The organism is Agrococcus sp. TF02-05 (assembly GCF_017565345.1).
GTDB lineage: Bacteria > Actinomycetota > Actinomycetes > Actinomycetales > Microbacteriaceae > Agrococcus > Agrococcus pavilionensis.
The window spans coordinates 1-55,054 of sequence record NZ_JAGEKO010000001.1; the positions used below are offsets into that span (position 1 = coordinate 1).

Sequence of the window (55,054 nt, forward strand, 5' to 3'; positions counted from 1 at the left end):
CGGCAGCGGGAGGGCCGTAGAGGAGACCGAGGCGACGCTGGGGGCAGGCTCCGGTGGCGAGCGCGGTGCGCTCGACGCGCTCGGGTAGGCGGTCGTCGCCGCGGTCGAGCCGTGGGGGCGCACCCCGCCCGTCGCGCGCCGCGGCGCGCGGGCTATGGGCGCCGAGGCCGAGCTCCGCGACGGCGCGCCCGCGCGGCTGCAACCGCGCGTCGAGCGCGCGGCGCTCGCGCTCGCCCTCGAGCGCGACGCGCTGCCCGAGTCGCCCGCCGCGGCCGTCGCGCCGGTCGCGATCGTCGCCGCGGCCTGCGCGGCGCTCGCGGCGTGGGCGCTCGAGCCGGGCCGCCCGGAGGCCGCTGTCGCGGTGCGCGCCGCGATCGAGCCGCTCGCCGCCGCATCACGAATCCACAACGATCCGCGAGGCTGACCGCGCCGACCCCCGCCTTCCCAGGCGGGCCGCCCATCATGGGGGACATGCGGCGCGGGCATCGGATCATCACGGGGGCCGCCGCCCTGCTCATGAGCGCCGCTCTCGTCGGCTGCGGCGCGGCCGCGACGCCGAGCCGCACCGACGCGGGCCCAGAGCCTGACGTCCCGGCGCCGGGTGTCGCGCCGCCCGAGGCGCTCCCCGCCGTCAGCGGTCACGGCGGCGAGGCGCCCGGCGTCCGTCCGCGGTCGCCCGAGGCCGGCGCGGATCCCGGCGAGCCGCACGCCGGGCCGTCGCCGACGCCGCCGCCGGGGCCCGCGCGTCCGACCCCGACCCCGCCGGCCGAGCCCACGGCGTCCGCCGCGCCGAGCCCGACGCCGACCGCCCCGGCAGCGCCGCGCGCGCTCGTCGAGCTGCTCGTCGACGCCGGATCATTGCCCGCTCCGACGTGGACGGACGGCGAGTGGGTCGAGCTCGCGCCGCCCGCCACCGTGCCGGTCGGCGAGGCGATCCCGCACGTGGCCGTCGCGCGCACGGCGAGCGCCGAGTGCGCCGCGACCGCCGGCGCTGTCGATGGCGCCGCGAGCGAGGCGGCGATGGTCGCGCTCTCGGCCGGCAGTGAGCGAGGGGCCGTCTTCAACGTCACGGTGCTGCGCTACCCGAGCGCCGAGGCCGCCGCTGACGGCATCGCGGCGCTGCAGGCGCTCGCGGTGGCGTGCGAGGGCACCGACACCGAGTCGGGCACCTTCGCGGCCCCGGCGCCGGCGCACGGCGCGGCCGTCGCGCTCCGATCCGACGACGCAGCGCTCGTCGTCGACGCCGCCGCGGGCGGACGGTACGTCGTCGCGGTGCTGCACGAGGACGCCCCTGCCGAGGCGATCGCGGCGCTCCTCGCCGCGCAGGCCGAGCGGCTGCCCTAGGCGTCGAGCAGCCGCCGCACCGTCGCGTCGAGCGGCGAGCGCGGCAGCTCGGTGCCGTCGACGCTCGTCACCGCCGCGACGAGCCGGCCCGACGAGAGCAGCCACGCGCCGTCGCTGCCGAGCAGGTCGGCGGGCCCGAGCGGCTCGAACGCGACCTCGACGCCCGCGACGGGCGCCTCGCGCATGAGCCGCTCGAGGGTGAGCGAAGCGAGGATGCCGTCCTGCGGCGGCGTGAGGAGCCGCCCGCCGCGATCGACGACGAGCGTCGACGTGGGCCCCTCGAGCAGCTGCCCCGCGGGCGAGACGAAGACGACGTCGTCGAAGCCGCGCTGCGCCGCGTGCCGCTTCGCCGCCATGTTGATCGAGTACGAGAGGCTCTTCGCGCCCGGCAGCAGCCACGGCATCGACGCGACCTCGTCGCCGTCGTGCCCGCGGCCGAGCAGCGTGATCGAGACGCCCTCGGCGCGCTCGCGCAGCACGCCCGCCGAGATCGGTGCCATGAGGGCGAACGCGGTCGGGTCGCCGCCCGACTCCGGCCCGCGGGTGAGCACGAGCCGGATGACGGCCTCGGGCTGCGCGTCGAAGTCCCATGCCGCGAGGAGCGCATCGACCGCCCGGCCGAAGCCCGCGCGGTCGGGCTCGGGCAGCTGCAGGATCGCCGCCGAGCGCGCGAGTCGGTCGAGGTGCGCGTCGCGGTCGCGCACGACGCCCGCGCCGTCGGCGCCCCTGCGCGCGAGCGCGGCATCGAAGACGCCGTCGCCGCGCACGACGCCGAGGTCGTCGGCGCGGATGAGCGGTTGCGCGACGTCGGCGAGCGAGCCGTCGAGCAGGGCGAGCAGGGGAGCGGTCATGCGCTCAGCGTAGGGGCGCGGGATGCGGGGGCGTCACGGCGTGCCGGCGCAGAACTCCTGCAGCGCGACGACGCGGTCGCCGAGCTCCGCGAGCGCCGTGCCGGCGCGCTCGATGCCCGCGGCGTCGCCCGAGGCGAGCGACTCCTGCGCGTCGGCGACGAGCGCATCCCACCCGGCCTGGATCTCGCCGATGCGCTCGAGCAGCGCCGGATCGGTCACGCGCGTCTCGAGATCGCCGACCCTGGTCGAGATGCTCCCGACGAGCGCGAGCGCGCCGAACGGATCGGTCGCGAGCAGCTCGCCGACACGGGCGACGTCCGTCGCGATCGCCGTCACCTCCGCCAGCACCTGCGCGCACTGCTGCGCCTGATCGCCGGGCGCGGGCTCGACGGTCGCGGGCGTCGTCGGCACCGGCGCGGGCGACGGCGACGGCAGGATGCCGCAACCGGTGACGAGCAGGGCGGCCGCGGCTGCGAGGCCTGCGGCGCCGAGGCGGATGCGGGAGGCGGGCATGCCGCGAGGGTACCGACGGCGGCTATGGCCGAGCCCGGCGCGCATGGGGGATAGCCCCCGCGAGGCTTCCGGGCAACCGCCGCGCGGCCAGCTGCCCGCGCGCCTAGCGTGGAGCCATGCAACGCCTCGGCCCCCTCCTCGCGACGATCGCGCACCTCGTGGTGCTCGGCTCGATCGGCCTCCCGATCCTCACGATCATCCTCACCTTCGTCGCGCTCGGCGCCGGGCTCCTCGTCGTCGTCGTCGGCGTGCTCTTCCTCGCGCTCGCGCTGCTCGGGATGTTCGCCGTCGCGTGGTTCGAGCGCGAGCGCATCGCTGCGCTGTACGACGCGCCCGTGCCGCCGGCCGTGCTGCGCGGCTCGCACCGCACCGACTGGCTGCGGGTGCCGCACCGGCTGCTCCGCATCGTGAGTGACGGCGCCCACTGGCGCGCGATCCTCAGCTTCGCGCTCGCGAGCCTCTTCGGCGTCTTCGTGCTGAGCCTGCTGCCGCTCGTCGGCCTCGGCATCCCGCTCGCGTTCGCGCCGCTCGGCGACGCCGCGCGCGTGCGCATCCCGCTCACCTCGATCGCCGTGCCCGTCGAGTGGGCGCCGCTGCTCGGGATCCTCGCGCTCGCCGCCGGCATCGCCGGCACGATCGGCCTCGCGATCGCCCACCGCGGCGTCGCGCTCGGGCTCCTCGTGCCCGACGAGCGCGCGCAGCTCGAGGCGAGGGCGCTCCACGAGCGCGAGCGCCGGCAGGGCGTCGTGCAGGCCGCCGACTACGACCGCACCCGCATCGAGCGCGACCTCCACGACGGCGTGCAGCCGCGGCTCGTCTCGATCGCGATGCAGCTCGGCATGGCGCGCGACCGCATCGAGACCGACCCTGAGGGCGCGAAGCGGCTCATCGACGAGGCGCACGCGTCGTCGAAGAACGCGGTGACCGAGCTCCGCCAGGTCGCCCGCGGCATCCACGTCGCCGTGCTCGACGACCGCGGCCTCGACGCCGCCGTCTCGGCGCTCGCCGCCCGCAGCGCCATCCCCGTCGAGGTCGACGCGCGGCTCGAGCGGCGCTGCTCGCGCGAGAGCGAGACCGCCGTCTACTTCGCGATCGCTGAGGGCATCACGAACGCGCAGAAGCACGCGCGCGCGAGCCGCATCCGCGTCTCGATCCGCACCCGTGAGCACGCGCTGTGGGCGCGCATCGAGGACGACGGCATCGGCGGCGCCGAGCGCCTGCCGGGCGGCGGCATCGACGGGCTCGCGAACCGCGTCGCCGGTGTCGGCGGCACCCTCACCCTCTCCAGCCCCGTCGGGGGCCCGACCGCGATCGAGGTGGACGTCCCGTGCGCATCCTGATCTGCGAGGACTCCGTCCTCCTGCGCGAGGGCATCGCGCGACTGCTGACGGATGCGGGCCACGAGGTGGTCGCGCAGCTGCCCGACGCGACCGCGCTCGAGGCCGCGATCCGCGCATCCGATCCCGACCTCGCGATCCTCGACGTGCGCATGCCGCCGACCCGCACGAACGAGGGGATCCTCGCCGCGATCGGCATCCGCAGCCGCGGCGACCGGCCGCGCGTGCTCGTGCTCTCGCAGTACGTCGAGGAGCGCTACGCCGCCGACCTCATCGCGAGCGGTCCGGCGGGCTTCGGCTACCTGCTCAAGGACCGGGTCGCCGACGTGCGCGACTTCCTCGCCGCGATCGAGCAGGTCGCGAGCGGCGGCACGGTGCTCGACCCGGAGGTCGTCACGCAGCTGCTCGCGCGCCGTCGCCGCGACGCGCGCATGGAGCGGCTCACGCCGCGCGAGCGCCAGGTGCTCGCGCTCATGGCCGAGGGCGCCGCCAACCAGGCGATCGCCGATCGCCTCTACATCTCCGCGGGCAGTGTCGAGAAGCACATCTCCGCGGTCTTCCAGAAGCTCGAGCTCGACCCCGAGGACGGCAACCGCCGCGTGCTCGCGGTGCTCGCCCACCTCGACGCGCCCGGCTCCGACCAGGGCCGCCCGCACGACGCCCCAGGAGGCATCCGATGACCATCCCCACCACCAACCGCGCGGGACGCGCGATCAGCATCGTGCTCGTCGTGCTCGGCGCGATCGCCGCGGTCTTCGCGATCGGCGGCGGCGTCGTGAACGGCATCGCGACGCACCGCGCGACGGACGGCACCTGGAGCGCCGACGCCGAGGGCGTCGCCGAGCTGCGCCTGTCGACCTCGGCGGCCGACTTCGACGTCGTCTTCGCCGACGTCGACCAGGCGACGCTCGACGCGAGCTCGACGGGCGGGCCCGTGCAGCGGTGGACGCTCGAGCGCCAGGGCGACGCGCTCGTCGTCGGCACCGGCTGGCAGTGGGGCCCCTGGGGCGGCGGCTGGGGCTTCGGGTTCGGCGACCGCGGCTTCGGCGAGGAGCAGGTGACGCTCACGCTGCCGGCCGAGCTCGAGGACGCCGGGCTCCACATCGTCGCCGACGTCTCCGCCGGCAGCCTCGACGCCGCGGCCGACTGGCGCCGGGCCGAGCTCGACCTCAGCGCCGGCAGCGCCCAGCTCGGCGGCACCGCCGACGCGCTCGACGTGCAGGTCTCGGCGGGTGAGGCGCGGCTCGCGATCGACTCGCCGCGCACGGTGCAGCTCGACGTGAGCGCGGGCCGCGTCGTCGGCGCAGTGACGGGCGAGCAGCCCGCGGCGATCACCGCGACCGTGAGCGCGGGCGCGATCGAGCTCGCGATCCCCGACGGCCAGTACGCGGTGACGCAGGACGTCTCCGCCGGCAGCGCCGCGATCGACGTCGACGCCGACCGCCAGGCGGCCGCGACGATCGACGTCGAGGTGAGCGCCGGGAGCGTGACGCTGCGGGGCGAGTCGCGGTAGGATCACAGGCACACGCATCGATCCGGCCATCACCGGGGAGCGGTCGGCAGAACGGCGACGAGGCACCGTCAGGTGCAGCGGCGCTCAGTAGATCCGAACGGGGCAGGCCCGTCACAGCCGGAGGCCCGGTCGTGAACAACGAGCACGACCAGGCACAGAGCGGCGACCCGAGCCCAGGCACGGGGAGCAAGCGGGGTGGTACCGCGCGAGAGCGTCCCCGCATCCGAGAACCGAGGATGCAGGAGACCAGCGTGACCGACCAGCACCGCTACCCGCTCGCGAGCGGCACGACCGACGCCGCCGGCGTCGTGGCGAGCCCCGACCTCCCCGCCCTCGAGCGCGGCATCCTCGCCTTCTGGAAGGGCGACGACACCTTCAAGGCGTCGGTCGAGCAGCGCGAGGGCTGCCCCGAGTGGGTCTTCTACGACGGCCCGCCGTTCGCGAACGGCCTGCCGCACTACGGCCACCTCCTCACGGGCTACGCCAAGGATGTCTTCCCGCGCTTCCAGACCATGCGCGGCAAGCAGGTGCCGCGCGTGTTCGGCTGGGACACCCACGGACTGCCCGCCGAGCTCGAGGCGATGAAGCAGCTCGGCATCACCGAGAAGGCCGAGATCGAGGCGATGGGCGTCGACGTCTTCAACGCCCGCGCGCGCGAGTCGGTGCTGCAGTACGTCGACGAGTGGGAGGACTACGTCACCCGCCAGGCGCGCTGGGTCGACTTCGAGGGCGGCTACAAGACGCTCGACCTCTCCTACATGGAGAGCGTCATCTGGGCGTTCAAGGAGCTCTACGACAAGGGCCTCGCCTACGAGGGCTACCGCGTGCTGCCGTACTGCTGGCGCGACGAGACGCCGCTGTCGAACCACGAGCTGCGCATGGACGACGACGTCTACCAGGACCGGCAGGACACGACGCTCACCGTCACGTTCCCGTTCCGGGGCGAGGCGGCGGATGCGTCGGGCCTGACGGGCGTCAAGGCCCTCGCGTGGACGACGACCCCGTGGACGCTGCCGACGAACATGGCGCTCGCGGTCGGCCCCGAGATCGAGTACGTCGTCGTGCCCGCGGGGCCGAGCGGCACGACGGCGGGCGAGGGCTCGTTCCTGCTCGCCGCCGCGACCGTGCCCGCCTATGCGAAGGACCTCGGCTACGACGACGCGGAGGCGGCGCTCGCGGCCGTCACGCGCACGCTGCGCGGCGAGGATCTCGCGGGACTCGAGTACGAGCCGCTCTTCGACTTCTTCACCGACGCATCCGTCTGGGGCACAGAGCGCGCCTTCCGCGTCCTCGTCGACGACTACGTCGCGACGGGCGAGGGCACGGGCATCGTGCACCAGGCGCCCGCCTACGGCGAGGACGACCAGCGCGTCTCGACCGCCGCGGGCATCCCGACGATCCTCTCGGTCGACGACGGCGGCCGCTTCCTCGAGAGCGTGCCGCCCGTGGCCGGGCAGCAGGTCTTCGACGCCAACAAGACGCTCTCGAAGCTGCTGAAGGACGCCGGCCGCGTGCTGCGGCAGGCCTCCTACGCGCACTCCTACCCGCACTGCTGGCGCTGCCGGAACCCCCTCATCTACAAGGCCGTCTCGAGCTGGTTCGTGCGCGTCACCGAGATCAAGGACGACCTGCTCGCCGCGAACGAGCAGATCACGTGGGTGCCCGAGAACGTCAAGCACGGCCAGTTCGGCAAGTGGCTCGAGGGCGCGCGCGACTGGTCCATCAGCCGCAACCGCTACTGGGGCAGCCCCATCCCGGTGTGGAAGAGCGACGACCCGAACCACCCGCGCGTCGACGTCTACGGCTCGCTCGACGAGCTCGAGCGCGACTTCGGCGTGCGCCCGACCGACCTGCACCGCCCGGCGATCGACGAGCTCACGCGGCCGAACCCCGACGACCCGACGGGCAAGAGCACCATGCGCCGCATCCCCGACGTGCTCGACGTGTGGTTCGACTCGGGCTCGATGCCGTTCGCGCAGTTCCACTACCCGTTCGAGAACGAGCAGTGGTTCGCCGAGCACAGCCCGGCCGACTACATCGTCGAGTACATCGGGCAGACGCGCGGCTGGTTCTACGTCATGCACGTGCTCTCGGTCGCGCTCTTCGGGCGCCCGGCGTTCGAGAACGTCATCAGCCACGGCATCATCCTCGGCGACGACGGCTTCAAGGCCTCGAAGTCGCGCCGCAACTACCCCGACGTCAACGAGTCGTTCGACGCCTACGGCTCGGATGCGGTGCGCTGGAACCTGCTGCAGGGCTCGATCCTGCGGGGCGGCAACTTCGTCGTCTCGGAGGAGGGCATCCGCGAGGCGCTGCGGCAGTTCCACCTGCCGCTGTGGTCGACGTGGTACTTCTTCGCGACCTACGCCAACCGGGCCGTCGACGGCGAGCCCTACCTCGCGAAGCGCTCGACCGAGTCGACCGACGTGCTCGACCGCTACATCCTCGCGAAGCTGCGGAAGACGGTCGAGACGACGACGGATGCGCTCGAGCGGCTCGACGCGACGGGCGCGACCTGGGCGGTGCGCGAGTTCCTCGACGTGCTCACCAACTGGTACGTGCGGCGCTCGCGCGACCGGTTCTGGCTCGGGGTCTCGTCGGACGGCTCGGGCTCGCAGGCGTTCGACACGCTCTGGACGGTGCTCGAGACGCTCTCGCGCATCGCCGCGCCGCTCTCGCCGCTCGTCACCGAGGAGGTCTGGAAGGGCCTCACGGGCGGCCGCTCGGTGCACCTCACCGACTGGCCGGAGGTCGCCGACCTGCCCGCCGACGACGAGCTCGTGCGGCAGATGGACGCCGTGCGCGCGATCGCGAGCGTCGGCAACGCCCTGCGCAAGCAGGCGAAGAAGCGCGTGCGGCTGCCGCTGCCGACCCTCACCGTCGTCGGCTCGGTCGACGTCGCGTCGTTCCGCGCGGTGCTGCAGGACGAGCTCAACGTGCGGGAGGTCGTGCTCGAGGAGGCCGACGAGGGCTCGCTCGAGCGCTACGGCATCTCGCGCCGGCTGCAGGTCAACGCGCGCGCCGCGGGCCCGCGGCTCGGCAAGGACGTGCAGCGCGCCATCCAGGCCGCGCGCGCGGGCGACTGGGTCGCGGAGGACGGCGTCGTGACCGCCGGCGGCATCGCCCTGCAGGAGGGCGAGTTCGAGCTCGCGCTCGAGGTGGCCGACGAGTCGGCCGCGGTGGGCTTCCTGCCCGGCGGCGGCTTCGTCGTGCTCGACACCGCGACGACGCCCGAGCTCGAGGCCGAGGGCCTCGCGCGCGACGTCGTGCGCGCCGTGCAGCAGGCTCGCAAGGAGGCCGGGCTCGACGTCTCCGACCGCATCCGCCTCGAGCTCGGCTCCGACGAGCACGGCGTGCGGGCGCTCGAGGCGAACCGCGAGCTCGTGATGGCCGAGACGCTCGCGCTCGAGCTCGCGCTCGACCGCGTCGACGACACGATGGGCGAGCTCGCCGACGGCCGCACGGCGCACCGCGTCGGCGACGGCTCGCCGCTCGCGATCTGGCTCGAGCGCGTCGACGCCGGCCGCGTGGAGGTGGGCGCGTGAGCGAGCACGACGACGTCGACGACCGCATCCTCGAATCGCTCGAGCACGCCGAGGCGGCACGCGCCGCCTACGACGCGCTGCTCGACCGGGCGGGGGAGCAGGCGGTCGAGCCGCGCATCGAGGCGACCCGGCGGGCGGTGGAGCTGCTCGGCGACCCGCAGCGCTCCTACCGCGTCATCCACATCACCGGCACGAACGGCAAGGGCTCGACCGCCCGCATCGCCGACGCGCTGCTGCGCGCGCACGGCCTCCGCACGGGCGTGCTCACGAGCCCCCACCTCGAGCGCGTCAACGAGCGCATCCTCATCGACGGCGAGCCCGTCTCGGACGAGGTGTTCGCGCGCGGCTACGACGACATCGCGCCCGTGCTCGAGCTCGTCGACCGCGAGCTCGAGGCCGCGGGGCAGCGGCGGCTGACGTTCTTCGAGGCGTTCACGGTGCTCGCGCTCTCGGTGCTCGCGGATGCGCCGGTCGACGTCGCGGTGCTCGAGGTCGGGATGGGCGGCACGTGGGACTCGACGAACGTCGCCGACGGCGACGTCGCGGTCATCACGCCGATCGCGCTCGACCACACGAACCGGCTCGGCTCGACGGTCGAGGCGATCGCGCGCGAGAAGGCCGGCATCATCAAGCCCGACGCGATCGTCGTCTCGGCGCAGCAGCAGCCCGAGGCCCTCGCGGTGCTCGAGGCGCGCGCGACCGAGGTCGGCGCGCGGCTGCTCGTCGAGGGGCGCGACTTCGCCCTCGCCGGCCAGTCGGTCGCCGTCGGCGGCCAGCTCATCACCGTGCGCGGCCTCGCGGCCGAGTACATCGACCAGCTCGTGCCGCTCATGGGCGCGCACCAGGGCGCGAACGCGACCCTCGCGCTCATCGCCGTCGAGGCGTTCCTCGGCGGCGGCTCGCAGGCGATGACCGCCGAGGTGCTCGCCGACGGCTTCGCCGCCGCGACGTCGCCCGGCCGCCTCGACGCCGTCGGAGCGCATCCGCTCGTCATCCTCGACGCCGCGCACAACCCGCACGGCGCGACGGCGCTTCGCGCCGCGCTCGGCGAGTACTTCGGCCTCGAGCGCGTGACGCTCGTGCTCGGCGTGCTCGCGGGCAAGGACGCGCGGGGCGTGCTCGAGGCGCTCGAGGGGGTCGTCGACGAGGTCGTCGTCACGCAGTCGACGTCCGAGCGCGCGCTCGACGCCGACGAGCTCGCGGCGCAGGCCGTCGCCGTGCTCGGCGCCGACCGCGTCGTCGTCGAGCCCGACCTCGAGACCGCGGTCGAGACGGCACGCGAGGCCGCGACCGACCGCGGCGGGGCGGTCGTCGTCACGGGGTCGATCACGCTGCTCGGCGACGTGCTCGGCCATGCTCGCGAGGCGGGCTGGCTGCTGCGGCCCGACGCGCGCCGGCAGGCGGCGACGGTCGAGGTCACCGACGAGGAGGGACAGGCATGAGCGAGCCCACGGCCGAGGCGGAGGGCACGGCGAAGCGCCGGTCGCGACCGGCGCGCGGCGCGATGGAGGCGCTGCTGCGCATCGTGCACGGCCTCGAGGTCGCGGGCATCGCGTTCGGGGCGCTCGCCGCGTGGGGCGTGACGCGAGACTGGCCCGCGCCCGTCGCGTTCGTCGCGGTCGGCGTCGCGCTCATCGCGACGATGCCGCTGCTCTCGCGCCCGTGGGGCTGGCTCGTGAGCCTCGCGATGCAGGTCGCCGTCGCGGCGCTCACGGCCTTCGAGCCGGTGTGGGGCGTCGTCGCGCTCGTGCTCATCGGCCTGTGGATCTACTGCTTCGCCAAGGCGCGCGGCATCGAGCGGCGGCGCCGCGCCGCGGGCCTCGACCCGCGGGGAGCCCCCGGCACCTGATCCGCGCGGGCCGTCCGCGCGCCGGCGCGAGCGCGGCTGCGTGATGTGCACGCTCTTGCGGCTCGCGGCGGCGCCGGGCCGCGACAGCGTGCACATGTCGGGCGCTGCTCGCGCGGCGTCCGCGGCGATGTGCACGCTCTTGCGGCTCGCCGCGCCGCCGGGCCGCGACAGCGTGCACATGACCGGCGCTGACCGCGCCGCTGCGCGGCGGCGTGGCCGAGCGACGTCGGTAGGCTGGAGCCCATGCAGAGCACCCTCGTCCTCATCAAGCCCGACGGCGTCAAGCGCCAGCTGACCGGCGCGATCCTCGCGCGCATCGAGGCCAAGGGCTACGTCGTCGCCGACCTGCGGATGGTGCAGCCCGAGCGCGCGCTGCTCGAGGAGCACTACGACGAGCACCGCGGCAAGCCGTTCTTCGAGCCGCTCGTCGAGTTCATGCTCTCGGGCCCGTCGGTCGCGATCCGCCTCGAGGGCGACCGCGTCATCGAGGGCTTCCGCTCGCTCGCCGGCACGACCGACCCGACGACCGCCGCGCCCGGCACGATCCGCGGCGACCTCGGCCGCGACTGGGGCCTCAAGGTGCAGCAGAACCTCGTGCACGGCTCCGACTCCGAGGAGTCGGCGGCGCGCGAGCTCGCCCTCTGGTTCAGCTGAACCAGAGCGGCTGAGCCGCCGCCCAGGCCTCGCTAGAAGGAGAAGAGGAACCGGGGGATGCCCGGCAGCACGACCATGATCGTCACGACGACGATCACGGCGAGCGCGAGCGAGAGCACCCAGCCCCACGCCGAGAAGCGGGCCGCCGTGCGCCGCAGCCCGGCGGGCGCCGGCAGCGCGCCGGCGCCGAGCGCCCACGTCCAGAGCGGGAACGCCATCGCGTACATCGCCATCCAGACGAGGAAGCACCAGGGGCAGACGAAGCCCAGCACGAAGACCGACTGCTGCGCGAGCCACAGCACGAACACGAGCCCGCCGAGCACGCCGATCGAGAAGACCGTCCACACCCACCGCGGCATCGCGACGCGACCGAGCGTCAGCGCCCCCATGATGATCGGAGCAGGGAACGCCATGAGCCCGAGGAACGGGTTCGGGAAGCCGAACAGCCTGCCCTGCTCCGACTCCATCGCGCCCGAGCACGACAGGAACGGGTTCAGGTCGCACGAGAGCAGCTCCTCCGGGTGGAGCAGCAGCTCGATGCGCTCGACCGAGAGCGCGAAGGCGCCCGAGAGCCCCGCGAGCCCCGTGACGATGAGCAGCACGCCGAGCCACACGGGCGCGGCGATGTGGGCGGGTCGAGCGTCGGTCATGGTGCCTCCTGCTGAGCATCCTCTCAGGCCGGGGGAGCGATGAGCTTCGACGCGGCGACGCTCACGGCATTCACCTTGGGTGCGATCGTCATCGTGCTGCTGCCGGGCGCGAACAGCCTGTTCGTCGCCACGACATCCCTGCGCGCCGGTCGCGGGCCCGGCTTCCGCGCGATGCTCGGCGTCTTCCTCGGCGACGCGATCCTCATGGTGCTCGCGGTGCTCTCGGCGCAGGCGCTCTCGGCCAACCCCGTCGTCTACACCGTGCTCATCTGGGCGGGCGCGCTCTACTTGTGCTGGCTCGCGCTCGGGCTCGTGCGCAGCGCGGTCGTGCGGATGCGCGCGAAGCTGCGGCGCACCGCCGAGCCCGAGCCGACCGAGAGCCCCATCAGCCCGCCGACGGCACCGAACCCGATCATCGCGGAGCCGAGGCTGCGGCCCTTCCGCACCGCGCTCGTGACGAGCCTGCTGAACCCGAAGGCGATCCTCTTCTTCGCCTCCTTCTTCCTGCAGTTCATCGATCCCGCCTCGCCGACCCCGCTCGTCGACCTGCTCGTGCTCATGCTGATCATCGAGGGGCTCTCGGCGGCCTACCTCACGGTGCTCGTGCTCATCGGTGCGAACATCGGCCGCCGGGTGCAGCCGCACGGCTGGCTCGCGATCGTCGGCACGCTCGTCGCCGCGCTCGGCTTCCTCGCCCTCGCGGTGCGGGTCGTGCTGCCCTGAGCGACGGCAGCGGTCGCGCAGAGCGCGTGCGGTAGACTTCCCGCAGCGTCCGACGGGCGCTCGCACAGGTTTTCCGGGCGGCACCGCCGACCCGGGTCGTCCCCGCGAGGGGGCGGAAGGAAGGATTCGCGCCGGGGCGCGCCCCGTTCGCGACAGAGATGACGACCGGCGGCGCCGGTCGTGGCAGGAGCGCGCCAGCGATGGTGGACAACGACACGACCCTCCCCGAAGAGCCGACGACGGCGACGGGGGCAGCAGAGACGAGCGAGCCCGAGGCGCAGAAGGCGCCCCGCAAGCGCGCCACGACGCGCCGCAAGGCCGCGCCCGAGGCGGATGCCGCCCCGGCGTCCGCGGATGCGTCGGCTCAGACGGCGGATGCGTCGGCTGAGACCGCGGGTGCGTCGGCCGAGCAGGCAGAGGCCGAGCCCGCGCAGCAGCCGGCCGCCGAGGCGTCGGCCGCTGCGCTGACCCAGTCCGGCGAGCAGGAGCCGGGCCACGAGCCGGGCCTCGCCGACCCCGGCAAGCCCGCGGACGCATCCTCCCAGGACGGCGCCGCCGCCGACGAGCCGATCGAGATCGACCCGGTCGCGGCCGCGCGCGTGCTGCCCGAGGTGCCGGCCGGCCCCTTCGGCCTGCTCTTCCACGCGCCCGACCTCGCGCGGCTCCCCGCGCTGCCGCCGCTGCGCGCCGAGCTCGACGACGAGGACGACGAGGACGACGACGAGGGCGACGACCAGCAGGACGGCCGGCGCTCGCGCCGCTCCCGCTCGCGGTCGCGCTCGCGCCGCTCGGAGGACGAGAAGCCGCTCATCACCGAGCCGCAGAAGGTGCGCGGCTCGACGCGCCTCGAGGCGAAGCGCCAGCGCCGCCGCGAGGGCCGCGACGCCGGCCGCCGCCGCACGGTCGTGACCGAGACCGAGTTCCTCGCCCGCCGCGAGGCCGTCGAGCGGCAGATGATCGTGCGCTCGAAGCACGACCGGGTGCAGCTCGCGGTGCTCGAGGACGGCGTGCTCGTCGAGCACTACGTCGCGAAGGCGAGCGAGTCGAGCCTCATCGGCAACGTCTACCTCGGCCGCGTGCAGAACGTGCTGCCGAGCATGGAGGCCGCGTTCGTCGACATCGGCCGTGGCCGCAACGCCGTGCTCTACTCGGGCGAGGTCGACTGGGACGCCGCCGAGCTCGAGGGCCAGCCGCGCAAGATCGAGCTCGCGCTCAAGCCCGGCGACACCGTGCTCGTGCAGGTCACGAAGGACCCGGTCGGCCACAAGGGCGCGCGGCTCACGAGCCAGATCTCGCTGCCCGGCCGCTACCTCGTCTCGGTGCCCGGCGGCTCGATGAACGGCATCTCGCGCAAGCTGCCCGACACCGAGCGCGCGCGCCTCAAGAAGATCCTCAAGCAGGTGCTGCCCGAGGGCGTCGGCGTCATCGTGCGCACCGCCGCCGAGGGCGCGACCGAGGAGCAGCTCACGCGCGACGTCGAGCGCCTCACGCGCCAGTGGGAGCGCATCCAGCAGCTCCGGAACGGCTCCGCGCCGCAGCGCCTCCACGCCGAGCCCGACCTGCTCGTGAAGATCGTCCGCGACGTCTTCAACGAGGACTTCTCGAAGCTCATCATCCAGGGCTCGGAGGCGCTCGCCACGATCCGCGAGTACCTCGAGGCGATCGCGCCCGACCTGCTCGACCGGGTCGAGGCCTACGAGGGCACCGACGACCCCTTCGACCACTTCCGCATCGCCGAGCAGATCGACAAGGCGCTCGACCGCAAGGTGTGGCTGCCTTCGGGCGGCTCGCTCGTCATCGACCGCACCGAGGCGATGACCGTCGTCGACGTCAACACGGGCCGCTTCGTCGGCGCGGGCGGCAACCTCGAGGAGACGGTCACCAAGAACAACCTCGAGGCTGCCGAGGAGATCGTGCGCCAGCTGCGGCTGCGCGACATCGGCGGCATCATCGTGATCGACTTCATCGACATGGTGCTCGAGTCGAACCGCGACCTCGTGCAGCGGCGCCTCATCGAGTGCCTCAGCCGCGACCGCACGAAGCACCAGGTGGCGGAGGTCACGAGCCTCGGCCTCGTGCAGATGACGCGCAAGAAGCTCGGCCTCGGCCTGCTCGAGACCTACTCGGAGCCGTGCGAGATCTGCGCCGGCCGCGGCGTCATCGTGCACCACGAGCCCGTCTCGAAGCCGCAGCGCCAGCAGCAGGAGAACGGCGGCCAGGGCGGCGGTCGCCGACGCGGCCGCGGCAAGCAGGGCGAGCAGCAGCCCGAGCAGCACCAGCAGCAGCAGGGCGGCGGCAACGGCGGCGGCACGCACGCGATCACCGACGACATGCGCAAGGGGCTCTCGCAGATCGCGGCCGCCGCGAAGGGCAAGCCAGCCGATGCCGAGCAGCCGACGGGGGAGCGGCCTGCCGCGGAGCCGTCGCAGCGCGAGCGCCCCTCCGGCAAGGTGCAGCCCTCGAAGACGGCCGTCGAGGCCGTCGCCGCCGAGCCGGTCGTGACGATCCTCGACATCCCCGTCGAGGCGAAGCAGGAGCCCGTGGCCGAGAAGGCGACGGAGCGCGACCTCGACGGGCTGCTCGGCGGGGCGCTCGACGCACTCGCGGCGCCCGCGCCCGGCACCGGCAAGGCCGCGCGACGCTCGCGCCGCGCCTCCTCCGGCGTCATCACGGCGAAGCCCGACGACGACCGCTGATCGAGCAGGCCGCCCCTGCGTCGATCGAAGAGGCCGCGGAGCGGCCGCATCGAGATCCGTCTCGATGCGGCGCTGCGCGCCTACTCGACGAGCGGAGGCCGCCGGTCGCGCTCCTTCACGCGCAGCCCGCTCGCGATGAGCCGCTTCACGAGCACCTTCGGCGCCACCTGCTCGGCGCCCATCGCCACGAGCTCGGCGATCCGCTCGGCGGGCACGTCGTAGTGGTCGTGGTCGAACCCGCGCCGAGGGATGCCCGCCGCGCGCGCGAACGCGTGCAGCTCGTCGAGCGACGAGTCGCTCACGAGGTGCGCCCACATCGTGCCGTGATTGGGCCAGAGCGGCTCGTCCACCAGGATCGCCATGCGCCCCACGGTAGCGGCGGCACGCGGGGCGGCGCTGTTGACCGGCATGGCTCGCGGCGTGTATCGTTGTTCGCTGGCGCTCGTCGCAATTCCTTGCGCGCGCTACAAGCTTCGTCCCGGCCCCGCCGGGAGTCGTTCCAACAGTGAGGATCCAACGTGGTGTACGCAATCGTGCGCGCCGGCGGCCGGCAGGAGAAGGTCGAGGTCGGCACCGTGCTCGTCGTCGACCGCATCGCCGGTGACGACAACGGCAACGTCGAGCTGGCCCCCGTGCTACTCGTCGACGGCGACAAGGTCACGACCGACGCCGACGCGCTCGCCAAGGTCAAGGTGACGGCCGAGGTCGTGACCGACCTGCGCGGCCCGAAGATCCGCATCCAGCACTACCGCAACAAGACCGGCTACAAGCGCCGCATGGGCCACCGCTCGGAGCTCACGCGCCTCAAGGTCACCGGCATCAAGTAAGGGAGCCGCAGACATGGCACACAAGAAGGGCGCATCGTCCACCCGCAACGGCCGTGACTCGAACGCGCAGCGCCTCGGCGTGAAGCGCTTCGGCGGCCAGGTCGTCAAGGCCGGCGAGATCATCGTCCGCCAGCGCGGCACCCACTTCCACCCCGGCGCCGGCGTCGGCCGTGGCGGCGACGACACGCTGTTCGCCCTCGAGGCGGGCGCGGTCGAGTTCGGCACGAAGGGCGGCCGCAAGGTCGTCAACATCGTCGCCGCGGGCTGACACCAGACACACCCGATGAACGGGGCGGGCTTCGGCTCGCCCCGTTCTCGCATCGAGAGGAGGCCTCCGTGGCGACATTCGTCGACCAGGTGACGCTGCACCTGCGCGCAGGGAACGGCGGCCACGGCTGCGTCTCCGTCAAGCGCGAGAAGTTCAAGCCGCTCGCCGGCCCCGACGGCGGCAACGGCGGCGACGGCGGCGACATCGTGCTCGTCGCCGACAACCAGGTGACGACGCTGCTCGGCTACCACCGCAACCCGCACCGCGCGAGCGAGAACGGGCAGCCGGGCATGGGCGACCACCGCTCCGGCACGACGGGCGCCGACCTCGTGCTGCCCGTGCCGGTCGGCACGGTGGTGTCGGATGCGTCGGGCGAGCAGCTCGCGGACCTCTCGCAAGCGGGCATGCGGGTCGTCGTCGCCGAGGGCGGCCAGGGCGGGCTCGGCAACGCCGCGCTCTCCAACCAGAAGCGCCGCGCGCCCGGCTTCGCGCTCCTCGGCACGCCGGGCTTCGAGGGCGACGTCACGCTCGAGCTCAAGACCGTCGCCGACGTCGCGCTCGTGGGCTTCCCGAGCGCCGGCAAGTCGAGCCTCGTCGCCGCGATGTCGGCCGCGCGGCCGAAGATCGCCGACTACCCGTTCACGACGCTGCACCCGAACCTCGGCGTCGTCGAGTCCGGCCAGACGCGCTACACGATCGCCGACGTGCCGGGCCTCATCGAGGGCGCGAGCGAGGGCAAGGGCCTCGGCCTCGAGTTCCTCCGCCACGTCGAGCGCTGCTCGGCGCTCCTGCACGTCATCGACTGCGCGACGCTCGAGCCGGGCCGCGACCCGGTGAGCGACCTGCAGGTCATCCTCGCGGAGCTCGCCGCCTACCCGGTGCCCGAGGGCCAGACGCCGCTGCTCGAGCGCCAGCAGCTCGTCGCGCTCAACAAGATCGACGTGCCCGAGGCCGCCGAGCTCGCCGCGTTCGTGCGCGAGGACATCGAGGCGATGGGCTTCCGGGTCTTCGAGATCTCGACCGTCGCGCACAAGGGCCTGCGCGAGCTCTCGTTCGCGCTCGCCGAGATCGTCGAGGCCGACCGCGCCGCGAAGGCCGCGGAGCCGGTGCCCGAGCGCATCGTGCTGCGGCCGCGCGCGATCGACGACGCCGGGTTCACGATCAAGGTCGAGGGCTCGCACGCCGGGCCGGTGTACCGCATCCTCGGTGCGAAGCCCGAGCGCTGGGTGCAGCAGACCGACTTCCAGAACGACGAGGCGGTCGGCTACCTCGCCGACCGGCTCGCGAAGCTCGGCACGGAGGAGGCGCTGCTCAAGGCCGGCGCCGTCCCGGGCGCGACCGTCGTCATCGGGCCCGGCGCGGGCATCGTCTTCGACTGGGAGCCGACGATCGTCTCGGCCGCCGAGCTCGTCGGCAACCGCGGCACCGACCCGCGGCTCGACCGGAACGACCGCCGCACGACCGCGGAGCGGCGCGACGAGTACCACCGCCGCATGGACGCGAAGCAGGCCGCGCGCGACGAGCTCGGCACCGAGCGCGAGGCGGGCCTGTGGACCGACGACGAGGGCTTCGAGGTGCAGCGCTGGGAAGACGAGGGATGACGCGGCTCGACCTCACTGCCGGCGAGCGCGTCGTCGTCAAGGTCGGCTCCTCGTCGATCTCGGGCGAGCGGCGCGGCCAGATCGAGCCGCTCGTCGACGCCCTCGCCCGGCTGCACCGCTCGGCCGAGGTCATCCTCGTGTCCTCAGGCGCGATCTCGACCGGCATGCCCTACCTCGGCCTCGAGTCGCGGCCCGTCGACCTGCCGATGCAGCAGGCCGCGGCGGCGGTCGGGCAGAACGTGCTCATGAACCGGTACCAGCGGAGCCTCTCGCGGCACGAGGTCGTCGCGGCGCAGATCCTCTTGACCGCCTCCGACATGGAGCTCGACTCGCACCGCGTCAACGCAAGGAACGCGCTCGAGCGGCTGCTCGAGCTGCGGATGCTGCCGATCGTCAACGAGAACGACACGGTCGCGACCCACGAGATCCGCTTCGGCGACAACGACCGGCTCGCGGCGCTCGTCGCCCGGCTCGTCGGCGCCGACCGGCTCATCCTGCTCTCCGACATCGAGGCGCTCCGCACCGCGCCGCCGGACGAGCCCGGCTCCGAGCCGATCGAGCGCGTGCCCTTCGGCGACCCGCTCGAGGGCGTGCGCCTCGGCGCCTCCGGTTCGCACATCGGCTCGGGCGGCGCGATGACGAAGGTCGACGCGGCCCGGCTCGCGGCCGACGCGGGCGTCACGGTCACCGTCACCGCGACACCGCTGCTCGACCGGCTGCTCTCGGGCGAGCGCCTCGGCACCGAGTTCGAGCCGAACCCCGCCGCGCGCGTCGCCGCCGCCAGTTGAGGGTTCGCGTCCGAGCCGCCCCCGCACTCGGACGCAGACCCTCGACTCGTGCGCAGGGCGGGAGCGAGGGCTGGGCAGCATCCGGCGGCTCCTAGGATCGAGGCATGGCCGATGACCTCGACGCGCTGCTGACCGACTCGAAGCGGGCTTCCCGCGCCCTCGGCGTCGCGCCGGCGGGCCAGCGGCACGAGGCGATCCGCGCGATCGCGACGGCGATCGAGGCCGCGACCGACCGCATCCTCGCCGCGAACGCCGAGGACCTCGAGCGCGGGCGCGAGAGCGGCCTCGCCGAGGGCATGCTCGACCGGCTGCTGCTCGACGAGCGCCGCATCGCCGGCCTCGCCGCCGCCGCCCGCGCGCTCGCCGAGCTGCCCGACCCGATCGGCGAGGTGCTGCGCGAGCGCACGCTGCCGAACGGGCTCGAGCTCACCGAGGTGCGCGTGCCGTTCGGCGTCGTCGGCGTCATCTACGAGGCACGCCCCAACGTCACGGTCGACCTCGCGTGCATCGGGCTCGGCTCCGGCAACGCCGTCGTGCTGCGCGGCGGCTCGGCCGCCGAGCGCACGAACGCCGCGCTCGTCGAGGCGATCCAGGATGCGGTGGAGGGCGAAGGCCTGCCGCGCGAGGTCGTGCAGACGATCGACCGCTTCGGCCGCGACGGCGCCGGCCGGCTCATGCGCGCCCGCGGCCTCATCGACCTGCTCGTGCCGCGGGGGAGCGCCGCGCTCATCGACCGCGTCGTGACCGAGTCGACCGTGCCGGTCATCGAGACGGGCGCCGGCGTCGTGCACGCCTTCGTCGACCGCGCCGCCGACCTGCCGATGGCGCTCGACATCGTGCTCAACGCGAAGACGCAGCGCACGAGCGTCTGCAACGCGCTCGAGACGGTGCTCGTGCACCGCGACATCGCCGAGACCGCCGTGCCGGCCATCGCCGTCGCGCTGCAGCAGGCGGGCGTCACAATCCACGCCGACGACGCGCTGCCCGGCGTCGACGCCGCGGCGCCGCTCGGCGAGGGCGGCTGGGCGACCGAGCACCTCTCGATGGACGTCGCGATCGGCGTCGTCGACGACCTCGACGCCGCGATCGAGCACGTCAATGCATTCGGCACCCACCACACCGACACGATCATCACCGACGACGCGGATGCGGCCGCCCGGTTCCTCGCGGAGGTCGACTCCGCGGTCGTCATGCACAACGCATCCACCCGGTTCACCGATGGCGGCGAGTTCGGCTTCGGCGCCGAGGTGGGCATCTCGACCCAGAAGGCGCACGCGCGCGGACCGATGGGACTGCCCGAGCTCACGAGCACGAAGTGGATCGTGCGGGGCTCCGGCCAGGTGCGGGCCTGACCGATCCGACCGCGATAGGCTTGCACCATGACGCTGATCACGCTGACCTCGGCCCTGCTCGAGGCCTCGCTCGAGGCCGAGGGCGACTCCGCCTCGGCATTCGGGCCCTACATCGCCGCGGGCATCACGGCCGCCGTCTTCATCATCTCGGCGGTCGTGCTGCGATCGTTCCGCGACGTCGCGCACCGCTCCGAGCGGCACGACGTGCACGGCAACGCCTGATCCGCCTCCGTGGCTGAGCGCCGCCGACGCCTCGGCATCATGGGCGGCACGTTCGATCCCGTCCACAACGGCCACCTCGTCGCCGCGAGCGAGGTCGCGCACCACTTCGCGCTCGACGAGGTCGTGTTCGTGCCGACCGGCGAGCCGTACCAGAAGCGCAACGTCTCGCCGAGCGAGGACCGCTACCTCATGACGGTCATCGCGACGGCGTCGAACCCGCGCTTCCGCGTCAGCCGCATCGACATCGACCGCGGCGGGCCGACCTACACGATCGACACCCTCCGCGACGTGCGGGCCGCGCACCCGGACGCCGAGCTCTTCTTCATCACCGGGGCGGATGCGTTCACCTCGATCGTGGAGTGGAAGGACGCCGACGAGCTCTGGGAGCTCGCGCACTTCGTCGCGGTCACCCGCCCGGGCCACCACCTCTCGGTGCAGGACTATCCGAGGGAGCGTGTCTCGGAGCTGGAGATCCCCGCCCTTGCGATATCCTCGACCGATTGCCGAGCGCGCGTTCGCGCCGGCTATCCCGTCTGGTACCTCGTGCCCGACGGGGTGGTTCAATACATCAGCAAGCACGACCTGTACCGGAGACTGACAGCATGACCGATGCGAACGAGGGGCGCCCGCTCACCCGGCGTCAGCTTCGCGAGCTCGAGCGCGCTGCAGAGCTGGCCCGCACCGACGGCGTCCCGCCGGTCCCCGATGCAGCCGAGCGCGAGCAGCTGAGCGACGAGCCCGAGCGGCTCGGCCGCCACTCCACCCCGAGCGTCCCCGCGGCGCCCGCCGAGACCCAGCCCATCGAGCCGCTCGAAGCGCAGCTCGCGGTCGACGCGCCCGAGCCCGCCGCCGACGATGCGACCGAGCTCGCGCCGCAGCCGGAGCTCGCGCCCGAGCCCGCGCCGCAGCCCTCGAAGCCGCTCGGCCGCTTCTTCGGTCGCAAGAAGTCCGCCGAGGCGCCCCAGGCGCCGATCGACCTGCCCGAGACCGTCGCGATGGATCGCGTCGACGCCGTCGAGGCCAAGCGCTCCGAGGTCATCGAGGCCGAGGTCGAGCCGGCCCCGCCCGCCCAGCAGCCCACTGCATCCGTGCCCGCGCCCTCGTCGGCGCGCCGCTCGAGCGTGCAGGTCGACGACGTGCAGGGCCTCGACACCGTCGACGACCACGAGCTCGACAGCCTCGAGATCGACGAGGTCGTCGTCGAGCAGCCTCGCGTCTCGGCGCACCGCGTCGCCGAGTCGACGCCCGCACAGCTCGAGGACAAGCGGGCCGCCGAGGCCGAGGAGGAGCCGACCCCGACGGGGCCGAGCCGCGGCCAGTCGCAGCGCCTGCCCGTCATCGTCAACGTCGTCTCCGACACCTCCGAGCACCACATCGCCGACCTCCGCGACCAGGGCGTCGCGACGAGCGGGAGCGGCTCGTCGACGTCGTCGTTCACGGCGAACGCGCTCGTGCTGCCCGCCGGCACCGACAGTCCCGACTTCCAGCTCGAGGGCGAGGACGGACTGCTCGTCACCGGCTCGATCGACGTGCCCGAGGGCTTCGCCTCGTCGGGCCGCGGCAGCGCCTCGATCGACGGCAGCGACGTCGACGCCGAGGTCGCCGAGGGCGAGGTCACGAGCCCCGAGACCGCGCCCGTGCGCGCCTCGAAGGCCGTCTCGTCGTACGCGAACGCCCGCGTGCAGATCGCGCCGCAGAAGCAGCGCACGAACGTCGTCCCGGTCGCCATCGGCGCGGGAGCGGGCGTGTTCGTCGCGGGCGTCGTCGGCGTCATCGTCTGGGCCCTCTCGCAGGGGATCCTCTGAACATCAGGAGTGCACGATGAGTGCCGATCAGCGGGCGATCGAACTCGCCCGAGCCGCGGCGCGCGCCGCCGACAAGGCGCTCGCCGTCGACCAGGTGGCGCTCGACGTCTCGGGGCAGCTGCCGCTCACCGACGTCTTCCTCATCGCGACGGGCCGCAACGAGCGGCAGGTGAGCGCGATCGCGCGGGAGATCGAGGACGCGCTCATCGTCGACGGCGCGAAGCCCATCCGCCGCGAGGGCCGCGCCGACGGGCGCTGGGTGCTGCTCGACTTCTCCGACATCGTGGTGCACGTCTTCCACGAGGAGGAGCGCACCTACTACCAGCTCGAGCGGCTCTGGCGCGATGCGCCGGTCGTCGACCTGCAGCTGCCCGAGCAGGCGGCGCCCGCGGGCGAGTAGCCCGACGGCACAGCGCCGCAGCCTCAAGCCCGCGCGAACGCTCCCGCGTCGCCACCGCGAGCGCGCACGAGCGCGACGACCATGCTGCCCCGCGCCCGGGCGGTGAAGCGCTCGCCCTCGAGGGTCGGCTCCAGCTGGGCGCCGTCGATCCAGAGGGCGATCGCGTCGCCGGTCGCGCGACCGGTGACGACGAGCGCATCGCCGTCGCGCTCCGCGCGCAGCTCGACGCTCGCTGCGTCATCAGCGCTGGCGGCCGACTCGGGGAGCGCGGTCCAGCGCGTCGCCGGGAGCTCCGGCGTGCGCGGCGGCACCGTGCGCCGCTGCCGCTGCGCCTCGATCGCGAGCCCGATGCGCAGCAGCCGCTCGTCGTCGTAGGGGCGACCGGCGATCGTGAGCCCGACGGGCATCCCGATGTCGTGCATCGTGCCCATCGGCACGGTGACCGTGGGGATGCCGAAGTGGCGCCAGACGAGGTTGCCGTTCGCGACCCACGTGCCGTTGCGCCACGCGAGGTCGGCCGAGGCCGGGTTCGTGTCGGCGTCGGCCGGCGCGACGTCGGCGAGCGTCGGCATCACGACGATGTCGATGCCGCTCGCGTCGAGCCACTCGTCCCAGTCGAGGCGGCGCGTCTGCTCGAGCCCCGCGATGCCGGCCGCCATCTCGGGGATGTCCTCGAGCTCGGGCACGGGCAGCGACGGGAGCTCCGCGAGGTCGATGCTCGCCGCGGGCTCGAACGCGGGCGAGCTGCGCTCGAAGCGGCCGGGGAGGGCACCGGGCGGATGCGGGAAGATGCGCTCGCCGTCGACGTCGCGCAGGTGCGCGAGGGCGGGGTCGCCGTTGCGCTGCAGGAAGCCCTCCCACGCCCACACCGCGAGCTCGCGCAGCTCGCTCTCGATGAAGCGGGGCGGCACGATGCCGCGATCGAGGATGTGCGGGGCGCCCTCGCGATCGCCCTCGTAGTTCGACACGAGCGGCAGGTCGGTCTCGACGACGGTCGCGCCCGCGGTGCGGAGGTCGTCGGCCATCGCCCGCCACAGCTCGAGCACGCTCTCGCGCGTCGGGATGGGGTCGCGGAGGTCGGGGTCGGCGCCGATGTACATGCGCGGCACCGCGACCGTGAGGCCGGCGAGCGGCGCGGGCTCGAGCGCGGCGAAGGAGGCCGGCCGCACGTCGTCGACGGCCGGCACGTCGAGCCACCGCTGCTGCCGCCAGAAGTCGCCGTCGGTGCGCTCATCCGGCACCACGAGCACGTCGAGCGTCGCGAGCAGGTCGGCCATCGAGCGGGTATGCGGCACGACGACGTCCATCGTCGGCACGAGCGCCCAGTTGCCGCGCATCGAGATGAGGCCGCGCGAGGGGGTGTAGGCGCACAGCGCGTTGCAGCTCGCCGGCGCTCGGCCCGACGACCACGTCTCCTCGCCGAGCCCGATGACGCCGATCGAGGCGCCGGTCGCGCTGCCCGAGCCGTTCGAGGAGCCGGAGCCGAACGCGCTCGTCAGACACTCGGCGCTGTAGGGGCTCTCGGCGCGGCCGCGGAGACCCCGCTGCATGCCGCCGTTCGCCATCGGGGGCATGGTCGTGAGGCCGATGAGCACGGCGCCCGCGTCGCGCATCCGCTCGATCGCGAACGCGTCCTCGCCGGCCACGAGGTGCTCGAAGGCGGGGCTGCCGGCCGAGACCGTCATGCCTCGCGCCGAGTAGCTCTCCTTCGCGGTGAACGGGATGCCGTCGAGCGGCCCCGCGGGCCGGCCGGCGCGGATCCGAGCGTCGGCGGCCGCGGCCGCCTCGAAGAGGTCCGGCGCGAGCACGGGCACGGCGTTCAGCCGCGGCCCCGCGACGTCGAACGCGGCGATCCGCGCGAGCGTGAGCGCGGCGAGCTCGGTCGCGGTCGTGCGCCCCGCGTCGAGTGCGGCCCGGAGCGAGCGCACGCTCGCCTCGACGAGCCGCACTGCTCCCTCCGGACGCTCCTCGCTCACGAGCCGCTCCTCGGCTGCTGCTGCGTGATGCAGTGGATGCCGCCGCCGCGCGCGAAGAGCTCGCGGGCGTCGACCGTCACGGCGCTCCGGCCCGGGTAGACCGCCTCGAGCACCTCGCGCGCGGCCTCGTCGGCGGCGGCATCGTCGAAGCCGCACACGATGACGCCGTCGTTGACGACCACGTGGTTGACGTACGACCAGTCGACCCAGCCCTCGTCGTCGCGGAGCGTCGCGGGGGCCGGCAGCGGCACGACCTCGAGCCGAGCGCCGCTCGCGTCGACCGCCTCGGCGAGCAGGCGCGCGGTGTCGCGCGAGACGGCGTGGTCAGGATGCTCGGGGGAGCGCTGGTCGTGCACGAGCACGCGGCCGTCGCCGACGAGCGACGCGACGATGTCGACGTGGCCGCGCGTGCCGTAGCGCTCGTAGTCGCGCGTGAGGCCGCGGGGGAGCCAGATGGGATGCGTCGCGCCGATCGTGCGCTCGAGCTCGGCCTCGACCTCGGCGCGCGAGATGCCGGGGTTCCGGCCCGGGTCGCGCTGCACCGTCTCGGTGAGCAGCACGGTGCCGCGGCCGTCGACGTGGATCGCGCCGCCCTCGTTGACGAGCGGGGAGGGGATGCGCTCGGCGCCCGCAAGCTCGGCGACGATCGCGCCGATGCGCGAGTCGTGCTCCCAGCTCGCCCAGTCCTGCGCGCCCCAGCCGTTGAAGACCCAGTCGACGGCGCCGAGCCTGCCGCGCTCGTCGAGCACGAACGTCGGCCCGATGTCGCGCATCCACGCGTCGTCGAGGGGCGCTTCGACGAGCGTCACGGCGCTCGAGAGCAGCCGTCGCGCGGCGCCCCGCTCCTCGGGATCGACGACCATCGTCACGGGCTCGAGCTCGCTCGCGGCGTTCGCGACCGCTGCCCAGGCCTCGTGCGCCGCCGCGGACTCCGCGGGCGAATCGCCCGCGTTCGGGCCGTGCGGGAACGCCATCCACAGCCGCTCGTGCGGAGCCGACTCGACGGGCATGCGCCAGGTCATCCCTCTCCCTCCATCGCGATCGGTATTGATCGGTTGATCAATAGCCTGGGTCGACAAGTTACTGTGGTCGCGGCGAGGAAGCAATGACCCCAGCGAAGCGAGTGCGGAAGAGTCCCGAGGAGCGGCGCGCCGACGTGCACGGCGCGGCGCGCTCGATCGCGCTCGAATCCGGCTTGAGCGCCGTCACGCAGCGCGCGGTCGCCGAGCGAGCGGGCGTCGCGCCCGGCCTCGTCACGCACTACGCCGATCGCATGGAGCTCCTCGTGGCCGAGGTCTTCCGCGACATCGTGCAGGAGGAGCTCGAGAGCGTCCGGTCGGCGGTCGAGGCCGTCGAGGGCGACGACGTCGAGCGCGTGATCGCGCTGCTCCACGGGCTCATCCGCGACTACCGGCGCGACGTCGCGCTCGTCTGGCTCGACGGCTGGAGCCTCTCGCGGCGCAACGAGGAGCTCGCCGCGACGCTCGTCGACCAGGCGCGGGCGTGGGAGGACTTCGTCGCCGCGGTCTTCGAGCGGGGGGATGCCTCGGGCGCCTTCCGCGCGCCCGACCCGCTCGCGCTCGCGCGCTTCGTCATCGGCGCGACCGACGGCTTGAGCGCGCAGGCCACCGTGTGGGCGGGGCACGAGGAGGAGACGGTGCGCTATGTCACGCGCACGGTCGCCGGGCTGCTCGGCATCCCCACCTCGGCGCTCGCGCGAACCGCCTATTGATCAACTGACCAATAGTGTGCGACACTCGCTCCCGCGGCGCGGAGCAGCGCCGGCGACGGAGGGATCCACACCATGCTGGAACGCGCTAGCGACGTGCTCGTGATCGGTGCCGGGGCCGCGGGCCTCAGCGCTGCGACGCGCCTGGTCGAGGCGGGCCTGACGGTCACCGTGCTCGAGGCGCGCGACCGCGTCGGCGGCCGCACCTGGACGCGGGAGATCGACGGCGCCATGCTCGAGATCGGCGGCCAGTGGGTGTCGCCCGACCAGGAGGCGCTGCTCGAGACGCTCGATCGGCTCGGGCTCGAGACCTTCGCGCGCTACCGCGAGGGCGAGAGCATCTACGTCGACCGCGAGGGGCAGCGCCACCGCTACACGGGCGAGATCTTCCCCGCGGGCGCCGAGACCGAGGCCGAGATCGAGCGCCTCATCGGCATCCTCGACGAGCTCGCGACCGAGGTCGGCGCGACCGCGCCCTGGGCGCACCCCCGCGCCGCCGAGTTCGACGCCATCTCGTGGCACCACTGGCTCCGCACCCAGTCCGACGACGAATCCGCGTGCGAGATCGTCTCGATCTACGTCGCCGAGGCGATGCTCACGAAGCCCGCCCACTCGTTCAGCCTGCTGCAGGCGCTGCTCATGGCCGCGTCGGCCGGCGGCTTCGCGAACCTCGTCGACGAGGACTTCATCCTCGACCGCCGCGTCGTCGGCGGCATGCAGCAGGTCTCGCTGCGGCTCGCCGAGCAGCTCGGCGACGCGGTCGTGCTGAACGCGCCCGTGCGCCGGCTCGAGCACTCGCCCGATGGCGTCGTCGCGCACGCCGACGGCGACGTGGTCGTCCGCGCGAAGCGCGCGGTCGTCGCGGTGCCGCCCAACCTCTACGCGCGCATCGACTTCCAGCCGCCGCTGCCGCGCCTGCACCAGCAGATGCACCAGCACGTCTCGCTCGGGCTCGTCATCAAGGTGCACGCGGTCTACGACTCGCCGTTCTGGCGCGAGGACGGCCTCTCCGGCACGGTCTTCGCCCCGCACAGCCCCGTGCACGAGGTCTACGACAACACGAACCACGAGGACGACAAGGGCACGCTCGTCGCGTTCGTCTCGGACCTGCAGGCGGACGCGTCGTTCAAGCTCGGCCCGGACGCGCAGCGCGCCGCGATCCTCGAGCAGCTCGCCGCCTACTTCGGCCCGCGGGCGCTCGAGCCCGAGGTCTTCTACCTCTCCGACTGGGGTGCGGAGGAGTGGACGCGCGGCGCCTACGCCGCGAGCTTCGACATCGGCGGCCTCTCGCGCTACGGCGCGATGCAGCGCGAGCCGCTCGGCCCGCTGCACTGGGCGTGCAGCGACATCGCCGCCGAGGGCTACCAGCACGTCGACGGCGCGATCCGCCGCGGCTGGGCCGCGGCCGACGAGATCATCCACGCGCTCGGCCACTGACCGAGCGAGGACCACACAAGAGGAGTCGATGGTGACTGCAACACGAGCGACCGACGAAGCGGTCTCGAACAAGGGGCTCGCGCCCGGCACCGTCGGGGTGCTCGGCGCGGTCGTGATCGGCGTCTCGACGATCGCGCCCGCCTACACCTTCACGGCGGCGATCGGTCCGACGGTGAGCGCCGTCGGGGTGCAGGTGCCGGCGATCATCCTGCTCGGCTTCGTGCCGATGCTGCTCGTCGCGTTCGGCTACCGCGAGCTCAACCGCGCGATGCCCGACGCCGGCACGTCGTTCACGTGGGCGACGCGGGCCTTCGGCCCCTACGTCGGCTGGATGGCCGGCTGGGGCCTCGTGATCGCGACGGTGCTCGTGCTCTCGAACCTCGCGGGCATCGCGGTCGACTTCCTCTACCTGCTCATCGCGCAGATCACGGGCAACGAGTCGATCGCCGAGCTCGCGGCGAACCCGTTCATCAACGTCATCACGTGCCTCGCCTTCATGGCCGCGGCGACGTTCATCTCCTACCGCGACATCGAGACGACGCAGCGCGTGCAGCTCGGGCTCGTCGCGTTCCAGGTGCTCGTGCTGCTCGTCTTCGGCATCACCGCGCTCGTGCGCGCGTCGTCGGGCGAGGCGATCGACCACACGCCCATCGACCCGTCGTGGTTCAACGTGCTCCAGGCGCCCTCGGTGAGCGCTGTCATCGCCGGCCTCTCGCTCTCGATCTTCATCTTCTGGGGCTGGGACGTCGTGCTGACGATGAACGAGGAGGCGAAGGACCCGGCGCGCACGCCCGGTCGCGCCGCCGCCCTCACGATCGTCGTCGTGCTCGGCCTCTACCTGCTGCTCGCGATCGCGCTGCTCGCCTTCGCGGGCAACGGCGAGACCGGCCTGGGGCTCGGCAACCCCGACATCCAGGACAACGTGCTGTTCTTCCTCTCCGACCCGATCATGGGACCGCTCGGGTGGCTCATCTCGCTCGCCGTGCTGTCGTCGTCGGCGGCGTCGCTGCAGTCGACCGCGCTCTCGCCAGCGCGCACGCTCCTCGCGATGGGACACTACGGCGCCGTGCCGGCGCGCTTCGCGACCGTGCACCCGCGCTACCGCACGCCGGGCTTCGCGGCCGTCGTCGCGGCGCTCGTCGCGAGCGGCTTCTACGCCGTCATGCGCTTCGTGAGCGAGAACGTGCTGTGGGACACCATCACGGCACTCGGCATGATGGTCTGCTTCTACTACGGGCTCACCGCGCTCAGCGCGGTCTGGTACTTCCGGAAGACCGCGACCTCGTCGGTCAAGGCGTTCTTCGTGCAGCTGCTGTGCCCGCTCGTCGGCGGCGTCATGCTCGTGGTGCTCTTCGTGCAGACCCTCGTCGACAGCCTCGACCCGGCCTACGGCTCGGGCTCCGATATCGGCGGCGTCGGTCTCGTCGGCATCCTCGGCGTCGGCATGCTGCTGCTGGGGGTCGTGCTCATGCTCATCATGCGCAAGCTGCGCCCGGCGTTCTTCCGCGGCGAGGTGCTGCCGATGGGCTTCAACAAGGGCGACCTCGACACGAAGGCGCTCTTCATCAAGTAGCGGCGGCACCCACGACGACGGATGCGTCCGGCCCGGTCCGCAGAGACCGAGCCGGACGCATCCGGTCTGACTGCCTGCCTAGCCGGCGAGCGTGGGCGTGAGCGTGATGACGTTCGCCCACGGGTCCTCGAAGCGGAGGCTCCGGCCGTCGTCGGCGACCGCGACGCCCGCCGACGCGAGCCGCTCGCGCGCCGCGCCGAGCGCATCCGCGTCGGGCACCTGGATCTCGACCCGGCCGAGCCCGAGCGTGTCGGCGCGGCGGCCGGCGCCGCGCGAGTTCCACACGTTCATCGCCATGTGGTGGTGGTAGCCGCCCGCGCTCACGAACAGCGCCGTGTTGCCGAGCGACGTCGTCTCGGCGAAGCCGAGCGCGTCGACGTAGAAGTCGCGCGCGGTGGGTACGTCGCCGACCTGCAGGTGCACGTGGCCGACCTTCGCGCCCACCGGCGCGGTCGGCGACTGCCCGAACGAGCCGCGGTCGAGGTGCTCGTTCACGAAGCGGTTCGGGTCGATGAACTCGGTCGTCATGTAGACCTTGCCGTCCTCCCAGCGCCACTGGTCGCGCGGCCGGTCGACGTAGAGCTCGACGCCGTTGCCGTCGGGGTCGGCGAAGTAGAACGCCTCCGAGACGTGGTGGTCGCCCGTGCCGGCGAACTGGATGCCGGGGATCTGCGTCATGCGCACGACCGCGGCCGCGAGGGCGGCGTGGGTCGGGTAGAGGATCGCGGTGTGGAACAGGCCCGCGTCGGCGGGGTTCGGGCCGCGCAGGTCGGGGGCCTCCTCGAGCACGAGGATCGTGCGGCCGCCCACGCCGAGCTCGACGACGCCGGGCCGCTCGGCGATGTGCTCGAGGCCGACGCCGGCGGTGTACCAGTGCACGAGCCGCGCGAGCTTCGCGGTCTTGAGCATCACCGGGCCCATGTCGGTGGCGTCGGGCAGCAGGTCGATCGTGTCCATGAGTTCCTCCGAGAGGGGCAACGCCGCTGGCCGCCGGGCATTCCTGGCGGCCGCTCGGGCGGCGCGGGGTAGGGTCGCGCTCCATGGGCGAGAGCGTGTGGACCGATCGTGCCGACGAGCTGCTGCTGCGCACCGCGTCGGCCGAGCCGACCCCCGGCAGCGGCGTCGCGGCCGCGGTCGCGGGCGCGTTCGGCATCGCGCTCGTGCTCAAGGCGCTCACGATCACCGACGACGACGGATGCGCTGCGGCGCGCGCGAGGGGAGAGGCGCTCGTCGAGCGCGTGGTCGCGGCGGCCGACGCGGACGACGAGGCGTTCGCCGAGGTCATCGACGCGGACGGCGACGCGGACGCCGAGCAGGCGCTCGCCCGGGCCGCCGCCGTGCCGCTCGAGCTGGCCGCCGCGCTCGTCGATGCGCTCGCGCTCGCGCGCGAGGGGGCGCCGCTCGTGAAGCCGGCGCTCGAGAGCGACGTGCTCGGCGGCGCCGACCTCGTGCGCGGTGCGGCGTCGGTCGCGCTGCGGGCCGCCGAGCTCAACGTGGCGTCGCTCGAGGAGCGCGAAGCGGCCGGCGCTCCCGCGCTGCGGGCGCGCCTCGAGGTGCTCCGCGAGCAGCTCGCCGAGTAGCCGAGTCGCCCGCCGAAACGCGAAGCGGACCCCTTTTCGGCGCGCGGACCCGAGATCTCGGGTCCCGCTGCCGAGGTGGGGTCCGCGGAGGCGGCCGCAGCCTGGGCGCGACGGGCCTCAGCGCGCCTGCAGGTCGCGCTCGAGCACCGGCGCGAGCCGGAAGGGGATGAGCTCGCCCATCGAGAGCCACGTCTCGGTGCGCTCGACCCCGTCGCACGCGAGCACGAGCTTGTTGATGCGGTAGAGGTCCTCCGCGTCGCGGCACACCGCGCGCACGAGCACATCGGCTTGGCCCGAGAGCCCGAATGCCTGCACGACCTCGGGGATCCGCCGCAGCTGCTCGACGACCTCGTCGATGCGCGGCTGGTCGACGTGCGTCGCCATGAAGACCGTGAGCGGGTAGCCGAGCGCCGCCGCGTGGAACCTGCGGTCGAAGCCCTGCAGCGCATCCGACGCCTCGAGCGCCGCCACCCGGTTCTGCACCGTGTTGCGCGCGAGGCCGAGCTGCTCGGCGATCGCGGCGTTCGTGATCCGCGGGTGCCGCGTGAGCTCGAGCAGGATCCTGCGGTCGGTGTCATCGACGATGCGCATGCTGCGCAATCTAGCGCAGCAGTCTGGCCCGCGGAATGCGCGCACCGCGCAGCGTGCGTGTCGCAGATTGCGCGGAGTGACTTCCGGCGATACGGTCTCTCCACGATCGACGAGGCGCACCAGCCTGGCCGATCCGACCGGCGCCCACGAGGCGCTTCGAACAAGGAGGTTCGCTCGTGTCGATCACCGTGCCCGCTCCCGACCCCGCGCTCGCCGCCGGCCTCGACTGCCCGCTGCGCGTCCTCGACCTCGACGGCACGCGCCTGCACGACCCGCTGCTCGACGCCCACCTCGGCGACATCGACGAGTCGGCGCTCGCCGACCTGTACCTCGACATGGTGCGCGTGCGCCGCCTCGACACCGAGGCGTTCGCGCTCACCCGCCAGGGCCACCTCGTGCTGTGGCCGCCGCTGCTCGGCCAGGAGGCCGCGCAGGTCGGCGCCGCCCGCTCGCTCGAGCAGCGCGACTGGGTCTTCGGCTCCTACCGCGAGCACGGCTTCGCGCTGCTGCGGGGCGCCGACATGGCCGAGTTCGCGCGCATCTGGAAGGCCTACGCGCACGGCGGCTGGGACCCGCACGAGATCAACATGGCCCCGTCGCAGATCATCATCGGCGCGCAGAGCCTGCACGGCGTCGGCTACGCGATGGCGGCGAAGATGGATGGGTCGGACGAGGTCGCGCTCACCGCGTTCGGCGACGGCGCCACGAGCGAGGGCGACGTCAACGAGGCGCTCGTGTGGGCCTCCGCGTTCCAGGCGCCCGTCGTGTTCCTCTGCCAGAACAACCAGTACGCGATCTCGGAGCCCGTCGCCGTGCAGTCGGGTGGCCTGCCGCTCGCGCTGCGCCCGACCGGCTTCGGCATCCCCTCGATGCGCGTCGACGGCAACGACGTGCTCGCGATGCTCGCCGCAGGCCGCATCGCCGTCGAGCGTGCCCGTGCCGGCGGCGGCCCGACCTTCATCGAGGCCGTCACCTACCGCCGCGGCCCCCACACGACGACCGACGACCCGAAGCGCTACCGCGACGAGGCGGAGGTGGAGGCGTGGGTCGCGAAGGACCCGATCGACCGCGTCGAGCGCGCGCTCGAGCGCATGGGCGTCGACATGGACCCCGTGCGCGCCGAGGCGAAGGTGCGCGCCGACCGGCTCGCGAAGGAGTTCCGCGCCGCCGCGGAGCACGCCGAGCCGCCCGCCGCCGAGGAGATCTTCGACAACGTCTACGCGCAGCCGAGCCGCCGGCTCGAGCGCCAGCGCGCCGAGCACCTCGCGTTCGTCGCGAGCCTCGCGGAGGAGAGCAAGTGACCGAGACGCTCACGCTCGCGAAGGCCGTCAACGCGGCCCTCGCCGACGCCCTCGAGGGCGACGACCGGGTGCTGCTCATGGGCGAGGACATCGGCCAGCTCGGCGGCGTCTTCCGCGTCACCGACGGCCTGCAGGCGCGCTTCGGCGCGCAGCGCGTCATCGACTCGCCGCTCGCCGAGTCGGCCATCATCGGCACGGCGATCGGCATGAGCTACCGCGGCTTCCGCGTCGTGACCGAGATCCAGTTCGACGGCTTCATCTACCCCGCCTTCGACCAGATCGTCGCGCAGGTCGCGAAGCTCCGCTACCGCTCGCGCGGCCGCGTGACGATGCCGCTCACCATCCGCGTGCCCTACGGCGGCGCGATCGGCTCGGTCGAGCACCACTCCGAGAGCCCCGAGTCGTACTTCGCCCACACCGCGGGGCTCCGCGTCGTGACCGCGTCGACGCCGCAGGAGGCGTACTCGACGCTCCGCGCCGCGATCGCGAGCGACGACCCGGTGCTGTTCTTCGAGCCGAAGGGCAAGTACTACACGAAGGGCGAGGTCGACCGCTCCATCGTCCGCGACCTCGAGACGGCCAACGTCGTCGCGAGCGGCCGCGACGTGACGATCGCCGCCTACGGCCCGACGGTCGAGACGGCGCTCCGCGCCGCGATCGCCGCCGCCGACGAGGGCATCGAGGTCGAGGTCATCGACCTCCGCTCGATCTCGCCGCTCGACGTCGACACCGTCGTCGAGTCGGTGCAGCGCACGGGCCGGCTCGTCGTCACGCACGAGGCGCCCGCCGAGGCATCCGTCTCCTCCGAGCTCATCACCTCGGTCGTCGAGCGCGCCTTCTCGAGCCTCGAGGCGCCGCCCGAGCGCGTCACGGGCTACGACACGCCCTACCCGCCGTCGGCCGTCGAGCACGACTACCTGCCGAGCCTCGACCGGCTGCTCGACGCCGTCGACCGCACCCTCGGCCGTCGCAACTCGCGCACCGAGCTCGACTACGCATCCGTCATGGGAGCCGCCCGATGAAGACGTTCCTGCTGCCCGACCTCGGCGAGGGCCTCACCGACAGCGAGATCGTCGCGTGGCGCGTCAAGGAGGGCGACGCGGTCGAGCTCAACCAGCCGCTCGCCGACATCGAGACGGCCAAGGCCGTCGTCGAGCTGCCGAGCCCCTACGAGGGCACGATCGCCAAGCTGCACGCCGCCGAGGGCGAGACCGTCGACGTCGGCGCGCCGCTCATCGACTTCGAGCTCGCGGGCGACGAAGCGCCGGCCCCGTCGGGGTCGGATGCGTCGGCCGAGGACGAGCCGGCGCCCTCGCCCGAGGGCGGCCCGGTCGCGACGCCGGCTGACACCGTCGCCGAGGTGCGCGACGCCCCCGCGCCGGAGGAGAAGCCCGAGAAGGTCTCGGTGCTCGTCGGCCACATCACGGTGCACGGCGGCAAGCCCACCCGGAAGCGCCGCGCGTGGGACGTCGAGCCGTTCACGCGGCAGGAGCGGCCGAGCGGCCGGCCCAACCGCGCGATGCCGCCCGTGCGCAAGCTCGCGAAGGAGCGCGGCATCGACCTGCAGTCGGTGCGCCCGTCGGGCCGTGATGGCCTCGTGACGCGCGCCGACCTCGAGACCGCCGGCACCGCATCCGGCCCGCAGGCCCAGCCGCAGCCCGCCTCGACGCGCGAGAAGGTCACGGGCCTGCGCAAGCACACCGCCGCCGCGATGACGCAGTCGGCGCTCACGGTGCCGCACGCGGCGACGTTCCACCAGGTCGACGTCACCGAGACGCTCGCGCTCGCCCGCTCGGGCGACGCGTCGTTCCTCGCGCTCGCGAGCCGGGCCATCCTGCTCGCCGCGAAGCGCTGGCCCGACGTCACGGCCGCCTTCCACGCCGACACGATGGAGCTCGAGCGCTTCGCGCACATCAACCTCGGCATCGCCGTCTCGACCGACCGAGGCCTCGTGGTCGCCTCGATCGACGAGGCGGAGTCGATGGACGCGTCGGCGCTCACGGCCGCGATCAAGGACCGCGCGACGCGCGCCCGCGAGGGCTCGCTCACGATGGCCGAGCTCACGTCGTCGAACATCACGATCTCGAACGTCGGCGTCTTCGGCGTCGACGGCGGCATCCCGATCCTCAACCCGGGGGAGTCGGCGATCATCGCGCTCGGCGCCGTGCGGCGGATGCCGTGGGAGCACGAGGGCGAGATCGTGCTGCGCGACGTGTGCACCGTGACCGTCTCGTTCGACCACCGCGTGCTCGACGGGCGCGAGGCGGCGGGCTTCCTCGCCGACATCGCGGCCGTGCTCGAGCGGCCGGCGCTCGCGCTGGCGCGCTGATGCCGGCTCTCGGCCACGGCATGGCACGGTAGGGCCATGCACCAACTCGAAACTCGCGTCGACGTCGCGGGCGAGCAGGCTCGCGCCAACCGCGCGGCGATGGAGGCGCTCGTCGCGCAGCTGCGCGAGCGGCTCGCCCAGGTGGCGCTCGGCGGCCCCGAGAAGTCGCGCGAGCGGCACGTCGCGCGCGGCAAGCTGCTCGCCCGCGAGCGCATCGACCAGCTGCTCGACCCCGGGAGCCCCTTCCTCGAGATCGCGCCGCTCGCGGCGTGGGACGTCTACGGCAAGGACGGCCAGGATGCGCCGAGCGCCGGCATCGTCGCGGGCATCGGCCTCGTGCACGGCCGGCACGTCATGGTGATCGCGAACGACGCGACCGTGAAGGGCGGCACCTACTACCCGCTCACGGTGAAGAAGCACCTGCGCGCGCAGCAGATCGCGCGCGAGAACCGGCTGCCGTGCATCGCGCTCGTCGACTCGGGCGGGGCGTTCCTGCCGATGCAGGACGAGGTGTTCCCCGACCGCGAGCACTTCGGCCGCATCTTCTTCAACCAGGCGCAGCTCTCGGCGCAGGGCATCCCGCAGCTCGCGGCCGTGATGGGCTCGTCGACCGCAGGCGGCGCCTACGTGCCGGCGATGAGCGACGAGACCGTCATCGTGCGCGAGCAGGGCACGATCTTCCTCGGCGGCCCGCCGCTCGTGAAGGCCGCGACGGGCGAGGTCGTCGACGCCGAGTCGCTCGGCGGCGGCGTGCTGCACGCCGAGGTCTCGGGCGTCGTCGACCACCTCGCCGACGACGACGAGCACGCGCTCGAGATCGTGCGCGACATGGCGCAGGCGCTCCCACCTGGCGACCGCGCGACTGAGGTCGGCTTGGTGCCGGCGAAGCGGCAGTCGTTCGGCTGGTTCGCCTACGCGCCCCTCAGCGCGCTCGACGACGAGAGCGCGCCCGTCGTCGACCCATCCACCCTCTACGACGTCATCCCGCCCGACCTGCAGACGCCGTACGACGTGCGCGAGGTCATCGCGCGCATCGTCGACCGCAGCGAGTTCCACGAGTTCAAGGCCGGCTACGGCGACACGCTCGTGACCGGCTTCGCCGAGCTGCACGGCCACACCGTCGGCATCGTCGCGAACAACGGCGTGCTCTTCTCGGAGTCGGCGATGAAGGGCGCGCACTTCATCGAGCTGTGCGACCAGCGAGGCGTGCCGCTCGTGTTCCTGCAGAACATCACGGGCTTCATGGTCGGCTCGGAGGCCGAGCGCGGCGGCATCGCCAAGCACGGCGCCAAGATGGTCACCGCGGTCGCGACCACGCGCGTGCCGAAGCTCACCGTCGTCGTCGGCGGCTCCTTCGGTGCCGGCACCTACTCGATGTGCGGCCGCGCCTACGACCCCCGGTTCCTGTGGCTGTGGCCCAACGCACGCGTGAGCGTCATGGGCGGCCCTCAGGCCGCGTCGGTGCTCTCGACCGTCAAGCGCGAGCAGCTCGAGGCCGCGGGCGAGGAGTGGTCGGCGGATGCGCAGGCCGAGTTCGAGCGCCCCGTGCGCGAGCAGTACGAGCAGCAGGGCAACCCCTACTACTCGTCGGCGCGCCTGTGGGACGACGGCGTGATCGACCCCGCCGACACCCGCCGCATCCTCGGGATGGCGCTCGACGTCGTCACCGCCGTGCCGATGCCCGAGCCGCGCTTCGGCGTCTTCCGGATGTGATGCAAATGGCCTCCCTCTTCGACACCGTGCTCGTCGCCAACCGCGGCGAGATCGCCATCCGCATCGCGCGCACGCTCCGCGACCTCGGCATCCGCTCGGTCGCCGTGCGCGCCGACGACGACCCCTCGCCGCACCCCGAGCACTTCGACGAGACCGTCTCGCTCGGCAGCGGGCCGCTGCGCGACACCTACCTCTCGATCGAGCGGATCCTGGATGCGGCGCGTGCCTCGGGTGCCCAGGCCATCCACCCCGGCTACGGCTTCCTCTCCGAGAACGCCGCCTTCGCCCGTGCCTGCGAAGACGCGGACATCGTCTTCATCGGGCCGAGCGCTCTCGCCATCGAGACGATGGGCGACAAGATCTCGGCCCGGCACGCGGTCGAGTCGCGCGGCGTCGCGACGGTGCCCGGCATCGCCGAGCCCGGCCTCGACGATTCCGCCCTCATCGCCGGCGCCGAGCGCGTCGGCTACCCCGTGCTCATCAAGCCCGCTGCGGGCGGCGGCGGCAAGGGCATGTACCGCGTCGACGATCCGGCCGAGCTGCCGGCCGCGCTGCAGGCCGCGCGGCGCGAGGCGAAGAGCGCGTTCGGCGACGACACGCTCTTCATCGAGCGGTTCGTGACGAACCCGCGCCACATCGAGGTGCAGGTGCTCGCCGACACGCACGGGAACGTGATCCACCTCGGCGAGCGCGAGTGCTCGCTGCAGCGCCGCCACCAGAAGGTCATCGAGGAGGCGCCGAGCGCGCTCCTCACCGAGGCGCAGCGCGCCGCGATCGGCGAGGCCGCGATCGAGACGGCCCGCTCGGTCGGCTACGTCGGTGCGGGCACGGTCGAGTTCATCGTCGCGGGCGATCGGCCCGACGAGCCGTTCTTCATGGAGATGAACACGCGCCTGCAGGTCGAGCACCCGGTGACCGAGATGGTCACGGGCATCGACCTCGTGGAGCAGCAGGTGCGCATCGCGGCGGGGGAGCCGCTCGCGATCGCGCAGGACGACGTGCGGCTCGAGGGCCACGCGATCGAGGCGCGCATCTACGCCGAGGACCCGGCGGCGGGCTTCCTGCCGACCGGCGGGAGGGTGCTCGACGTGCAGTGGCCCTGGGACGACGGGGACTACGACGGCATGCAGGCGCCGAGCGTGCGCGTCGACGCGGGTGTCGGGCCGGGCACGGTCGTCGGCTCGAGCTACGACCCGATGATCGCGAAGGTCATCGCCCACGGCGCCACGCGCGAGGAGGCGATCGATCGGCTCGACCGGGCGCTCGCCGAGACGACCGTGCTCGGCGTCACCACCAACCGCGCCTTCCTGCGGGCGCTGCTCAGCGAGCCCGCGGTGCGCGCGGGCGAGCTCGACACCGGGCTCATCGACCGCGAGGCCGACCGCCTCGTCGCTACCGGCACGCCGAGCGTCGCGTTCGCAGCAGCTGCCGCAGCGGCGGGGATGCTCGCGCTCGGGGGCGCCGGCGCATGGCAGCACGATGGCTGGCGCATCGGCGGCAGCGTCGGGCGGGTCTCCCACTACCGCGACGGCGACGGCATCGCGACCGTGCGCGTGCGGCGCGCTCCCGATCGGGGCGATGCCGTGCCCTACGGCGGGGGAGTGCGGCAGCCGCGCCTGGACGTCGACATCGAGGTCGCGCGGGCCGACGGCCCCTCCGAGCGGCTCACCGCGATGCACGCCATCGCCACGAGCCGGGTGCCCGAGGGCGCTTGGGTCGGCCTCCCCGAGGGCGACTTCCTCATTGAGCGGCACGTGCGCACCCGCAGCGGCCGCGCGGCCGCCGAGCCGACCCTCGCCTCACCTATGCCCGGCACGGTCGTCGCCGTGCACGCATCCGACGGTGATGCCGTCGAGGAGGGGCAGGCGGTCGTGAGCGTGGAGGCGATGAAGATGGAGCACGTGCTGCGCGCGCCCGTCGCCGGCACCGTGCACGTGCATGCGAGGGTGGGGGAGCAGGTGACGCGCGGGCAGGAGCTCGCGACGGTCACGCCCGAGAGCCAGGAGGACGCATGAGCGAGCGCCGCATCACGCAGCGGGGCCTCTACTTCGACGAGCTCGAGGAGGGCGTCGTCTACGAGCACCGTCCCGGCCGCACGATGACCGAGACCGACAACGTGCTCTTCACGACGCTCACGATGAACCCGCAGCCGCTGCACCTCGATCGCGCCTGGAGCGAGTCGACCGAGTTCGGCGAGCCGCTCATGAACTCGATGCACACGCTCGCGACCATGGTCGGCCTCTCGGTCGGGCAGCTCACGCAGGGCACGATTGTCGCGAACCTCGGCTTCAGCGAGGTGACGTTCCCCGCGCCCGTGCGGCACGGCGACACCATCTACTGCGAGACGCGCGTGCTCGAGAAGCGCGCCTCGAGGTCGCGGCCCGGGCAGGGCATCGCGACCTTCGAGCACCGGGCGCTCAACCAGCACGGCGCGGTCGTCGCGACCGCCGTGCGGAAGGTGCTCATGCAGGGGTCGCCCGAGGGGGAGGCGTGAGCGCCGGCATCGCGGCGCTCGGGATGGGCCCCGCGCTGCTGTTCTGCCCCGGCGACCGGCCCGATCGGTTCCGGAAGGCGGCGGAGCGGTCGGATGCGGTCATCCTCGACCTCGAGGACGCCGTCGGCGCCGAGTCCAAGGCCGAGGCTCGCGAGGCGGTGCGCACCGCCGACCTCGACCCCGAGCGCACGATCGTGCGGGTGCAGGACGCATCCGCCCCCGGCTTCGACGACGACCTCGCGGCCGTCGCGGCGTCGCCGTTCCGCACTGTGATGCTCGCGAAGGCCGAGTCGACCGAGCAGGTCGACCGGGTCGTCGCCGCGGTGCCGGGCGCGCGCGTCGTCGTGCTGTGCGAGACGGCGCGCGGCGTGCTCGCGGCCGAGCGGCTCGCGGCGCACGACGCGGTCGTCGGCATGATGTGGGGCGCGGAGGATCTCGTCGCCTCGCTCGGCGGCACCTCGAGCCGGCGCGACGGCGGCGCCTACCGCGACGTCGCGATGCACGCGCGCAGCCGCATCCTGCTCGCGGCCGCGGCCTTCGGCATCACTGCGATCGACGCGATCCGCGCCGACATCCAGGACCTCGATGGCGCGCACGCCGAGGCGGTCGACGCGGCCGCGTCGGGCTTCGGCGCGAAGGCCGCGATCCACCCGAGCCACGTCGATCCCTACCGCCGCGCGTTCGCGCCGGGGGATGCGGAGCTCGATCGCGCGCGGCGCATCCTCGATGCCGCGATGCACAACCCGGGCGTCTTCTCGTTCGAGGGGCAGATGGTCGACGAGCCGATCCTGCGCCACGCGCGGAGCGTCGTCGCGCGGGCGGCCGTGAGCACGGGGGAGCGCCGGCACTGACCCGACCCCTTTTGGGGCCGAGGCACGCCGTGGTCACTCCGAGGTGAGCGGCTCCCACGGGTTCAGCGTCGGCACGCCGAACGGTGCGAAGTGCTCGATGTTCCGAGTCACGACGACCATGCCCTGGGCGTGCGCGGTCGCAGCGATGAGCGCGTCGTCGAAAGGAGCTCGTTCCGGAACTCGGAAGCTCGCGAGCACGCGGGCCGAAGTGAGATCGAAGGGGAGCACGCGACCCGCGAAGGCCGGCAGCACGCGCTCGTCGAACCAGCGCCGCAGGATCGCACCCTGCGATGCATCCTGCCGCTCCATCTTGGCGACGCCGCGCTCGATCTCCGCGATCGTCATCGCGGTCACGAATTGGTCGCCGACGCGCACCGAGGCCGCCCATCGCTCGACGGCGGGGTGGCGCCCCCGGACGCGCAGCGCCGAGACGACGTTCGTGTCGAGCACGAACCTCACAGCTCGGCGGCTCGCGCGCTGAGACCGAGACGGTCGGGCTCGAACTCGATGTCGGCACCCTCGTCGACGCTGAGCAGATCGACCAGCGTCAGGCCCTGCTGGCGCACTGCGGCCGCGAGGAGCTCGCGCGCTTCGGCTTCCACCGATCGACCGTGCTGCTGTGCGCGAGCGCGCAGCGCTGCCTTGGTGCCGATCGGCAGGTTGCGGATCAGAAGCTGCTCCACCTCGACCCCCTTGATATCACTCGCACGATAGCATCAGGCATCGCGATGCGCCATGCCCGCGTACCTTCCAATGGCCGGCGTGGATCCTCGGTTCCGATGGCTCGCGCCTCGATGTGACTTCGAAGCCGGGCATCCTGTATGCTGTTTAGGTTGCTTCGAGGAGCACACCACGGGTCTGTGGCGCAGCTGGTAGCGCACCTGCATGGCATGCAGGGGGTCGGGGGTTCGAGTCCCCCCAGATCCACCATTGTGATGACGCGGGACATCGTTCATAGATGTCCCGCGTCATCGTTCATATCGGGGAGAAGCCCTGGCCATCGGCCGGGGCTTCTGTCGTTCTCGCGAGCCGCGCGGTTGACGTCGACCTGCCGCCGAGGGGACTCCATCGGAGGGTTGATGTCGAGCCGTGGACGTCATTCCAACGTCCGATGCGAACCGTCGGCCTGAGGCATAGCGTCGCAGGCGAACCGATGATCGCTGCCGCCTGTGCGGGCGCGGAAGGGAACCCTGCATGCTCTCCATCTCCGGCCGCTCGCGGCACGCTCGACCCGGAGCGCGCTCGCGCGGGACCGCGCCGGTCGTTGCAGGCCTGGCGCTCGTGATCGGTTCGGCGGTGCTCGTCGGATGCACGCCCGCAGCAGCCACCCCAGAGGAGCGGTCGACCACTGCTCTGGACTCAGCATCGGACGAGCTCAGCGCAATCGTCGCGGGCTTCGCTCCCGAGGACTGCATCGATGGGGCGCTTCCCGTCAGCGTGGAGGAGGAGCGGCTGACGGCGGTCTTGCCCGCCGCGGACGACCCGTCGCAGGCGGCCGACCGCTCGTTCGCGCGCACGATGGTCGAGGGCGCCGGGTTCGGCGACTTCACCGCTGCCTTCGCCGAGGAGGTCTGCGGGCAGGAGTCCCTCGCCGATGCAGTGGCCGTCGTCGAGCGGCTGGGCTCCGCCCTGTGGCAGGACGCCGTCGCGCGCGTTCAAGCGGCCGGTGAGGTGGACGGAGACCTGCCGGCGAGCGACGACCGCCCGCTCTACTGGGCGCGCCTCGAGGCCATGGCCGTGCTGCACCAGTGGAGTCCGGGCTTCGCGCTCTCCACCGAGGAGCGCGCGTCGCTGGTCGACGACTTCGACCGCGCGGCCCGCGGCATGCTCGACATCGACCTACCTGCCGGCGACCAGGTGACCCGCGTGCTGGTGAGCGGTTTCGACCCCTTCACCCTCGACGGCGGCACGACGGGCGACGCCAGCGGGACCGTCGGCAACCACATCCGCCACGGCAACCCGTCGGGCGCGATCGCTCTGGCGCTCGACGGCACCACGACGGCCGCGCCCGACGGCAGCACGGTGCACTACGAGGCGTACACGCTGCCGGTGAACTACCCCGAGTTCGAGCGCGGGTATCTGGAGGACACCGTCGGGCCGCTGCTCGGGGCAGGCGACGACTGGCTCGACGCATCGATCACCGTGAGCCAGGCGGGCGGCTCCTACTTCGCGCTCGAGCAGTGGAACGGCCGCTATCACGGCGACATCGCCGGCAACGACGGCTTCGCGCCCTGCCCGCCGGCGGGGCTGACCGGAACCCCACAGCTGGCGCAGGACAACGACGGCTGCAACATCCAGGTGCCGGAGCGCTGGGGCGGCGGCGACAGCCTGACCGATCCGCCGCAGTGGACCGAGACGACGCTGCCGATCGAGCAGATGATCGCGGCGCGCACCGGTGCGGACGTGCCGCGTCCGGCCGGCAGCAGCTGGGAGGACGAGTCGGTCGCCTTCGGCGTCGTCTGGAACACCAACCACACGTACTTCCCGGACTGCGAGTCCGCCGACCTGGCGGACGCCTGGCAGCGCGAAGAGGCGTACCCGCCCGCCGTCGAGCCGACGCCCCCGCCCGCGGACTCCTGCGCGCGCAGCGGCGGAGGCGGCGCCTACCTCTCGAACGAGTCGGGCTACCGCAACACGCTCCTGCGTGATCGGGCCGGCCTCGGCATCCCGGCCGGGCACATCCACACGCCCGACATGCAGCACTTCGACATGGACTTCGCCGTGACGGATGCGACGTTCGAGGCGTGGCGGGACGCCATCGTCGCGCAGGCACTCGAGCTCATCGAGGTCGTGGGGGCGCACAGCTGACGAGCGCGCGGCGCGTCAAGGCTCCGCAGCCGCTGGCTGCGTCGGCGCGGCGAGTCCGGGCTCCTCAGTGCTCGGCACGACCGCGACCGGGCACGGCATGTTCATCAGGAGATCGTGGCTGACGGAGCCGAGCAACAGCCCGGCGAGCCTGCCTCGCCCATGCGTGCCGACCACCGCGAGCCGCGCCCCCTCTGCGCGCTGCGCGAGCACGACGGACGCGCGGCCGTACTCGAGGATCGCCTCGACCGGGAGGCCCGGGTGCACTGCGCTGAGCCGTGCCACCGCGCGGTCGAGCACGGCCCGCTCGCTGGATTCGAAGGCTTCGATGGGGGACTCCATCGCCTCCCAAGCGCCGTTGACGAGCGGAGGGACGTCCCACGCCCGGACCGCGACGAGCGTGTCCCGCTCGCGCTCGGCCTCGGCCGCTGCGAACGCCATGGCCGCGCCGCCGGTCTCGTCATCGACGCCGACGACGACCCGCGCACCGCCTGGCCGCCAGTCGACGGGCACGACGACGAGCGGGCAGTGCGTCCTCGCCGCGACGGCGAGCGGCAGCGTGCCGTGGATGAGCCCGACCGCTCCGCGCGTCTTGTGGGAGCCGATCACGAGCAGGTCCGCACGCCGCGAGGCCGCCTCCAGACCCGGGAGCCGGCGCGCGTGCTGCACGGTCGTCGAGACCTCGGCGGAGACACCGCTGAACCTGATGCGCTTGCCGGCCTCGTCGACGATGCGCTCGTGCTCTAGCAGCACCGGATCGGCGTTGGTCTGGGGGAACCAGTCGATGTCGACCACGGTGGTGATCTCCACGTGCATGTCGACGCTGCGCGCCCGGTCGACCACCCAGTCGAGCGCCGCTGCGCTCGCCGCGCCGCCGTCGACGGCGACCACGATGTGGCGAGGCATCCCGCACCTCCGTCCCAAGTCGGATAGCCCCATCATGCGGTAGGAAGCTTCTGGCCGGAAGGGTTGGCAGGTGCATCAGCGGCTGCTGACGGGCTCGAATGGGGCGCAGGATGAGACCGCCGTGGGCGTCGCGGAACGGCTCGAGCGGCCAACATGACTGATATTGCGCTTCTATAAGCCGGTGGCTTATCAACGATCGATATCAGTCGTACACTTATGTGCATGGGACGAGACGCCGTGGCTGTGATCGCCGACATCATCGGCTCGCGCGAGCTGCCTGACAGGCGAGCCGGGCAGGAGCAGGTGCTGCGCGCCTTCGCGCGGGCCGAGGAGCACGCCGGCGCCACGGTGCCCGCCTACGCCGCGGTGGGCGACGAGTTCCAGGCGGTCTACGACAGCGCGGAGCAAGCCGTCGTGTCGACGACGATCGTCGCGCTCTCGCTACCCGAGGGGCTCGAGCTGCGCTTCGGCATCGGCGCGGGGGAGGACCGCATCGTAGACGAGAGCGGCAGCGTGCCGATCAGGGACGGCAGCGCCTGGTGGCGGGCTCGAGAGGCGATCGACCACGTCAAGCAGGCCCAGCGCTCGGGGCGCAGCCGTGCGACGACGGCGTTCGTGCACGACGGTGGCGGCGAGGAGCGAGCCATTCGGGGGCTCCTGCTGCTGCGCGACCACATCGTCGGCGACATGCGAGCGCGCGACCGGCGGATCGCACTCGCGGGCCTCGAGGAGGTGCCACAAGCGCGCACTGCCGAGGCTGAGGGCATCCGCCAGTCAGCCGTCTCGCAGAGCTGGCACCGCTCGGGCGCGGCGGCGGTCGTCGAGATGCTGCGCCAGCTCGAGGGAGCCCGGTCGTGACCGCGGCAGCGATCATGCTCGTCATGGGGCTCGGGCACCTCGCGCTCAGCGCCCGGTCGCTCGCCACGGGGCACGCGGCCGACGAGGCGCCGGCCGCCGATGCCTCGCGAACCCCTCGCATCGCGCTGCGGGGAGCCGACTGGGCCTGGGCGGGCGCCGCATGGGTGATCGCCGCCGTCGCGCTCGTCCTCTCGACCGGGCTGCCCTGGGCGTCGGCCGTCGTCGCGCTCGCGGTCTCCGCCGTTGCGACCGCGCTGCTTGCCGCTCGAGCGCGGCTCGCCGCCATCTCGGGGTTCGTGCTGACCGCTGCCGCGATCGCGCTCGCGGTGCTGCTCGATGGCTCGGGCATCGACGCCGACGCGCCGCTCGCTCGCGCCCTCGACGGCAGCGTGCACGCGGACGCGCTCGCGCCGACCGTCGTCGTGGTCGCCGCCGCGGCGCTGCTCTTCCTCGGGCCGACGAGCAACGCGCTCGTGCGCGCGGTCGTCGGCGCGGCACGCCGCACGGATGAGCCGAGCGACGCGCCGCCGCGCCCGAGCGCGGCGTGGCGCGTGCTGCGCCGCGACAAGGAGCTCGCCGTCGTGCGGAAGGACGAGCCGGAGGCGGCCGCGAGCGGCTTCCGCGGCGGGCGCGTCGTCGGCCCGCTCGAGCGCGTGCTCGTCTTCGCGTCGCTGCTCGCGGGGATGCCGGTCGTCATCGCGGGGCTCGTCGCGGCGAAGGGCGTCGTCCGCTTCCCCGAGATCTCGGCCGACCGCTCTGGCGGCACGAAGGCGGAGGAGTTCCTCGTCGGCACGCTCTGCAGCTTCCTGCTCGCGAGCCTGGCGGTGCTGACGGTCGTCGCTCGGCCGCAGTAGGCGGGCGTCAGCCGCCGAGAGCTGCGCAGACGTCGAGCTGCCGGCCCGACACGCGCTCGACCGTGAACGTCGAGCCGTCCGCGCCGACCGAGAGCACGACGCGGCCGGAGTGCACCGTGGTCGACGGACCCGCGGGCGTGTCGGTGGGGAAGAGGATGAGCGCGTTGCGCCCCGTGAGGATCCTCGTCTCGTAGCCATCGACGTTGGCGTGCGTGCGCGTGACGCTGCCGTTCGATCGCGTCGACAGCGAGGCGCCCGTCTCGGCATTCGTGAACGTCAGCGAGGAGCCGGTGCCAGCTGTGATCGTCCGCACCCGCCCGTCGCGGTCGGTGAACGTCTTCGTCGCCTGGCGCCCGTCGCCGAAGATCGCGATGTCGAGGGCGAACGAGCACGCACTGCCGGCGGGCAGCGGGATCACCGTGGGCGGGTCGGCCGCGTTCGCGCTCGAGCCGGCGCCGAGCAGCAGGAAGGCGGTGGCTGCGGCGCGGTCTCTCGATGGGAGCGTTGCCGCCGAGAGGGTCGCTCGCTCGACGCGTGCGGCCGTCCCCAGCGGGTCCAGTGAACGCCCGGCGCGGGTGCCGGTCAAGACGCGATCGGCCGGCGCGCGCGTAGGATCGTCGCGTGGCGCACGACGAGCTGCCCGTGCAGGAGCGGGACGACCTGGCGCTCGAGCGCCAGGTGTGCTTCGCGCTGTCGGTCGCATCCCGCAGCGTCGTCGGCGCCTACCGCCCCGTGCTCGAGCCCCTCGGCCTCTCGCACCCGCAGTACCTCGTGATGCTCGCGCTCTGGGGCTCGCGCTCGCTCTCGCTGCGCCAGCTGGCCGAGCAGCTGCGCCTCGAGCCGGCGACGCTCTCGCCGCTCGTCAAGCGGCTCGAGGCCGCGGGGCTCGTCGCGCGCGCGAGGCGCGCCGACGACGTGCGCACGCTCGACATCACGCTCACCCAGCGTGGCGCGGAGCTGCGCGAGCAGGCGCTCGCCGTGCCGGGGGAGATGATGCAGCGACTCGGGCTCGACCGCGACGAGCTCGAGCAGCTGCACCGCCTCATGACGCGGCTCATCGCGGCGGTCGACGGCGCCGAGGCCTGACGCCCGCTCAGGCGTTCGCGAGCACCACGAAGGCGATCACCGCGGCGGTCGTACCGACGACGGTCACGGCTGCCGCGCAGTAGCCGACGACCCGCCAGGCGAGGATGTCGCCGCGCGTGAAGCTCTGCGGGTCGCGGTCGTGGGGCCAGCCCTGGTGGCGCGCGGTCGGCTCCTGCATGGTCGGACCGGTCTCCTCGGATCGCCGAATACTTAGCGCACTAAGCATATCGTCGATCCGAGCCGCGCCCGACCGGTCGGCGCGAGACAGAGCCTCAGTCCTCCTGCGCGACCGGCTCGAGCGTGAGGAACAGCCCGCCGTAGGGCGGCAGGCTCACGCTGAAGCTCTGCAGGTCGTCGACGTGGGCGATGCCCTCGCCGGTCGCGGCATCGATCACCGCGTGCTGCGTCGGCAGCGCCTCGGAGTGCACGGTGCCGTCGACGCCCTCGCCCGAGAAGTTCAGCACCGTCACCTGGATCGGCGCGTCGTCGGCGTCGGGCTTGCCGTCGTCGAGCCGGTGCACGAGCACGAGCATCGCGGGGTGCGCGACGTGCGGCACGTCGAGCTGCGTCGCGGTCGCGACGCCGTGGTCGCGGCGGATCCGCAGCACCTCGGCGAGCCGGTTCACGAAGGATCCCGGCTGCTCGATCTGCGCGGGGAGCGAGCCGTAGAGCGAGCGACCGCGGGGCATGCCGGCCGACGACGTAATGGCGTCGGGCGCAGCGTCGATGAGGTCGTGCGCGCCGCGCTCGATCCAGCGGGTGTCGCCGGTGTCGATGAGGTCGCGCACGTCGTCGGCGGGGAGCGTCAGCATGCCGGTGAGGTCCCACCCCGAGAGCGCGAAGACGCCCGGCTGCCACGCGTTGTACTTCGCGAGCAGGATGTGGGCGTCGCGGATCGCGGGCACGGCGTCCTCGGTGATGTCGTCGAGGGTCGCGAAGCCCTGCGTCGCCGCGATGAGCGACGCGGTCGTGCAGGCGATGCCGTTCTGCGTGAAGACGCGGTTGTAGTCGGCCTGCTCGGTCAGCGTCTCGGTGAGCTCGGCGCGGATGAGCTCGGCGAGGTCGCCGCCGGTGATCTCCTTGTGGCGGAAGGGGTAGACCTCGTCGCGGTGCCGCGTCGCCCAGTGCACGAGCTCGTAGGTGAGCTCGTCGTGGTTCTGCAGGCCGTGCACGAGCCCGACCGGCTCGACGCCCAGCTCGAGCGACGACATGAGCGTGAGCCGCAGGAATTCGGTGTCGCCGGTCGCGAGCGCGTGGTGGTAGCCGGGGCGGCTGACGAAGTCGTAGGAGAGATCGGCGCCGACCGCGCTCGTGTCGCGGATGTCCTCGATCGTGAGGTTGAGCTCCTGGAACGTGAAGCCGCCGACCTTCCGCACCATGCCGGCAATGATGTGGTTCGCGGCGTGCGAGAGCGGATGCCCCTCCGACCAGGCGGGCAGGCCCTCCGCGCTCTTCTCGACGCCGAGGAAGCCGTTCGCGTCGAGGCGCAGGGCGCTCGTGCCGAGGTCGCCGAGCGAGTGGAGCGCGTCGCCGATCACGAGCCGCATGCCCGCGAACGTGGGGTCGAGCCAGTTGATCGACGGCTGCCCCTGCTTGAAGTAGTGGAGGTAGACCCAGCGGCGCTCGACGCCGTCGACGCCGAGCACGGGCGGGGTCGCGCTCCAGTTCGTCTCCTTCACGCCGGGCATGTAGAAGATGACGCGCTGCAGCTCGCCGATGATGTAGCCGCGGTCGCTCAGCTCGCGCTCGGCGGCCGCGTCGAGGTTCGCCGCATCGCGGCCCTCCGGCACCTCGGGCAGCAGGTGCCAGTCCTCCGGCGGGATCTCGACCATGTGATAGATGCCGGGGTAGTCCTTGAACGCCATCTCGGCGAGCCGGAAGTCGGCGCCCTTGCCGGTGTGGCCCGGCACGATGTCGTCGATGATCGAGCCGCTGTGGTCGTCGGCGACGTCGGAGAGCCGACGGAACGCATCCTCGTCGCCGAAGGCGGGATCGATCTGCGTGCTGATGCGGTCGAAGTGGCCGTCGACGCTCGGCGTCTCCATCCAGCCGGTGATGCCGCCGGCACGCTTCACGGGGCCGGTGTGGAGGCCGTTGATGCCGATGTGCTCGAACGCCGCCCAGAGCGCCTCCTCGCCGAGCGCGTCGAGGAACGACTGCCCGGGGCGCGTGATGAGCGAGATCGGGTAGGCGGTGAACCAGACGTCGGCCACGCCGATCGCGCGCCGCGCGTCGGGGCGCGCGTAGGGGTTGCGCCACATCGACGGCTGGCCCGAGAGTTGCCGGCTGAGCACGTCGGCGTCCTTGAGCATCGACTGGCGCACGAGCCACTCGACGTAGGAGGGGTTGGATGCGTTCGCGGTGCGCGGGTCGGTGCGGAACCGCCGCACGCTGCCGCTGCGGAACTGGTCGCGCGGGCGCAGGCGGCGGGGACGAGCGGGGTATCGCTGCTCGTCGTAGGTGATCTCGGTGCCGTGCTCGTCGGGCTCATCCACGCCTGCATGTCTATCACTCTCGGTTGGGCGTGCCGTCCTGCCAGGATCGAGGCATGCGTGCCCTCCTGATCGACGCCGTCCGCTCGACTCCGGGCGTGCGCGACGTGCCCGAGCCGAGCGCGCCCGCGGGCGGTGTCGTGGTCGAGGTGCACGCGACGGGCCTGTGCCGCAGCGACTGGCACGCGTGGGCCGGCCACGACGACATCGCCTTCCCGCACGTGCCCGGCCACGAGCTCGCGGGCGTCGTGGCGGAGGTCGGCGAGGGCGTCGAGCGCTGGCGCGTCGGCGACCGCGTGACCGTGCCGTTCGTGTGCGGCTGCGGGCGCTGCGAGTGGTGCCTCGCGGGCGACGCGCAGGTGTGCCCGGCGCAGCAGCAGCCCGGCTTCACGCACTGGGGCTCGTTCGCCGAGCGCGTCGCGCTGCACGCCGCCGATGCGAACCTCGTCGCGGTCCCCGACGGCGTCGACGCCGCGACGGCGGCGGCGCTCGGCTGCCGCTTCGCGACCGCCTACCGGGCGCTCGTCGCGCGGGCCCGCGTGCGGTCGGGGGAGTGGGTCGCGGTCGTCGGCGCCGGCGGTGTGGGCCTCAGCGCGGTCATGATCGCCCGCGCGCTCGGTGCCCGCGTCGTCGCGGTCGACCGCAACCCGGCGGCGCTCGAGCTCGCCGCCTCCCTCGGCGCCGAGGCGACCGTGCTCGCCGACGGGCGCGACGTGCCGGAGGCGGTGGCGGCGATCACCGGCGGCGGCGCGCACGTGGCGGTGGATGCCGTCGGGAGCGAGCAGACGGCGTCGGATGCGGTGCTCGGCTTGCGCCGTCGCGGCCGGCACGTGCAGATCGGCCTCCTGCCGCCCGTCGACGGGCACCCGCGCGTGCCGATGGACCGCGTGATCGCGTGGGAGCTCGACGTGCTCGGCAGTCACGGCATGGCGGCGGCCGACTACCCGGGCATGCTCGCGCTCATCGAGCGGGGCGTGCTCGAGCCGCAGCGGCTCGTCGAGCGCACCGTCTCGCTCGAGGAGGCAGCATCGCTGCTACCGGGCTTCGACCGATCGAGCGCTGCGGGCGTGACGATGATCGACCCGCGCCGCTGACGAGCGGCTAGGAGAGCACGGCCCAGCCCCGCGGCCCGAGCCGCACGGTGCCGTCCGCGAGCTCGGCCTCGCCCGCCTCGACGCCGGTCGCGTCGGCGGCCGGCAGCTCGACTGGCGCGTCGGCGAGGTTGAGCGCGGCGATGACGCGATCGCTGTCGGTCGCCGTGCGGAGCACGATGGATGCGTTGTCGACGTGCACGACGTCGGTCTGCGCGCGGTGCAGCCACGCGTGCCGGCGGCGGAGCGCGAGCAGCGCCGCGTGCACGCCGTAGGCGTGCGCCGCCGCGGGCTCGAGCGCGTCCGGCGCCGGCGGCTGCTCGGGGAAGGTCGGCCGCACGGCGTCGTCGCCGCCGAGCCGCTCCTCCTTGCGGCCCTCGAAGCCCAGCTCGTCGCCGGCGTAGACCGACGGCGTGCCGGCGACCGTCGCGAGCACCGCCATCGCGTGTGGCACGAGCTCCGGGCCGACCGCGGTCGCGATGCGCGTGACGTCGTGGTTGCCGATGAAGGTCGAGGGCACGAAGTCGCGCACGAGCGCGTTGTGGCGCTCGATCGCGTGCGCGAGCTCGTGGCAGTTGCGGTCGGCGAAGCCGTGCCAGATGCCCTGCCACAGCTCGTACTGCGTGAGCGAGTCGATCGTCGACTCGCGCACGATCGCCGCGGCGTCGCCGTGGATGACCTCGCCCGAGAAGTAGGCGCCCGGGAAGCGCTCCCGCACGCGCGGCAGCACGCGCGCCCAGAATGCGGGCGGCACCGCATAGGCCGCGTCGAGGCGCCAGCCGTCGATGCCGCGCTCGAGCCAGTGGGTCATGACGTCGACGACGAGGTCGGCCACCGCATCCGACTCGTGGTCGAGCGCGACGAGCTGCTCGTGCCCCTCGAACACGTCGGCCGGGACGGGCTCGCCCGGCGACCAGGCGTCCCAGTGCACGCGGAAGAGCCCGGCGGTCTCGGCCGCCCGCCCCTGCTCCTCGAGTGCGAGGAAGGCGGGATGCGCTCGGCCGACGTGGTTGAAGACGCCGTCGAGCAGCACTCGGATGCCGCGCTCGCGGCACGCGGCGACGAGCCGGTCGAAGTCGCCCTCGTCGCCGAGCCGCGGATCGATGCGGAAGTGGTCGATCGTGTCGTAGCCGTGCGTCGCCGAGGCGAAGACCGGCCCGAGCTGCAGGCCGTTGAGCCCGAGCGCGACGAGGTGGTCGAGCCACGCCTCGAGGTGGCCGAGCCGATGCTCGACCGCGGTCTCGGCCGGCGGCGCGTCGGGGCGGATGGGCGCGCCGACGAAGCCGAGCGGGTAGACGTGCCACCACATGACGTGCTGGACCCAGTCGGGCTCGGCGTGCGGTCGCGGTGCAGGATCGGTCACCGCTCCATCCTGCACCGAACCCGCTGTCAAGCCTCTCCGAGCAGCGACAGGCCCGCCGCGACCGCGAAGCCGACGACCGTCGCCAGGCCCGCGAGCGACTTCGCCTTCTCGCGCGCCTCGGGGATCATCGCGTCGATGAGCATGACGAGCAGCGCGCCGGCCGCGATGCCGTCGATCGTGCCCACGACCGCCGGGGATGCGGCGTCGGCGACCAGTCGGCCGGCGACGGCCGCGAGCGCGCAGACGACCGCGACGGCGGTCCAGAGCCCGAGCACGAAGCGCCTCGAGCGACCGTCGCGCAGCATGTCGGCGGATGCGCCGATCGACTCGGGCAGGTTGGAGACGAAGATCGAGACGAGCAGCGCCACGCTCACGCCGCCGCCGGCGGCGAGGCCGATGCCGAGCACCGCTTGCTCGGGGATGCCGTCGAGCAGCGCGCCGACGGCGAGCGGGATGCCCGCGGCCCCGCCGCCGCGCCGGCCCGACCACCGCTCGACGGCGCGGTCGGCGGTGAAGTAGGCGAGCGCGCCGACGGCGAGGCCGATGCCGACGCCGACCGGGCCGCCCTCCTCGACGCCGGCCTCAGCGAGCTCGAACGCGACCGAGGCGATGAGCGCTCCGGCACCGAAGGCGAGCACGACGCCGACCGTGCGATCCGACCATGGCCGGGCGACCGCGAGCAGCGCGCCCACGAGCAGCGAGCCGGCGGCGATCCCGCCCCACAGCAGTGCCTCGAGCATCGCTGCTCCCATCGGAGGCCAGATCTGCGCGGTGCGCTCGTCAGCCCGCGAACTCCCGCACCGGCAGACCGGTGACGCCGGGGTCGACGGCGAAGAGCGCACCGGCGGTCGGCTCCTCGTCATCGGGGAGGTCCTCGCGCGAGGTGGTGATGAAGAGCCGGTCGAGGCGCTCGCCGCCGAACGCGCACGCGGTCACCTTCGTCACGCCGGGCACCTCGACGCGGCCGTCGAGCCTGCCGTCGGGACGGAACCGCAGCACCGCGCCCTGGTTCACGGCCGCGACCCACACGCATCCGTCGGCATCGACCGTGAGCCCGTCGGGGTGGCCGTCGTGGGGGAGCGAGGCGAGCTCGCGCCGGTTCGTGAGCCCCGTCTCGCGCGCGTAGTCGAAGACGGCGACCGCGCCCGTCGGGGTGTCGTCGTAGTAGGCGAGCGAGCCGTCGGGGCTCCACTCGAGGCCGTTCGAGACCGTCACGCCGCTCAGCACCGTGCTCGTCGAGCCGTCGGGGTCGAGGCGGTGGAGGGATGCGGCGCCGGGCGACTGGTCGTAGGCCATCGAGCCGCAGTAGAAGCGGCCGTCGGGGTCGCAGCCGCCCTCGTTCATGCGGATGTCGCTCGACGACCAGAGCTCGGGGAGGCGGTGGAGCGTGCCGTCGAGATCCTCGAGCGCGAAGCCGCGCTCGATGCCGATCACCGCGCCGCCGCCGCGCCGCGGCCGCACGCACGCGACGATCGAGTCGACGTGCCGCCGCTCGATGCCGGTCTCGGTGAGGGTCAGGATGTCGCCGGCGAGCATGTCGAGCCAGCGCAGCCCGCCCCACCACTCCGACCAGACGGGCCCTTCGCCGTGGTAGGCGATCGGGTCGGTGATCTGCTCGGCGCGCATCGGCTCTCCTTCGCTCGGGACTGGGGCCAGCCAAGCGCGCCGACCTGGGAACCGCGGGGGAGCGACGCGCGCTCAGCGCTTGACCGCGGCGATGCGCTCGAGACGCCCGTCGCACCACCGGTCGAGCACTCGGGAATGGTTCGGATTTGAAGTGGTTGCATTGACCGTGCGGGATCGGATCTCGCGCGACAGCAGCTCGAAGCGCCGCAGGACGCGGCGCCGATCACCCTCAAGGAGACGATTCATGTCGAAGATCGCCATCATCACCGGCAGCACCCGCCCCGGCCGCATCAACCGCGGCGTCGCGGACTGGGTCCTCGAGCTCGCGCAGCAGCGCGGCGACGCGGAGTACGAGCTGGTCGACATCGCCGACTACGACCTGCCGCTCTACGACGAGCCGCTGCCGGCTGCGTATCAGCAGTACTCGAAGGACCACACCAAGCGCTGGGCCGCGAAGATCGCCGAGTTCGACGGCTACGTCTTCGTCACGGGCGAATACAACCACTCCGTGACTCCGGCGCTCGCCAACGCGATCTCCTTCCTCAACGCCGAGTGGAACGACAAGGCCGCGGGCATCGTCGGCTACGGCTCCGCCATGGGCGTCCGTGCGATCGAGCACCTGCGCGGCATCCTCTCGGAGCTCCAGGTCGCGCACGTGCAGAAGACGGGCATGTTCTCGCTCTTCACCGACTTCGAGAACTTCTCCACCTTCAAGCCGACCGAGCTGCAGGCCGAGTCCGTGCCGCCGATGCTCGACCAGCTCATCGTCTGGACGAAGGCGATGGAGTCGGTGCGCGAGGGCGCGCTCGTCGACGCCTGACGCATCCAGCACGAGGCGGGCCTCCCGGTCGGGAGGCCCGCTTCGTCGCGTCACGCGGACCTAGGCGGACCCAATCCGGTGGGGCGGATCCCGCATCTCGGGTCCGCGCTGTCGGAACGGATCCGCGGGAAGCGGTCGGGTCGCCGTGGCGTCAAGGGAGGACGTTGCGATCGGCCGCGGCCGCCGGGCTCACGTCGGCCGGCTCGTTGCGCTTGATCGCGACGATGCGGCCCGTGCGGGTGAACTCCTCCTGCACGTCGTCGTCGTGGCGCTGCGTCGCGAGGCTCACGAGCATCGCGACGAGCAGGTTGAGCGCGAAGCCGGGCACGATCTCGTAGAGCGTGAAGACGGCGATGTCGGTCGCCTGCTCGATCGCGTCCCAGATGAACACGGTCGCGGCGCCGACGATCATGCCGGCGAGCGCGCCCCAGTTCGTCAGGCGGCGCCAGAACAGGCTCAGCAGCACGATCGGGCCGAACGCGGCGCCGAATCCCGCCCACGCGAATCCGACGAGGCCGAGGATCGTGTCGGACGGGCTGATCGCGAGCACCGCGGCGATCGTGGCGACCGCGAGCACGCACGCGCGGCCGAGCAGCACGAGCGTGCGCTGCGAGGGCTGACGCTTCACGAAGACCTGGAAG

The 55,054-nt window shown here is 73.2% G+C and carries 56 protein-coding genes and 1 tRNA gene (1 of these 57 cut by a window edge); 38 read left to right on the top strand and 19 right to left on the bottom strand.

What is annotated here, in order from left to right; translation table 11 throughout:
• Positions 1 to 154: 154 nt before the first annotated feature.
• Both JQT67_RS00005 and JQT67_RS00010 read left to right on the top strand, forming a co-directional pair.
• Positions 155 to 424, top strand: a complete 270-nt coding sequence (locus JQT67_RS00005; protein WP_208062995.1) for a hypothetical protein — start codon at positions 155 to 157, stop codon at positions 422 to 424.
• Between the two features lie 47 nt (positions 425 to 471).
• Positions 472 to 1,344, top strand: coding sequence for a hypothetical protein (locus JQT67_RS00010; RefSeq protein ID WP_208062996.1), 873 nt, complete (start codon positions 472 to 474; stop codon positions 1,342 to 1,344).
• On the opposite strand, the gene JQT67_RS00015 is transcribed toward JQT67_RS00010, so the two are convergent.
• Both JQT67_RS00015 and JQT67_RS00020 read right to left on the bottom strand, forming a co-directional pair.
• Positions 1,341 to 2,195 (bottom strand): aminotransferase class IV, encoded by an 855-nt coding sequence (locus JQT67_RS00015; RefSeq protein WP_208062997.1) that lies wholly within the window; start codon positions 2,193 to 2,195, stop codon positions 1,341 to 1,343. The two genes, JQT67_RS00010 and JQT67_RS00015, sit on opposite strands and share 4 nt — an antisense overlap.
• Before the next feature lie 33 nt (positions 2,196 to 2,228).
• A complete protein-coding gene (locus JQT67_RS00020; RefSeq protein ID WP_208062998.1) occupies positions 2,229 to 2,708 on the bottom strand; it encodes a hypothetical protein in 480 nt (159 codons plus the stop codon).
• A gap of 116 nt (positions 2,709 to 2,824) precedes the next feature.
• Between JQT67_RS00020 and JQT67_RS00025 the strand changes: the two genes are divergently transcribed.
• The 7 genes from JQT67_RS00025 (at position 2,825) to ndk (ending at position 11,606) form a co-directional block, all read left to right on the top strand.
• The gene (locus JQT67_RS00025) at positions 2,825 to 4,048 is read left to right on the top strand and encodes a sensor histidine kinase (RefSeq protein WP_208062999.1); all 1,224 of its coding nucleotides are present in this window, start codon (positions 2,825 to 2,827) and stop codon (positions 4,046 to 4,048) included.
• Positions 4,036 to 4,725, top strand: a complete 690-nt coding sequence (locus tag JQT67_RS00030; protein ID WP_208063000.1) for a response regulator transcription factor — start codon at positions 4,036 to 4,038, stop codon at positions 4,723 to 4,725. The genes JQT67_RS00025 and JQT67_RS00030 overlap by 13 nt, the downstream gene beginning before the upstream one ends.
• Positions 4,722 to 5,558, top strand: coding sequence for a hypothetical protein (locus JQT67_RS00035; RefSeq protein ID WP_208063001.1), 837 nt, complete (start codon positions 4,722 to 4,724; stop codon positions 5,556 to 5,558). The genes JQT67_RS00030 and JQT67_RS00035 overlap by 4 nt, the downstream gene beginning before the upstream one ends.
• Positions 5,559 to 5,794: 236 nt before the next feature.
• Positions 5,795 to 9,103, top strand: coding sequence for an isoleucine--tRNA ligase (ileS, locus tag JQT67_RS00040; protein ID WP_208063002.1), 3,309 nt, complete (start codon positions 5,795 to 5,797; stop codon positions 9,101 to 9,103).
• The gene (locus JQT67_RS00045; RefSeq protein ID WP_307864121.1) at positions 9,100 to 10,545 is read left to right on the top strand and encodes a folylpolyglutamate synthase/dihydrofolate synthase family protein; all 1,446 of its coding nucleotides are present in this window, start codon (positions 9,100 to 9,102) and stop codon (positions 10,543 to 10,545) included. The genes ileS and JQT67_RS00045 overlap by 4 nt, the downstream gene beginning before the upstream one ends.
• On the top strand, positions 10,542 to 10,952 hold the full coding sequence (locus JQT67_RS00050) for a DUF4233 domain-containing protein (RefSeq protein WP_208063003.1): 411 nt from the start codon (positions 10,542 to 10,544) through the stop codon (positions 10,950 to 10,952). The genes JQT67_RS00045 and JQT67_RS00050 overlap by 4 nt, the downstream gene beginning before the upstream one ends.
• A gap of 243 nt (positions 10,953 to 11,195) precedes the next feature.
• The gene (ndk, locus tag JQT67_RS00055; RefSeq protein WP_208063004.1) at positions 11,196 to 11,606 is read left to right on the top strand and encodes a nucleoside-diphosphate kinase; all 411 of its coding nucleotides are present in this window, start codon (positions 11,196 to 11,198) and stop codon (positions 11,604 to 11,606) included.
• A gap of 32 nt (positions 11,607 to 11,638) precedes the next feature.
• Here ndk and JQT67_RS00060 read toward each other — a convergent pair whose 3' ends face one another.
• Complete coding sequence (locus JQT67_RS00060) at positions 11,639 to 12,256, bottom strand: vitamin K epoxide reductase family protein (protein ID WP_208063005.1); 618 nt, start codon at positions 12,254 to 12,256, stop codon at positions 11,639 to 11,641.
• A gap of 39 nt (positions 12,257 to 12,295) precedes the next feature.
• Between JQT67_RS00060 and leuE the strand changes: the two genes are divergently transcribed.
• Positions 12,296 to 12,979: a leucine efflux protein LeuE gene (gene leuE / locus JQT67_RS00065; RefSeq protein ID WP_208063006.1), complete on the top strand. Its 684-nt coding sequence runs from the start codon at positions 12,296 to 12,298 to the stop codon at positions 12,977 to 12,979.
• Positions 12,980 to 13,179: 200 nt separating this feature from the next.
• Positions 13,180 to 15,675 (top strand): Rne/Rng family ribonuclease, encoded by a 2,496-nt coding sequence (locus JQT67_RS00070; RefSeq protein WP_208063007.1) that lies wholly within the window; start codon positions 13,180 to 13,182, stop codon positions 15,673 to 15,675.
• Positions 15,676 to 15,755: 80 nt separating this feature from the next.
• Here the strand turns inward: JQT67_RS00070 and JQT67_RS00075 are convergent, their stop codons facing one another.
• Positions 15,756 to 16,037: a DUF4031 domain-containing protein gene (locus tag JQT67_RS00075; RefSeq protein WP_208063008.1), complete on the bottom strand. Its 282-nt coding sequence runs from the start codon at positions 16,035 to 16,037 to the stop codon at positions 15,756 to 15,758.
• Between the two features lie 156 nt (positions 16,038 to 16,193).
• Here JQT67_RS00075 and rplU point away from each other — a divergent pair, with 156 nt between their 5' ends.
• The 9 genes from rplU (at position 16,194) to rsfS (ending at position 22,938) form a co-directional block, all read left to right on the top strand.
• Positions 16,194 to 16,502 (top strand): 50S ribosomal protein L21, encoded by a 309-nt coding sequence (gene rplU, locus JQT67_RS00080; protein WP_021010989.1) that lies wholly within the window; start codon positions 16,194 to 16,196, stop codon positions 16,500 to 16,502.
• 13 nt (positions 16,503 to 16,515) lie between these two features.
• Positions 16,516 to 16,770, top strand: coding sequence for a 50S ribosomal protein L27 (gene rpmA / locus JQT67_RS00085; protein ID WP_021010990.1), 255 nt, complete (start codon positions 16,516 to 16,518; stop codon positions 16,768 to 16,770).
• Between the two features lie 68 nt (positions 16,771 to 16,838).
• Positions 16,839 to 18,371 carry a GTPase ObgE gene (gene obgE, locus JQT67_RS00090; protein WP_021010991.1) on the top strand — a complete coding sequence of 511 codons (1,533 nt, stop codon included), beginning with the start codon at positions 16,839 to 16,841 and terminating at the stop codon, positions 18,369 to 18,371.
• Positions 18,368 to 19,159: a glutamate 5-kinase gene (proB, locus tag JQT67_RS00095; protein ID WP_208063009.1), complete on the top strand. Its 792-nt coding sequence runs from the start codon at positions 18,368 to 18,370 to the stop codon at positions 19,157 to 19,159. The genes obgE and proB overlap by 4 nt, the downstream gene beginning before the upstream one ends.
• 104 nt (positions 19,160 to 19,263) lie before the next feature.
• Entirely contained in the window at positions 19,264 to 20,511 is a 1,248-nt protein-coding gene (locus JQT67_RS00100) for a glutamate-5-semialdehyde dehydrogenase (RefSeq protein WP_208063010.1), read from the top strand.
• Between the two features lie 27 nt (positions 20,512 to 20,538).
• Positions 20,539 to 20,733: a hypothetical protein gene (locus JQT67_RS00105; protein ID WP_208063011.1), complete on the top strand. Its 195-nt coding sequence runs from the start codon at positions 20,539 to 20,541 to the stop codon at positions 20,731 to 20,733.
• Between the two features lie 9 nt (positions 20,734 to 20,742).
• On the top strand, positions 20,743 to 21,339 hold the full coding sequence (nadD, locus tag JQT67_RS00110; RefSeq protein WP_031223936.1) for a nicotinate-nucleotide adenylyltransferase: 597 nt from the start codon (positions 20,743 to 20,745) through the stop codon (positions 21,337 to 21,339).
• Positions 21,336 to 22,538, top strand: coding sequence for a hypothetical protein (locus tag JQT67_RS00115; protein WP_208063012.1), 1,203 nt, complete (start codon positions 21,336 to 21,338; stop codon positions 22,536 to 22,538). The genes nadD and JQT67_RS00115 overlap by 4 nt, the downstream gene beginning before the upstream one ends.
• A gap of 16 nt (positions 22,539 to 22,554) precedes the next feature.
• Positions 22,555 to 22,938, top strand: a complete 384-nt coding sequence (gene rsfS / locus JQT67_RS00120; protein ID WP_021010998.1) for a ribosome silencing factor — start codon at positions 22,555 to 22,557, stop codon at positions 22,936 to 22,938.
• A 23-nt stretch (positions 22,939 to 22,961) separates the two neighbouring features.
• On the opposite strand, the gene JQT67_RS00125 is transcribed toward rsfS, so the two are convergent.
• Both JQT67_RS00125 and JQT67_RS00130 read right to left on the bottom strand, forming a co-directional pair.
• Positions 22,962 to 24,914, bottom strand: coding sequence for an amidase (locus JQT67_RS00125; RefSeq protein ID WP_307864122.1), 1,953 nt, complete (start codon positions 24,912 to 24,914; stop codon positions 22,962 to 22,964).
• The gene (locus tag JQT67_RS00130) at positions 24,911 to 25,936 is read right to left on the bottom strand and encodes an agmatine/peptidylarginine deiminase (RefSeq protein ID WP_208063013.1); all 1,026 of its coding nucleotides are present in this window, start codon (positions 25,934 to 25,936) and stop codon (positions 24,911 to 24,913) included. The genes JQT67_RS00125 and JQT67_RS00130 overlap by 4 nt, the downstream gene beginning before the upstream one ends.
• Before the next feature lie 83 nt (positions 25,937 to 26,019).
• Here JQT67_RS00130 and JQT67_RS00135 point away from each other — a divergent pair, with 83 nt between their 5' ends.
• From JQT67_RS00135 to JQT67_RS00145, 3 genes are all read left to right on the top strand, one after another.
• On the top strand, positions 26,020 to 26,646 hold the full coding sequence (locus JQT67_RS00135) for a TetR/AcrR family transcriptional regulator (RefSeq protein WP_021011001.1): 627 nt from the start codon (positions 26,020 to 26,022) through the stop codon (positions 26,644 to 26,646).
• 72 nt (positions 26,647 to 26,718) lie between these two features.
• Positions 26,719 to 28,080, top strand: a complete 1,362-nt coding sequence (locus tag JQT67_RS00140; protein ID WP_208063014.1) for an NAD(P)/FAD-dependent oxidoreductase — start codon at positions 26,719 to 26,721, stop codon at positions 28,078 to 28,080.
• A gap of 28 nt (positions 28,081 to 28,108) precedes the next feature.
• Entirely contained in the window at positions 28,109 to 29,653 is a 1,545-nt protein-coding gene (locus tag JQT67_RS00145) for an APC family permease (protein WP_208063015.1), read from the top strand.
• Positions 29,654 to 29,731: 78 nt separating this feature from the next.
• On the opposite strand, the gene JQT67_RS00150 is transcribed toward JQT67_RS00145, so the two are convergent.
• Positions 29,732 to 30,610, bottom strand: coding sequence for a VOC family protein (locus JQT67_RS00150; protein WP_243755483.1), 879 nt, complete (start codon positions 30,608 to 30,610; stop codon positions 29,732 to 29,734).
• A gap of 83 nt (positions 30,611 to 30,693) precedes the next feature.
• Between JQT67_RS00150 and JQT67_RS00155 the strand changes: the two genes are divergently transcribed.
• Complete coding sequence (locus JQT67_RS00155) at positions 30,694 to 31,233, top strand: cyclodeaminase/cyclohydrolase family protein (protein ID WP_208063016.1); 540 nt, start codon at positions 30,694 to 30,696, stop codon at positions 31,231 to 31,233.
• Positions 31,234 to 31,350: 117 nt separating this feature from the next.
• Here the strand turns inward: JQT67_RS00155 and JQT67_RS00160 are convergent, their stop codons facing one another.
• A complete protein-coding gene (locus tag JQT67_RS00160; protein ID WP_021011006.1) occupies positions 31,351 to 31,824 on the bottom strand; it encodes an Lrp/AsnC family transcriptional regulator in 474 nt (157 codons plus the stop codon).
• Positions 31,825 to 32,000: 176 nt separating this feature from the next.
• On the opposite strand from JQT67_RS00160, the gene JQT67_RS00165 reads away from it, so the two are divergent.
• Genes JQT67_RS00165 through JQT67_RS00195 form a run of 7 tightly spaced genes read left to right on the top strand, consistent with a single transcriptional unit; the run spans position 32,001 to position 40,512 of the window.
• The gene (locus JQT67_RS00165; protein ID WP_021011007.1) at positions 32,001 to 33,125 is read left to right on the top strand and encodes a thiamine pyrophosphate-dependent enzyme; all 1,125 of its coding nucleotides are present in this window, start codon (positions 32,001 to 32,003) and stop codon (positions 33,123 to 33,125) included.
• Complete coding sequence (locus JQT67_RS00170) at positions 33,122 to 34,147, top strand: alpha-ketoacid dehydrogenase subunit beta (protein WP_208063017.1); 1,026 nt, start codon at positions 33,122 to 33,124, stop codon at positions 34,145 to 34,147. Before JQT67_RS00165 ends, JQT67_RS00170 begins: the two co-directional genes overlap by 4 nt.
• On the top strand, positions 34,144 to 35,454 hold the full coding sequence (locus JQT67_RS00175; protein ID WP_208063018.1) for a dihydrolipoamide acetyltransferase family protein: 1,311 nt from the start codon (positions 34,144 to 34,146) through the stop codon (positions 35,452 to 35,454). Before JQT67_RS00170 ends, JQT67_RS00175 begins: the two co-directional genes overlap by 4 nt.
• A gap of 36 nt (positions 35,455 to 35,490) precedes the next feature.
• Positions 35,491 to 37,167, top strand: a complete 1,677-nt coding sequence (locus JQT67_RS00180) for a carboxyl transferase domain-containing protein (protein WP_208063019.1) — start codon at positions 35,491 to 35,493, stop codon at positions 37,165 to 37,167.
• Positions 37,168 to 37,172: 5 nt separating this feature from the next.
• Positions 37,173 to 39,182: a biotin carboxylase N-terminal domain-containing protein gene (locus JQT67_RS00185; protein ID WP_208063020.1), complete on the top strand. Its 2,010-nt coding sequence runs from the start codon at positions 37,173 to 37,175 to the stop codon at positions 39,180 to 39,182.
• Positions 39,179 to 39,661: a MaoC family dehydratase gene (locus JQT67_RS00190; RefSeq protein ID WP_208063021.1), complete on the top strand. Its 483-nt coding sequence runs from the start codon at positions 39,179 to 39,181 to the stop codon at positions 39,659 to 39,661. The genes JQT67_RS00185 and JQT67_RS00190 overlap by 4 nt, the downstream gene beginning before the upstream one ends.
• Positions 39,662 to 39,684: 23 nt before the next feature.
• Positions 39,685 to 40,512: a CoA ester lyase gene (locus tag JQT67_RS00195; protein ID WP_208063377.1), complete on the top strand. Its 828-nt coding sequence runs from the start codon at positions 39,685 to 39,687 to the stop codon at positions 40,510 to 40,512.
• 33 nt (positions 40,513 to 40,545) lie between these two features.
• Here the strand turns inward: JQT67_RS00195 and JQT67_RS00200 are convergent, their stop codons facing one another.
• Entirely contained in the window at positions 40,546 to 40,971 is a 426-nt protein-coding gene (locus JQT67_RS00200) for a type II toxin-antitoxin system VapC family toxin (RefSeq protein WP_208063022.1), read from the bottom strand.
• Positions 40,968 to 41,195, bottom strand: a complete 228-nt coding sequence (locus tag JQT67_RS00205) for a hypothetical protein (protein WP_208063023.1) — start codon at positions 41,193 to 41,195, stop codon at positions 40,968 to 40,970. The genes JQT67_RS00200 and JQT67_RS00205 overlap by 4 nt, the downstream gene beginning before the upstream one ends.
• A gap of 171 nt (positions 41,196 to 41,366) precedes the next feature.
• Here JQT67_RS00205 and JQT67_RS00210 point away from each other — a divergent pair.
• A tRNA-Ala gene (locus tag JQT67_RS00210) sits at positions 41,367 to 41,442 on the top strand.
• 507 nt (positions 41,443 to 41,949) lie between these two features.
• On the top strand, positions 41,950 to 43,320 hold the full coding sequence (locus JQT67_RS00215; protein WP_307864123.1) for a hypothetical protein: 1,371 nt from the start codon (positions 41,950 to 41,952) through the stop codon (positions 43,318 to 43,320).
• 15 nt (positions 43,321 to 43,335) lie between these two features.
• Here the strand turns inward: JQT67_RS00215 and JQT67_RS00220 are convergent, their stop codons facing one another.
• On the bottom strand, positions 43,336 to 44,223 hold the full coding sequence (locus JQT67_RS00220) for a universal stress protein (RefSeq protein ID WP_208063025.1): 888 nt from the start codon (positions 44,221 to 44,223) through the stop codon (positions 43,336 to 43,338).
• Positions 44,224 to 44,445: 222 nt separating this feature from the next.
• On the opposite strand from JQT67_RS00220, the gene JQT67_RS00225 reads away from it, so the two are divergent.
• Together JQT67_RS00225 and JQT67_RS00230 are read left to right on the top strand one after the other, a co-directional pair.
• The gene (locus JQT67_RS00225; RefSeq protein ID WP_035254535.1) at positions 44,446 to 45,081 is read left to right on the top strand and encodes a SatD family protein; all 636 of its coding nucleotides are present in this window, start codon (positions 44,446 to 44,448) and stop codon (positions 45,079 to 45,081) included.
• Positions 45,078 to 45,935 carry a hypothetical protein gene (locus JQT67_RS00230; RefSeq protein ID WP_208063026.1) on the top strand — a complete coding sequence of 286 codons (858 nt, stop codon included), beginning with the start codon at positions 45,078 to 45,080 and terminating at the stop codon, positions 45,933 to 45,935. Before JQT67_RS00225 ends, JQT67_RS00230 begins: the two co-directional genes overlap by 4 nt.
• A 7-nt stretch (positions 45,936 to 45,942) precedes the next feature.
• Here the strand turns inward: JQT67_RS00230 and JQT67_RS00235 are convergent, their stop codons facing one another.
• Positions 45,943 to 46,521 (bottom strand): hypothetical protein, encoded by a 579-nt coding sequence (locus tag JQT67_RS00235; protein WP_208063027.1) that lies wholly within the window; start codon positions 46,519 to 46,521, stop codon positions 45,943 to 45,945.
• Between the two features lie 35 nt (positions 46,522 to 46,556).
• On the opposite strand from JQT67_RS00235, the gene JQT67_RS00240 reads away from it, so the two are divergent.
• Positions 46,557 to 47,021 carry a MarR family transcriptional regulator gene (locus tag JQT67_RS00240; RefSeq protein ID WP_307864124.1) on the top strand — a complete coding sequence of 155 codons (465 nt, stop codon included), beginning with the start codon at positions 46,557 to 46,559 and terminating at the stop codon, positions 47,019 to 47,021.
• 7 nt (positions 47,022 to 47,028) lie between these two features.
• Here the strand turns inward: JQT67_RS00240 and JQT67_RS00245 are convergent, their stop codons facing one another.
• Positions 47,029 to 47,199 carry a hypothetical protein gene (locus JQT67_RS00245; protein WP_156906033.1) on the bottom strand — a complete coding sequence of 57 codons (171 nt, stop codon included), beginning with the start codon at positions 47,197 to 47,199 and terminating at the stop codon, positions 47,029 to 47,031.
• A 94-nt stretch (positions 47,200 to 47,293) separates the two neighbouring features.
• Positions 47,294 to 49,516 carry a maltose alpha-D-glucosyltransferase gene (gene treS, locus JQT67_RS00250; protein ID WP_208063028.1) on the bottom strand — a complete coding sequence of 741 codons (2,223 nt, stop codon included), beginning with the start codon at positions 49,514 to 49,516 and terminating at the stop codon, positions 47,294 to 47,296.
• A gap of 53 nt (positions 49,517 to 49,569) precedes the next feature.
• Between treS and JQT67_RS00255 the strand changes: the two genes are divergently transcribed.
• The gene (locus JQT67_RS00255) at positions 49,570 to 50,607 is read left to right on the top strand and encodes a zinc-dependent alcohol dehydrogenase family protein (protein WP_208063029.1); all 1,038 of its coding nucleotides are present in this window, start codon (positions 49,570 to 49,572) and stop codon (positions 50,605 to 50,607) included.
• 7 nt (positions 50,608 to 50,614) lie between these two features.
• On the opposite strand, the gene JQT67_RS00260 is transcribed toward JQT67_RS00255, so the two are convergent.
• The 4 genes from JQT67_RS00260 to JQT67_RS00275 form a co-directional block, all read right to left on the bottom strand.
• Positions 50,615 to 51,913, bottom strand: coding sequence for an alpha-amylase family glycosyl hydrolase (locus JQT67_RS00260; protein WP_208063379.1), 1,299 nt, complete (start codon positions 51,911 to 51,913; stop codon positions 50,615 to 50,617).
• An 80-nt stretch (positions 51,914 to 51,993) separates the two neighbouring features.
• Positions 51,994 to 52,707, bottom strand: coding sequence for a ZIP family metal transporter (locus tag JQT67_RS00265; RefSeq protein ID WP_208063030.1), 714 nt, complete (start codon positions 52,705 to 52,707; stop codon positions 51,994 to 51,996).
• A gap of 40 nt (positions 52,708 to 52,747) precedes the next feature.
• On the bottom strand, positions 52,748 to 53,593 hold the full coding sequence (locus JQT67_RS00270; RefSeq protein ID WP_208063031.1) for an SMP-30/gluconolactonase/LRE family protein: 846 nt from the start codon (positions 53,591 to 53,593) through the stop codon (positions 52,748 to 52,750).
• A 72-nt stretch (positions 53,594 to 53,665) separates the two neighbouring features.
• Positions 53,666 to 53,857 (bottom strand): hypothetical protein, encoded by a 192-nt coding sequence (locus JQT67_RS00275; protein WP_208063032.1) that lies wholly within the window; start codon positions 53,855 to 53,857, stop codon positions 53,666 to 53,668.
• Between JQT67_RS00275 and JQT67_RS00280 the strand changes: the two genes are divergently transcribed.
• Positions 53,838 to 54,413, top strand: a complete 576-nt coding sequence (locus JQT67_RS00280; RefSeq protein WP_021009340.1) for an NADPH-dependent FMN reductase — start codon at positions 53,838 to 53,840, stop codon at positions 54,411 to 54,413. The genes JQT67_RS00275 and JQT67_RS00280 overlap by 20 nt on opposite strands.
• A 151-nt stretch (positions 54,414 to 54,564) precedes the next feature.
• On the opposite strand, the gene putP is transcribed toward JQT67_RS00280, so the two are convergent.
• Positions 54,565 to 55,054 carry the final stretch of a sodium/proline symporter PutP gene (gene putP, locus JQT67_RS00285; protein WP_208063033.1) on the bottom strand. It continues 1,070 nt past the right edge of the window, so only the last 490 of its 1,560 coding nucleotides appear in the window; the start codon falls outside the window, past its right edge; it ends in the stop codon at positions 54,565 to 54,567.

Coding starts and splice junctions, on each gene's coding strand:
- JQT67_RS00005 (WP_208062995.1), top strand. CDS start 155: ATGGGCGCCGAGGCCGAGCTCCGCGACGGCGCGCCCGCGCGGCTGCAA.
- JQT67_RS00010 (WP_208062996.1), top strand. CDS start 472: ATGCGGCGCGGGCATCGGATCATCACGGGGGCCGCCGCCCTGCTCATG.
- JQT67_RS00015 (WP_208062997.1), bottom strand. CDS start 2,195: ATGACCGCTCCCCTGCTCGCCCTGCTCGACGGCTCGCTCGCCGACGTC.
- JQT67_RS00020 (WP_208062998.1), bottom strand. CDS start 2,708: ATGCCCGCCTCCCGCATCCGCCTCGGCGCCGCAGGCCTCGCAGCCGCG.
- JQT67_RS00025 (WP_208062999.1), top strand. CDS start 2,825: ATGCAACGCCTCGGCCCCCTCCTCGCGACGATCGCGCACCTCGTGGTG.
- JQT67_RS00035 (WP_208063001.1), top strand. CDS start 4,722: ATGACCATCCCCACCACCAACCGCGCGGGACGCGCGATCAGCATCGTG.
- ileS (WP_208063002.1), top strand. CDS start 5,795: ATGCAGGAGACCAGCGTGACCGACCAGCACCGCTACCCGCTCGCGAGC.
- JQT67_RS00050 (WP_208063003.1), top strand. CDS start 10,542: ATGAGCGAGCCCACGGCCGAGGCGGAGGGCACGGCGAAGCGCCGGTCG.
- ndk (WP_208063004.1), top strand. CDS start 11,196: ATGCAGAGCACCCTCGTCCTCATCAAGCCCGACGGCGTCAAGCGCCAG.
- JQT67_RS00060 (WP_208063005.1), bottom strand. CDS start 12,256: ATGACCGACGCTCGACCCGCCCACATCGCCGCGCCCGTGTGGCTCGGC.
- leuE (WP_208063006.1), top strand. CDS start 12,296: ATGAGCTTCGACGCGGCGACGCTCACGGCATTCACCTTGGGTGCGATC.
- JQT67_RS00070 (WP_208063007.1), top strand. CDS start 13,180: ATGGTGGACAACGACACGACCCTCCCCGAAGAGCCGACGACGGCGACG.
- JQT67_RS00075 (WP_208063008.1), bottom strand. CDS start 16,037: ATGGCGATCCTGGTGGACGAGCCGCTCTGGCCCAATCACGGCACGATG.
- rpmA (WP_021010990.1), top strand. CDS start 16,516: ATGGCACACAAGAAGGGCGCATCGTCCACCCGCAACGGCCGTGACTCG.
- proB (WP_208063009.1), top strand. CDS start 18,368: ATGACGCGGCTCGACCTCACTGCCGGCGAGCGCGTCGTCGTCAAGGTC.
- JQT67_RS00100 (WP_208063010.1), top strand. CDS start 19,264: ATGGCCGATGACCTCGACGCGCTGCTGACCGACTCGAAGCGGGCTTCC.
- JQT67_RS00105 (WP_208063011.1), top strand. CDS start 20,539: ATGACGCTGATCACGCTGACCTCGGCCCTGCTCGAGGCCTCGCTCGAG.
- JQT67_RS00115 (WP_208063012.1), top strand. CDS start 21,336: ATGACCGATGCGAACGAGGGGCGCCCGCTCACCCGGCGTCAGCTTCGC.
- rsfS (WP_021010998.1), top strand. CDS start 22,555: ATGAGTGCCGATCAGCGGGCGATCGAACTCGCCCGAGCCGCGGCGCGC.
- JQT67_RS00130 (WP_208063013.1), bottom strand. CDS start 25,936: ATGACCTGGCGCATGCCCGTCGAGTCGGCTCCGCACGAGCGGCTGTGG.
- JQT67_RS00135 (WP_021011001.1), top strand. CDS start 26,020: ATGACCCCAGCGAAGCGAGTGCGGAAGAGTCCCGAGGAGCGGCGCGCC.
- JQT67_RS00140 (WP_208063014.1), top strand. CDS start 26,719: ATGCTGGAACGCGCTAGCGACGTGCTCGTGATCGGTGCCGGGGCCGCG.
- JQT67_RS00145 (WP_208063015.1), top strand. CDS start 28,109: ATGGTGACTGCAACACGAGCGACCGACGAAGCGGTCTCGAACAAGGGG.
- JQT67_RS00150 (WP_243755483.1), bottom strand. CDS start 30,610: ATGGACACGATCGACCTGCTGCCCGACGCCACCGACATGGGCCCGGTG.
- JQT67_RS00155 (WP_208063016.1), top strand. CDS start 30,694: ATGGGCGAGAGCGTGTGGACCGATCGTGCCGACGAGCTGCTGCTGCGC.
- JQT67_RS00160 (WP_021011006.1), bottom strand. CDS start 31,824: ATGCGCATCGTCGATGACACCGACCGCAGGATCCTGCTCGAGCTCACG.
- JQT67_RS00175 (WP_208063018.1), top strand. CDS start 34,144: ATGAAGACGTTCCTGCTGCCCGACCTCGGCGAGGGCCTCACCGACAGC.
- JQT67_RS00180 (WP_208063019.1), top strand. CDS start 35,491: ATGCACCAACTCGAAACTCGCGTCGACGTCGCGGGCGAGCAGGCTCGC.
- JQT67_RS00185 (WP_208063020.1), top strand. CDS start 37,173: ATGGCCTCCCTCTTCGACACCGTGCTCGTCGCCAACCGCGGCGAGATC.
- JQT67_RS00190 (WP_208063021.1), top strand. CDS start 39,179: ATGAGCGAGCGCCGCATCACGCAGCGGGGCCTCTACTTCGACGAGCTC.
- JQT67_RS00195 (WP_208063377.1), top strand. CDS start 39,685: ATGGGCCCCGCGCTGCTGTTCTGCCCCGGCGACCGGCCCGATCGGTTC.
- JQT67_RS00220 (WP_208063025.1), bottom strand. CDS start 44,223: ATGCCTCGCCACATCGTGGTCGCCGTCGACGGCGGCGCGGCGAGCGCA.
- JQT67_RS00225 (WP_035254535.1), top strand. CDS start 44,446: ATGGGACGAGACGCCGTGGCTGTGATCGCCGACATCATCGGCTCGCGC.
- JQT67_RS00245 (WP_156906033.1), bottom strand. CDS start 47,199: ATGCAGGAGCCGACCGCGCGCCACCAGGGCTGGCCCCACGACCGCGAC.
- JQT67_RS00255 (WP_208063029.1), top strand. CDS start 49,570: ATGCGTGCCCTCCTGATCGACGCCGTCCGCTCGACTCCGGGCGTGCGC.
- JQT67_RS00260 (WP_208063379.1), bottom strand. CDS start 51,913: ATGTGGTGGCACGTCTACCCGCTCGGCTTCGTCGGCGCGCCCATCCGC.
- JQT67_RS00265 (WP_208063030.1), bottom strand. CDS start 52,707: ATGCTCGAGGCACTGCTGTGGGGCGGGATCGCCGCCGGCTCGCTGCTC.
- JQT67_RS00270 (WP_208063031.1), bottom strand. CDS start 53,593: ATGCGCGCCGAGCAGATCACCGACCCGATCGCCTACCACGGCGAAGGG.
- JQT67_RS00280 (WP_021009340.1), top strand. CDS start 53,838: ATGTCGAAGATCGCCATCATCACCGGCAGCACCCGCCCCGGCCGCATC.
- JQT67_RS00275 (WP_208063032.1), bottom strand. CDS start 53,857: ATGATGGCGATCTTCGACATGAATCGTCTCCTTGAGGGTGATCGGCGC.